We start from the raw sequence: 54,481 nt of genomic DNA, 5'->3' as shown, positions 1-54,481 counted from the left end.
TCGTCGAGGGTCGACAGCCGCGGGCGGCGGTCGGCGTCCTCGGCGGCGGCGAAGCAGCGCTTGCGGGTGTCCTCGTAGAGCGCGAGGATCTCGTCCTGCGACATCAGCCCGGATTCGAGCGCGATCGTCGCCGAACGCAGCAGCGGATCGCCGGCCTCCACCGCGCACAGCTCGGCCAGGGCGCGCCACTCGATCTCGAAGTCGGTGCCGGCATGGCCCATCAGCCGCGCGGTGTGCAGGTGCAGGAAGGTGGGCCGCCGGGTGCGTCGGCAATGTTCGACCCCACGCTGCACGTCGCCGTACCCGGCGGCCAGGTCGAGTCCGTCGGCGAAGAAGTAATCGAGGTCCTGCCGCTGCGCGAAGCTGCGCGCGATCCAGCCGTCCGGCGTCTTCACCGAGATGCCGATGCCATTGTCCTCGCATACGAACAGCACCGGCGCCGGCAGCCGCTGGTAGGCGGTCCAGGCCGCGGTGTTGAACGCGGTCTGCGCGGTGGCGTGGTTGGCGCTGGCATCGCCGAACGAGCACACGACGATGCTGTCCTCGGGCACCGGCAGCGCATGGCCGATGCGCCGACCCTGTTCGATCGCGATCGCGGTACCCAGCGCCTTGGGCAGGTGCGAGGCGATGGTGGAGGTCTGCGGCAGCACCCACAACGGCTTGCTGCCCCACACCTTGTGGCGGCCGCCGCTGGCCGGGTCGTCCTTGCTGGCCGCGAACGACAGCGCCGAGTCCATGACCGGATCACGCAGCTTTCCATCGGCGTCCGACAGCTTGCGGAAGCGTTCGGCCATGAAGCCGCCGCTGCGGTAGTGCAGGAACGCGGGGTCGGTATGGCGCGTCAGCCGCGCCACCATCGCGTTGCCCTCGTGTCCGGAACTGCCGATGGTGTAGAAGACCTTGTTCTGCACCCGCAGCACGCGCGCCATCAGGTCGAGGTGGCGGCTGATGAGCTGCGACTCGAACAGTTCACGGAAACCCCGCGCGTCGAGCGCGCTGCCGGCGAGGACCGGTTCGTCCGGCGCCGGCGCGGCGCCGGTCCGCCCCTGCCAGCCGCGCACGAACTCCTGGAAGTTGACGTCGCAGATCTCGGCGCGGTTGAGGCCGCGCATGCGCGCGGGGATGGGATCGGGCACGGGCTGGAAGGTCATCGCGATCGGGAGGCGGATGCTGGGCGGAGACGGGCTATTGTCCTACACCGCGCCGGGCAGCTCTATCCGTCGCGGTGAGAAATGGGCCGTCGCCACGGGCGGTGTAAATCCGTAGCCGGTAGCTCCGGTAAGCGCAGTCGGCCATACGTCCCCGGGCGCGACCCGCCGGTCTTACCCAAGCGACTACGGTGCTGCGTACGGCACATGCGCACCTTCACCTCCTGACCGCTCACCTCGCGCACAATCCACCACCTGCCAGCGAGGCGGCGGTGGTCACCAGCACGATGCCGACGATGTTCAACACGATGCCGGCGCGCGCCATCTGCCCGATGCGCACGTGGCCGGAGCCGAACACGATCGCATTCGGCGGCGTGGCCACCGGCAGCATGAAGGCGTAGCTGGCACCGAGCGCGATCGCCACCAGCAGCGGCATCACCGGCACGCCGAGGCCGAGCGCGACCGCGGCCAGCACCGGGGTGAACGCGGTCGCCATGGCCGTGTTGCTGGTCAACTCGGTGGCGAAGATCACCAGCACCGCGACCGCGAACACCACCAGCAGCATCGGCGCACCGGCCAGTCCGTACAGGCCGCCGGCGATGAAGCCGTCGACCCCGTGGGCGCCGATCGCCGCCGCCAGCGCCAACCCGCCGCCGAACAGCACCAGCACGCCCCAGGGCAGGCGCACCGCGGTGTCCCAGTCGAGGGTCGCGACCCCGCGCCCGGCCGGATCACGCCCCGCGGGAATCAGGAACAGCGACAACGCGCCGGCCATCGCGATCACCGCGTCGGTCAAACCGGGCAGGCCGAACCAGGCCGCCAGCTGCGGCCTCAGGATCCAGGCCAACGCGGTGAGCGAGAACACCACCAGCACCACGCGCTCGCCGCGTGCCATCGGCCCGAGTTCCTCCAGCATGGCGCGGATCTGCGCCCGCCCCTGCGGCAGCGCGCGCAGGCGGATCGGGAACGCCAGGCGGGTGAGATACAGCCAGGCCAGCAACAGGAAGACCAGCATCACCGGTACGCCGAAGCGCATCCACGCCAGCATGGTGATGTCGCAGTCCAGCCGCTCGCGCGCATAGCTGGCGACGACCAGGTTGGGGGGCGAGCCGATCAGCGTGGCCGAGCCGCCGATCGAGGCGGCGTAGGCGATCGCCAGCATGAGGCAGGTGGCGAACAGCCGCGCCTCCCGCTCCGGTACCTCGGCGCCCTCGCGCAGCAGCATGCCGACCACCGACAGGCCCACCGGCAGCAGGATGATGGTGGCCGCAGTGTTGGAGATCCACATGCTGAGGAAGGCGGTGGCGATCATGAAGCCGGCCACCAGGCGCCGCGGCGCGGTCCCGACCTGCAGCAGGATCCGCAATGCCAGGCGCCGATGCAGGCCCCAGCGCTCCATCGCCAGGCCGAGCATGAAGCCGCCCATGAACAGGAAGATGATGTCGCTGGCGTACGGCCGCACCGCCTCGGCCGGTGCCATCACCCCGAGCAGCGGGAACGCCACCACCGGCAGCAACGCGGTCGCCGCCAGCGGGACCGCCTCGCCCAGCCACCACACCGCCATCCAAACCGCGACGCCCGCGGTCATGCGGCCCTCGGCGGACAGACCGCCGGAATCCGCGTCCGGGATCAGCCAGAACGCCAGCAGGCCCAGCAGCGGACCGGCCCAGCGTGCAAGGCGCCGGTGCCAGCCCAGCCCCTGTTCCACCGCGTTCGGCTGCACGCCGGCGTCTCCCGTCCAAGAACGTGCGGCACCTTAGCAGCCGGCTCCTCCGCGGTCATGCTGCACGACGAAACCCGCTGCGGCGGCATCCTCCAGGCGTAGAGCGAAGCTTGCTCCGCTGCTCCCGGCTCCGGAGCCCGCGTAGCCGAGCAAGCTCGGCTCTACGCGGACATCCGACAGGACGAAGAGCCCCGCACACCGCTCACGGCCGCCGCGCCCGCCATTGCCCGCGCATCTGTCCCCAGACGTCGACCGGCACATCCTCGAACGGCGCCGGCAGGCCGCCGACGCGCAGCCTGCGCGAACCCAATCGTTCTGCAAGCTTCTGCGAAGCCGCGTTGTCCGGATCGATGCAGTGGATGACCTCCTCCCAGCCGAGCCGGTCGAACGCCCAGTCGATCGCCGCGACGGCGGCCTCGTGCGCGTAGCCGCGGCCCCAGGCCATGCGCCGCAACGACCAGCCGACCTCGTTGCCGGGCCAGCCTTCCGGCCGCCAGGGCCCGGCCTGGCCCAGCCATTCGCCGCTGACGCGGTCGACGATCGAGAACATGGCGAAGCCCTGCAGCGCCCAGGCGCCCGGCATCTGCAGGAACTTGCGCCACGCCGCGGGGCGCGGCAGGTGCCCGCCGATGTAGCGCGCGGCCACCTCGTCACCCATCAGCTCGGCGTAGCCTTCGAAATCCTCGATGCGCGGCAGACGCAGGATCAGGCGCTCCGTCTCCAGCATGATGTCCATCATCACCTCCTACGGGTTCGCCCTCAGAACGCGCTGATGCCGGTCAGCTCGCGGCCGACCACCAGCTGGTGCACGGTCTCTGTGCCCTCGTAGGTGATCACCGACTCCATGTTGAGCGCGTGCCGGATCGGGCAGTGCTCGGTGGTGATGCCGGCGCCGCCGAGCAGGTCGCGTGCCTCGCGGGCGATGTCGATCGCCATGCGGCAATTGTTCCACTTGGCCAGCGAGACCTGTGTCGGCTGCATCTTGCCGGCGTCCTTCAGGCGGCCGAGCTGCAGCGACAGCAGCTGCGCCGAGGTGATCCGCCGCGCCCAGTCGGCCATCTTGATCTGCGCGCTCTGGGTGGCCGCCACCGGCCGCTCGAACAGGATGCGTTCCTTGGAATAGTTCAGCGCCTCGTCCAGGCAGGCGACGGCGGCGCCGATCGGGCCCCAGGTGATGCCGTAGCGGGCCTGCGTCAGGCAGCCGAGCGGGCCCTTCAGACCCTTCACGTTCGGCAGCCGGTTGCCATCGGGCACGCGCACGTTGTCGAAGTACAGCGCGCTGGTCACCGAGGCGCGCAGGCTCATCTTGTGCTTGATCTCCTGGGCGCTGTAGCCGGCGAAGTCCTTCTCCACCACGAAACCCTGGATGCCGTCGTCGCTCCGCGCCCAGACGATGGCGATGTCGGCCAGGTTGCCGTTGGTGATCCACATCTTCGAGCCGTTGAGGATCCAGTCGTCGCCGTCGCGCCTGGCGTGGGTCTTCATGTTGGCCGGGTCGGAGCCGCCGTGCGGCTCGGTCAGGCCGAAACAGCCGATCACCTTGCCGGCCGCCATGTCCGGCAGCCAGCGCTTGCGCTGCTCCTCGCTGCCGTAGGCGAAGATCGGATACATGCACAGCGACGACTGCACGCTGGCGAAGCTGCGGATGCCGGAATCGCCGCGCTCCAGCTCTTGGCAGATCAGGCCGTAGCTGACCGAGTTGAGCCCGGCGCAGCCGTATTCCTCCGGCAGCGTCGCCCCCAGCAGGCCCAGCCCGGCGAGTTCCGGGATCAGTTCCGCGGGAAACCGCCCCTGGTCGAAGCAGTCGCCGATGATCGGCAGCACGCGCTCGTCGACCAGGCGCGCCACGCTGTCCTGCACCGCGCGCTCCTCCTCGCTGAGCAGGGAACGGACGTCGTAGAGATCGTAGGGATGCAGGGCCATGGCAGCGCGGGCGTCGTCGGGAAACCGGCATTGTAGCCAGCCGGGCGCGACCGAACGAGCGCAGCGCGCCTTGGCGTCCCCTGCGAAGCGCCTTGTTCGCAGGGGACCGGCGTTTGTTGGCGCGACGAAAGCCGGCTGCGTTCAGACCCACCCGTCGCGACTTCCCGGCGGCGGCATGCCGCCGCCACTCCCACAAGAGAAGGAAAGCTGCGCCCGGTCGTGCAACAAGAAGGGGCCGGATCGCTCCGGCCCCTTCGGGTCACGCCTTGTCGCTGTGGACCGCGTCGGCTTCGCGCCGTTTACTGGCGGTCGGTATCGCCTTCAAGCGCGGCGGTCTGGGTCACGACCTGGCCGTCGAGCACCGGCAGGCGCTCGCCCGGCTTCTGCTCCATGCGCACGGTGCGCTCGCGGCCGTCGTAGCTGTAGGTCACGTCGTAGGCCACCGGCACGTCCTCGGTGCCGAGCTTGATGCGCTCGCCCGGCTTGCTGCCGGTGCGCATGGTGCCGGTGCTGCCGTCCGGATTGCGGTAGGTCACGTTGTAGGCGATCACGCGCGAGGACTGCGAGGTGTCCTGCACGGTGCGGCACTGCCGGTCCACGCGCTCGACCACCTGGCCGCCGACATGGCGCCGGTCGACCTCGCGGCCCGCGAATCCGCCGCCGACCGCACCGGCCACCGTGGCGAGCTTGCGGCCGTTGCCGCCGCCCACCTGGTTGCCGACCAGCCCGCCGATCACGGCGCCGGCCACGGTGCCGCCGACGTTGCCGTCGCGCTCCGGCAGGCGCTCCTGCACCACCACGTCCTCGCACACCTGGCGCGGCGAGCTGCTGGTCGTGGTCTCGCTGACCGGCTCGCTGCCGATCACGGTGGCGTACAGGTCCTGTTTCTCGGTGACGGGCTCGACCTCGAGCACGTCGGCGTATTCCAGGCTGCCTGCGGCCGGAATGGCACCGTCGTCCACCAGCTCCTGGGTCAGCGCGTCGTCGCCCTCGGGCGCGGCGTCACGGCTGTTGTTCTGGAACGCGGCCACGGCCACGCCGCCGACCAGCAGGGACGCCAGTGCGATTGCCAGAGTGTTGTTCTTCATAGTCGCGCTCCTCAGGGGAGAGTCCCCAATTTCGTCAACGGAATTTCAACATTCCCACCCTGAACGGAGGGCCGCCAACAGCGGGCGAACCTGACGCCGCCATGAACACTACCGGTACCGGGCGCATGATAGCGTGCCCGGTATCGATCCATCGCGGACTCCACGCATGCGCCCCTTCCTGCTCGCCCCACTGTTGCGCTGGTTCGGCCGCCTCAGCTATCCGCGCCTGTTCGGGCTGACGGCGGTGCTGTTCGCCCTCAGCGTGCTGCTCCCCGATCCGGTGCCCCTGGTCGACGAGTTGCTGCTCGGCCTCGGCACGTTGTTGCTGGCCAACTGGAAGCGCCGCAAGGGCGCCGGCGACGAACGCGAACCGATCGAGGGTGAATCCAGCCGCCGCCGCTGAGCACGCACGCCGGCCGTCATGCACACGCTCGTCGACAGCCATTGCCATCTCGACGCCGGCGAGTTCGACCCCGACCGCGACGCGGTGCTCGGCCGCGCTCGTGCGGCGGGCGTCACGCGGCAGGTGGTGCCGGCCACCGACGCCGCCGGCTGGCCGAAGCTGCGCGGGATCTGCGCCGGCACGAGCGGCCTGCATCCCGCCTATGGCCTGCACCCGATGTTCCTGGACCGGCACCGGCCCGGCCACCTCGACGAACTGCGCGGCTGGATCGAGCGCGAACGCCCGGTGGCGGTGGGCGAATGCGGGCTGGACTACTACGTCGACGGGCTGGACCGCGATGCGCAGCAGGATTATTTCGAAGGCCAGCTGCGACTGGCCCGGGACTTCGGGCTGCCAGTGATCGTGCACGCGCGACGCGCGGTGGACGCGGTGATCGCGGCGATCCGCAGCATCGGCGAGCTGCGCGGCGTGGTGCACAGCTTTGCCGGCAGCCAGCAGCAGGCGCGGCAGCTGTGGGAACTGGATTTCATGATCGGCCTCGGCGGCCCGCTGACCTACGAACGCGCGAAACGGCTGCGCCGGATCGTCACCGCCATGTCGCTCGAGCACCTGCTGCTCGAGACCGACGCCCCGGACCAGCCGGACGCGGAGATCCGCGGCCGGCGCAACGAGCCCGCGCGCTTGCGGCATGTCCTGGATACGGTGGCGGAGCTGCGCGGCGAGTCGCCGGACGCGATTGCCGCCGCGACCACCGCGAATGCGGAACGGCTGTTCGGCCTGGAAGGCAGGAGTGAGTGAAGAGGAGTGAGAAACGAGAGGGAGCGGTCCACCTTCTCTCGTTCTCACTCCTCCTCACTCGTTTCTCGCTTCTCGTTTCTCGCTTCAACGCAGCAGCATCTCCAGTGCCTTGCCCGCGGCGGCGAAGGCGAAAGCGCCGGTGACGTGGGTCGCGGCGCCCAGGCCGGCCCCGCAATCGAGCTTGAGCGCCGCGTCGGCGCCCAGCTTCGGCCGCAGGCCGCAGACGCTGCCGTCGACCTGCGGATAGCGCACGTTCTCCAGCGAGTACACCGCCGGCACGCCGAAGTAGCGCTTCGGCCCCTTGGGGAAGTTGAATTCGCCGCGCAGCTTCTTGCGCACCAGCGCCAACATCGCGTCGTGCTCGGTGCGCGACAGGTCGCGCACGCGCACCAGCGTCGGGTCGACCCGGCCGCCGGCCGAGCCGACCGTGATCACCGGCTGCTTGCGACGACGGCACCAGGCGATGGCCTCGACCTTGCTGCGGAAGCTGTCGCAAGCGTCGAGCACCAGGTCGTAGCCGCGGTCGAGCAATGCATCCAGATTGGACGGCGTCAGGAACGCCGCCACCGGCTCGACCGCGATGTGCGGATTGATCGCCAGGCAGCGCTCGGCCATCGCCTCGGCCTTGCCGCGCCCGTACTGCCCCTGCAGCGCCGGCAGCTGGCGGTTGGTGTTGGACAGGCACAGGTCGTCGGCGTCGATCAGCGTCAACCGTCCGACGCCGCTGCGCGCCAGCGATTCCACCGCCCACGAGCCGACCCCGCCCAGCCCGACCACCGCGACATGCGCCCGCGCCAGGCGCGCCAGCGCACCGCTGCCGTAGAGCCGGTCGATGCCGGAAAAACGATCGGTCCAGTGCGTATCCATGTCCACAGTGTAGGTCGACGGCCGTGTCCGGTCCCGGATGCGACGCCGCACCCGGGACTCTCTTCCCCGGCCCGATCGACCCGTGGCCGCGATGCGGCTGCCCGGAAGCACGCCCGCAGTGGCGTGCTATGTTTCGTCGCACGCCAGCATCCAGACGCACGGAGCCCGCCATGTCGACCTCGCCCGATGACAGCAACACCGGCCGCAAGCCATCCGCCGTCGGCCGTTACCTGTTCCTGTTCCTGCTGGGGCTGGTGGCCGGCGTGGTCGCGACGGTGATGATCGTACGTGCGATCCAGGCGCGCGCCGACCGTTTTCCCGATAGCGTGATGCAGGTGCAGCAATGGCATCTGGGACAGTTGCGCAGCCGGGTCGAGGAAAACCGCTGCGGCGCCACCGACCTGCTGCCGCACCTGCGCGCGCTGCGCACGATGAGCGACGACCTCGAACCCGCATTCCCGAAGCTGCGGGACGACAAGCGCTTCGCCCAACACGCCAGCCATCTGCGTGCGACGCTTGATTCAGCGCTGGCATCGCCGCCGCTGCACTGCGCGGGTCTCGGCGTCACGGCCAAGGAAATCGGCGACTCCTGCAGCGCTTGTCATCGCGATTTCCGAGGTTGAACGGCTTGGCCCGCGGCTGGGTCGCGGACATCCACCAGCCGATGAACGACGGTTACATGCGTCCGGCCCGTAACCGGCACGCCTTCGTGGCAATTCTCGGCGCGTTCACGATTGCGCTCCTACGCTCGGCGACGTGGAGCCTGCGATGCCGGATGGCGCGCAGCTCCCTGTCCCGACATTCCCATTCCGGAGAGATGCGATGAAGACCCGTCTGATCGGCACGACCATGATCGCAGCGGCATTGGCCCTTGCCGGTTGCGCCTCATCCCCTGGCTACGGCCCGGGTTACGGCAGCACTTCCTCGCCGGGCTATGGCACGCCGTCGTCGTGCTACGACTGCGGCACCGTGACCCGCATCGAGCGTACCTCCGACGGCAAGCCCAACGTCGCCGGCCCGCTGCTCGGCGGCATCGTCGGCGCGGTGGCCGGCAAGGAGCTCGCACGCCGCAACACCGACAGCGAAGGCCGCCGCAACGTCGCCACCGCCGGCGGCGCGATTGCCGGCGCGGTCGCCGGCAACGCGATCCAGAACCGCACCGAGGGCAGCGGTGTCCACAACGTGCACGTGCGCATGGAAGACGGCCGCACCGTGGTGCTGTCCCAGGCGGACCTGGGCGGCATCCGCGAAGGCTCCTACGTCAGGGTGCAGGACGGTCGCGCCTGGGCCCGCTGAACCGGGCCGCACGAAAAAAACCGGCCTCGCGGCCGGGTTTTTTCGTGCACCGCCGATGCCGCCGGAACCGCTCAGGCGGCTTCCACCTCGTCGGCCTGCAGGCCTTTCTGGCCCTGCACGACCACGAAGCTGACCTTCTGGCCTTCCTTCAGGCTCTTGAAGCCCTGCATCTGGATCGCGCGGAAATGCACGAAGACATCCTCGCCGCTTTCGCGGCTGATGAAGCCGAATCCCTTGGCGTCGTTGAACCACTTCACGGTACCGATCTCGCGTTCTGCCATGTGCATCACTCCCTGGAGCTGCTGACTGGTCTGTTTGGATCGACTGACACCGTTTCCGGCGGCTGGTTGCAAGGAGGAAGCGGGAACTTCGATGTAGCGGATCGGTGAGGCTGTAAAACGCGGATCGACTGCACCAGGTCACGTTTCGGGTGACCTTGACAAACACAGCGCGAGCAAATTACCCCGGCATTTGCCAAAATGCAATCGCGTGCCCAGGGCCATTCCAGCCGCAGTCGCGGCCGCCCGAAGACGCATGGAGAACCCATGGAAACGCAATCGATCTGGTACGCGGTCGCCCTGATCCTGGTGTTGGTCGGCATTCTCGGCACCGTGCTGCCGGCGCTGCCCGGCCTGCCGCTGGTATTCGTCGGCATGCTGGTGGCGGCATGGGCCGGCGGCTTCGAGCAGATCGGCGTGATGACGCTGGTAATGCTCGGCGTCCTGACCCTGCTGTCGCTGCTGGTGGACTTCTGGGCCACGGCGATGGGTGCCAAGCGCGTCGGCGCCAGCCGCAAGGCACTGGTGGGTGCGGTGGTCGGCACCTTCGCCGGATTGTTCTTCGGCATCGTCGGCGTGTTCGTCGGACCGTTCGTGGGCGCGGTGGCCGGCGAACTGCTGCACGGGCGCCGGCTCGATCCCGGCGGCGTCGGCCACGCCACGCGGGTCGGCGCCGGCACCTGGATGGGTATCGTGGCGGCCGTGGCACTGAAGCTGATGCTGGCCTTCGCGATGATCGGTATCTTCGCGCTGGCCTGGCTCAACTAAGGAGTCCACCATGATCCGCAACGTCAACCGCCCGGCCGCAGTGATCGCGTTCGCCCTGCTCGCACCGTGCGCGCAGGCCGCCGAGGATCGGCAGGCCGCACTGGAAGCCTGTGCCGCGATCGGCACCGATGCCACCAGGCTCGCCTGCTACGACGAGGCCATGGGCCGAAGCGCCCTCGGTCCCGCCGAGGCCGACGCCGCCGCGGCCAGCGCCCGTCTGGCGCGAGAGGCCGAGACCGAGACCGGGGCCGACGCCGCGGGCGCAGGCGAACGCGCACGCCGCAGGATCGACGGGATGTTCGTGCACGATCCCAACGACCCGCTCGAGGCCGCCATCGCCAACGTCGGCAAGGGCTCGCTGCTCGATACCCGCTGGGAGCTGGCCCGCGATTCCAAGCTCGGCCTGTTCAACTTCCGTGCCTACAAGCCGGTCTACCTGCTGCCCGCGTTCTGGACCAGCAAGACCAATCCGCTGCCGTCATCGCCCAATCCGCGCAATACCGTCACCGAACCGGAATCGCTCGACAGCTTGGAGGCCAAGTTCCAGCTCAGCTTCAAGACCAAGGCGCTGGAGAACCTGTTCGGCGACAACGGCGACCTGTGGATGGGCTATACCCAGAGCTCGCGCTGGCAGGTCTACAACGCCGAACAGTCGCGCCCGTTCCGCGAGACCAACTACGAACCCGAAGTGCTGCTGGTATTTCGCAACGGCTACAGCCTGCCGGGCGGATGGAGGGGCCGGATGGCCGCGGTCGGCATCAACCACCAGTCCAACGGCCGCGGGGATCCGCTGTCGCGCAGCTGGAACCGGGTGATGTTCAACGTCGGCTTCGACCGCGAGAACTGGGCGCTGATGCTGCGCCCGTGGGTGCGCATCTCCGATGGCAGCGACGACGACAACCCGGACATGGAGGACTACATGGGCCGCGGCGACCTGACCCTGGTGCACGTGCGCGGCGGTCACCAGTTCTCGCTGATGGCGCGGCATTCGCTGCGCGGCGGCGACCGCTCGCACGGCGCGTTGCAGTTCGACTGGGGCTTCCCGATCCATCGCGCCTTCCGCGGCCACCTGCAGGTCTTCGACGGCTACGGCGAGAGCATGATCGACTACAACCACCGCGCGACCTACATCGGCCTGGGCATCTCGCTGCAGGAGTGGTTCTAATCAATACCCGGTTTCGCGCAGCGAGTGGCGCACCTGCTCGTGGGTGGCCTGGATCTCCTGCGGCGGCTCGCGATCGAGCAGGCTGACCACCACGATGGCGACGGTCGCGGCGATGAAGCCCGGCACGATCTCGTACAGCGCCATGTCGAAACGGCCGATCGCGATCTGCTTCCACGCGATCACCGTCACGGCGCCGACGATCATCCCCGCCAGCGCGCCGTTGCGGGTCATCCGCTGCCAGAACAACGCCAGCAGCACGACCGGCCCGAAGGCCGCACCGAAACCGGCCCAGGCGTACGAGACCAGCCCGAGCACGCGGCTGTCCGGATCGCGCGCCAGCCACAGCGCCACCAGCGCGGTCAGCAGCACGCTGGCGCGACCGGCCCAGACCAGTTCGCGTTGGCTGGCCTGCTTGCGCAGGAAACCGCGGTAGAAGTCCTCTGAGAGCACGCTCGAGCACACCAGCAGCTGGCTCGACAGCGTGCTCATCACCGCCGCCAGGACCGCCGACAGGACGATGCCCGCCACCCACGGGTTGAACAGCTGTTCCACCAGGCTGATGAACACGCGCTCGGAATTGGCCTGCACCGGACCGGCGACGTCCGGATTGGCGGCGTAGTAGGCAATGCCCAGGAAACCCACGGTGAGCGAGCCGGCCAGGCACAGCACCATCCAGCCCATGCCGATGCGGCGCGCCACCGGAATCGTGGCCACGCCGTGCGCGGCCATGAAGCGCGCCAGGATGTGCGGCTGCCCGAAATAGCCCAGCCCCCACGCGATCAGCGAGATGACGCCGATCCACCCGAGTTCGCCGCGGAACCAGTCGAGGCGCGAGGGATCCAGTTCCCGGATCATGTCGACGCTGGTCTCGAATCCGCCGACGTGCATCAGCACGATCACTGGCGTCAGCAATAGCGCGAAGAACATCAGGGTGCCCTGCGCGGTATCGGTCCAGCTGACGGCAAGAAAGCCACCGACCAAGGTGTACAGGATCGTGACCGCGGCACCCCACCAGATCGCCTGCGCATAGGGCATTCCGAACACGCTCTCGAACAGGCGCGCGCCGGCCACTACGCCGGATGCGCAGTAGACGGCGAAGAACACCAGGATCACCAGCGCCGAGAACACGCGCAGGGTGCGGCTGCTGTCGCGGAAGCGGCTGGTGAAGAAGTCCGGCAGGGTCAGCGCGTTGTCGGTGCGCTCGGTGTAGACGCGCAACGGACCGGCCACGTACTTCCAGTTGAGCCAGGCGCCCGCGACCAGTCCGATCGCGATCCAGGCCTCCGACACGCCGCCCAGGTACATCGCCCCGGGCAGCCCCATCAGCAGCCAGCCGCTCATGTCGGAGGCGCCGGCGGACAGCGCGGTCACTCCGGGGCCGAGGCTGCGCCCGCCGAGGATGTAGTCGTCGAAGTTCTTGGTCGAGCGCCAGGCGACGAAGCCGATCAGCACCATTGCGGCGAGATAGACCGAGAACATGACGATAAGGGGCGTGCTGGCAACCATCATAGGCAGACAATCTCCGAAGATGACGAGGCGCAGCCATGGCGACGGCGCCAAACGACCAGCCTAACGCACCTGCCGGCACACTTCAGCCCCGGTTACCCACAGCGGCTGTGGACAAGCCCGCGGGTCAAACTGTGGACAAGTGCCGATGAGCGCGACGTGGTGCGGGGCGTGGCCGTCATGGCGAAGTCATGACCAGCGGCCTGGCGCTGACCGGCCGGCGGCCACCTGGGGGTATTTCGATGGATCGCCCGAACGCATGCCCGTGGGCGGCGCGCATCGTGGTTCAGGCGTCGTCGGGCCAGCGGACGCTGGACGCGGCGGGGACTGTGCGCGGCAGCGGCACGGCGGCGACCGCGGTCCAGACCTTGAGCGCGTCCACCGTGGCCGCCACGTCGTGCGCGCGCACGATGCCGGCACCGTGCTGCGCGGCGATCAGGTGCGCGGCGACCGAACCGTGGACGCGTTCGGCCGCGATCTCGCGGCCGATGAGCTCGCCGATGGTGCGCTTGCGCGACAACCCGGCCATTACAGGCACGCCGAGTTCCGTGAAACGCCGCAGCTGCGCGAGCAGCATGAGGTTGTGCTCGCTTGTCTTGCCGAAGCCGAACCCGGGATCGACGACGAGGCGCCGCTTCTCCATCCCCGCCATCTCGGCGGCAAAGATGCGCTCGGCGAGGAACCGGTGCACCTCGCCGACGACGTCATCGTACTGCGGCGCCTCCTGCATCGAGCGCGGCTCGCCGAGCATGTGCATCAGCACCACCGGCACGCCGAGCGCAGCGGCGGCATCGAGTGCGCCCTCGCGACGCAGCGCATAGACGTCGTTGATCATGCCGGCGCCGGCGTCGACCGCGGCACGCATCACCTCCGGCTTGGAGGTATCGATGCTGATCGGCAGCGACACCTCCTTCGCCAGCCGTTCGATCACCGGGATCGTGCGTCGCAATTCCTCCTCCAGCGGCACCGCCTCGGCGCCGGGCCGGGTGGACTCGCCGCCGATGTCGAGGATGTCCGCGCCTTGTTCCGCGAGTTCGAGGCCGTGTGCGATCGCGGCTTGCGGATCGAAATGCGCGCCGCCCTCCGAGAACGAATCGGGCGTCACGTTGACGATGCCCATCACCCGCGGGCGGTCGAGCTTGAGCACGCGGCCGGCGCAATCGAGCTGCGGAACGGTGTCGAACATCAGTCTTTGTTCCTGCCGTTGCGGTAGATCCGGATGGCGATGCCGAAGGCGATCCCCAGCCCCATGCCCAGGCCGATGTCGACGGCGGCATCGTCGATCGCAAGCCCGAGCGGCATCCACGCCAGGACATCCTTCGGTTTCCGGGGATCGGCCATCGTTCCTCCGAAAGCGAAAAGGCCAGAGCGGACTCTGGCCTTTTCGCGATTGCGCCGCAACCCGAACGCCGCGCCTAAGTCTGCTCCGCCGGGCCGCCGATCGGCGGCAGCGGCCGGCTGTCGCCCTTGTCGCCGCCGCCCTTGTCATCGCCGGGCCCGCCGTTGCCAGGTCTGTTCCAACCGATCGGCGGCGGCGGCTCCCGGCCTTCCATGACGGCGTCGATCTGCGGCACGTCGATGGTCTCGTACTCGAGCAGCAGCTTGGCCATGGTGTGCAGCTTGTCGAGGTTGTCGGTCAGGATCTTGGTGGTGCGGCCGTAGGCCTTGTCGAGGATGCTGCGCACCACCTCGTCGATCTTGCGCGCAGTGTCGTCGGAGACCGACTTGTGCTGGGTGACCGAACGGCCGAGGAACACCTCGTCCTCGTCCTCGCTGTAGGCGATCGGCCCCATTTCGCCGGACAGGCCCCATTTGGTGACCATGTTGCGCGCCATCTTGGTGGCGCGCTCGATGTCGTTGGAGGCGCCGGTGGTGACCTTGTCCTCGCCGAAGATCAGCTCCTCGGCGACGCGGCCGCCGTACAGCGAGCACAGCTGCGACTCGATCGCGGTGCGGTTGAAGCTGTACTTGTCGCCCTCGGGCAGGTACATGGTCACGCCCAGCGCGCGGCCGCGCGGAATGATCGTGACCTTGTAGACCGGGTCGTGCTCGGGCACCAGGCGGCCGACGATGGCATGGCCGGCCTCGTGATAGGCGGTGAGCGTCTTCTCCTGCTCGCTCATCGCCATCGATCGGCGCTCGGCGCCCATCATGATCTTGTCGCGCGCCTTGTCGAAGTGCTCCATGCGCACGCCCTTGGCGTTCTCGCGCGCCGCGAACAACGCCGCCTCGTTGACCAGGTTGGCCAGGTCGGCGCCGGAGAAGCCCGGCGTGCCGCGCGCGACGACCATCGGCTTCACGTCGTCGTCCAGCGGCACCTTGCGCATGTGCACCTTGAGGATCTGCTCGCGGCCCTTGACGTCGGGCAGGCCGACCACGACCTGGCGGTCGAAACGACCCGGGCGCAGCAGCGCCGGATCGAGCACGTCGGGGCGGTTGGTCGCCGCGACCACGATCACGCCCTCGCCGCCCTCGAAACCGTCCATCTCGACCAGCAACTGGTTCAGGGTCTGCTCGCGCTCGTCGTGGCCGCCGCCCAGGCCGGCGCCGCGGTGGCGGCCGACGGCGTCGATCTCGTCGATGAAGATGATGCACGGCGCATGCTTCTTGGCCTGCTCGAACATGTCGCGCACGCGGCTGGCGCCGACGCCGACGAACATCTCGACGAAGTCGGAACCGGAAATCGAGAAGAACGGCACCTTGGCCTCGCCAGCAATGGCCTTGGCCAGCAGCGTCTTGCCCGTTCCGGGCTGGCCGACCATCAGGATGCCGCGCGGGATCTTGCCGCCGAGCTTCTGGAACTTGGACGGATCGCGCAGGAACTCGACCAGTTCCTCGACCTCCTCCTTGGCCTCGTCGCAGCCGGCGACGTCGGCGAAGGTGACCTTGGTCTGGTCCTCGTTGAGCAGCTTCGCGCGCGAGCGTCCGAAGGACATGGCGCCCTTGCCGCCGCCCTGCTGCATCTGCCGCATCATGAAGAAGAAGAAGCCGATGATCAGCAGGACCGGCAGGAAGTTAATCAGGATGTAGACGAACGACGGCCCGCTGGCCGGCGGCGCCTGCTTGATCTCGACGTCGTGGTTGATCAGGTCGTCGACCATGCGCTCGTCGCGGCGCGGCGCGATCACGGTACCCTTGGCCCCGTCCTTGCGCTCGAACGTGAGGGTCTTCTCGTCCTCGGCGATGTCGACCTTCTTGATCTGGTCGTTGCGCACCTCCTCCATGAACTGCGAGTACACCACCTCCTGACTGCCGGCGGCGCGCGGACTGAAGCTCTGGAACACCACCATCAGCACGACGGCGACGATCACCCAGAGCATCAAATTCTTGACCAGGTCGTTCATGGATTCCTTCTCGAGCGCTTCGGCGCCATGCTACTTCATCTGTACACGTTTACCCTGGGCCAGGGCATAGACTTCCGGCGAACGCTGGCGCGACGCCGACGGCTTGCGGATCGACACCTTGTCGTAGCGGCGGCGCAGTTCCCGGACGTAGTCGTCGAACCCGACGCCCTGGAACAACTTGATCAGGAAGGCGCCGCCCGGCCGCAGGTGGTGATCGGCGAAATCCATCGCCAGTTCGGCCAGATGCATCACCCGCGGCTGATCCACCGCGTCCATGCCACTCTTGTTGGGGGCCATGTCCGACAACACAAGGTCGACGGGCGTGCCGCCCAGCGTCGTCTCAAGTTGAGATAAGACCGCACCTTCCCTGAAGTCGCCATGAAGAAACTCCACCCCGGCCAGGGGCGGCATCTCCAGGATGTCCAGCGCCACCACCCGCCCGCGCTCGCCGAGCGCCTGCCGCACCCACTGCGACCAGCCGCCGGGGGCCGCGCCGAGGTCGACCACGGTCATGCCGGGCTTCAGCAGGCGGTCGCGGGCGAGCAGCTCCTCCAGCTTGTAGGCGGCACGCGAGCGCATCCCCTCCGCCTGCGCCCGCTTGACGAAGGGATCGGAGAAGTGCTCCTTCAGCCAGCGCTGGCTGCTCTTGCTGCGCGATGCCATGGGTTCGTGAAGTGCCGGCAAATCAGGGATTTCCGGGCGTCATGATACTCTGCAACATCCATCCGATCCTTCGCGCCGCATGAGTACCTGCCTGACCGCCTCCCAGTCCCGTTTCCTTCGCGGTCAGGCCCATGGGCTCAAGCCGATCCTGCAGATCGGCGGCAAGGGACTCACCGACGCGGTGGTCGCCGAGGTCGACAATGCCCTCGAGCATCATGAACTGATCAAGGTACGGGTGGCCGCCGGCGACCGCGACGAGCGCGACGCGCTGGTGGCCGATCTCGCCGGGCGCAGCGGCGCCGCGCTGGTGCAGCGGATCGGCAATGTCGCGGTGCTCTACCGGCCGTCGAAGGACAGGCGCCAGATCGTGCTGCCGAGGGCTTGAAGAGCGGGGAGTCGGGATTCGAGAATCGGGAATCGGGAAAAGCCGATGCTCGTCACCCCGGCTTGCACTTGCGCTCCGACGGCGGCGCTTCAGCCTTTTCCCGAGTCCCCAATCCCGGCTCCAGCCATGCAGTTCAACCTCGAAAGACCCGACTTCGACTATTTTCTCCGCGGCGCCGACGCGGCCTCGGCGCTGGTGAACGAACGGCAACTGCGCGCGAGCTTCGTGATCGCCCCCGATGCGCTGGTCGAGGACTGGCCGGTACAGGACGTGACGGCGATGGATCCGGCCGACCTGGAGCCGCTGCTGGCCTTGTCGCCCGAGGTCGTGGTGCTCGGCACCGGCGACAGGCAGGCCTTCCCGCCGGCCGAGGTGATGGCCGCGTGCCTGTCGCGGGGGATCGGGCTGGAGAGCATGACCAACGCCGCCGCCGCGCGAACCTATCAGGTGCTCGCCGGCGAGGGACGACGGGTGGTGGCCGGTTTCGTCCTGACTAGATGAACAGGCACGGCGCCATGGATGGCCGGGCATTCGCAGACGCCTCCGGATACCGCCGCGACATCGACGGCATGCGCGCGCTGGCGGTGCTCGGCGTGCTGCTCTTCCATATCGATCCGCGCCTGCTGCCTGGCGGGTTCGCCGGGGTGGACGTTTTCTTCGTGATCTCGGGCTTCCTGATCACCTCCATCCTCGCCAGGCAGATTCGGGAACGGAGATTTTCCTTCTCCGGCTTCTATCTGCGGCGCATCCGGCGCATCGCGCCCGCCTACTTCGCAGTCACGCTGGCGACCCTGGCCGCCGGCGTTTTCCTGCTGCAGGCGGAAGACCTCCGGCCCCTGGGCAGATCCGCGCTGTGGAGCGTGCTGTCGGTGCCGAACGTCTATTTCTGGCTCTCGCTCGACAGCGGATACTTCGCGCCGGACAGCCGTCAGGTCCCGCTGCTGCACCTGTGGTCGCTGGGGGTCGAGGAACAGTTCTATCTGGTCTGGCCCGCGCTGCTGTTGCTGGGCCTGCGGCGCCTTGGCCAGCGAACGGTCGCGGTGCTGCTGGTGCCGCTGATCCTGTGGTCATTCCATTACGCCCACCTGAAAAGCATCAGCGACCCCGCTTTCGCCTACTACATGCTGCCCGCCCGCGCAGGCGAACTGGGGCTCGGGGCGCTGCTCGCCCTGCTTCCAAAGGCACGGCGGTCCACAGGCAAGGGCGGCATCGGTGACGAGGCGCTCGCAGCGGCCGGGCTGGGGCTCATCCTCGCTTCATACGCCCTGCTGGGCGGCGATACGCGCTTTCCCGGCTGGACCGCGTTCTGGCCGTGCCTGGGCGCCGCGCTGCTGATCCTGGCCGGTGGACGGCGGCAGTGCGCGGTCATGGCGCCGCTGCGCTGGACGCCGGTGGTCTGGATCGGGCTGATCTCCTACTCGCTCTATCTCTGGCACTGGCCGGTGCTGGCCTTCACGCGCTATTTCTACAATTCGATCACGCCGGCGCTCGGAGCTTCCGCGATCGTCATGATCATGGTGCTGTCGGTCGCCAGCCACTACCTCATCGAACGCCCGGCACGCCACAGCCGCATGCCGGCGGGCGCGCAGTTCGCGCTGCTGTTCCTGCTGCCGGTGCTGGTGCTGGTGCCCGTGTCCTGGCTCCCCGCTCGATATTCACGCGATGTCGCCGCATTCGTCGACGGCTCCGTTTACGGGAATACGCGTGAATCCTTGCGGGTGCACACTGCGGCCGCCTACGAGTACGAGGGCAACTGCCAGCTGTCCGAGTACGACCCCGAGGTGCTGCGCAGACCTGCCTGCGTGCATGGTGCGCCGCAGGCCGGCACGCCGCAGGTGCTGTTGTGGGGCGACTCCCATGCCGCTCATCACATCGGCGTCGTCGGCACGATCGCAGAACACGCGGGGCTCGGCGTACGCAACGCCTCGTACTCGACCTGCCCGCCGGTCCGGAGCGAGGGCGCCGAGTACGGCATGCCCCAGTTCCGTGAAGGCTGCGCGCGCTTCCGCGAGCAGATGCAGGCAGCCGCCGACGGCTACGCCACCGTCGTCCTGGCGGCGCAATGGTCCGTGCACTTCCGCAACCGCGGATTCGGCGCCGATCTGGAACGCACCATCGACGAACTGCTCGCGCGCGGCAAGCAGGTGGTCCTGCTCGGACAGGCGCCCGCGTTTCCCGCCTACGATCGCGCCTGCGAAACCAGAAACCTGCGCCTGAAGGTGGTCGACTGCGTTTCGCTGGCCATGCGTCCGGACCGGGGTGTCGGCGAGGCGAACCGGCGGCTGCAGCGGCTCACCGACACCCGGGAGGGGGTCCATTACCTGGACATCCACGACGCGCTCTGTCGCGATGGGGTCTGCTCCCCCTACCTGGACGGCCGGCCGGTGTACTTCGACACGACCCACCTGAGCATGGACGGGTCGTGGCTGATCGGCCGCAAGCTGGTGGCGGCGGGATGGGCGCTACCTGCTCCGTTCCGGCGGGTCGATGCCGCGGCCGCGGCATCAGCGGCCCCGAATCCACCGCATCGGACAAAGCCGTGACGTGACAGCCGCAGCCGCGACGGGCGATGACCGCGGGCGAAATCGGCGGGTCGGGCCCGCGTGACTTGCCGGATCAGCGCCGCGGCAGATAGGCGAGCGGATCGACGGGCTTGGCGTTGTGGCGGGCGAACCGGCGCGGCTTGCAGTCCGAAGGACTACGCGCCGGTGAGCGCCCGGCGCGCTGCGCCGGGCCGGGGATCCGCCCCGGTGGCCCCGCAGCGGGCGGACTATCGGCGCGGCAGGTAGGCGAGCGGATCGACCGGCCTGCCATTGTGGCGGATCTCGAAGTGCAGCATGTCGCGGGCGGTGCCGCTACGGCCCATCTCGGCGATCTGCTGGCCGCTGCGCACGCGCTCGCCCTCGTTGACCAGCCGCGCGCGGTTGTGGCCGTAGGCGGACAGCCACTGGTCGTCGTGCTTGACGATGATCAGCTCGCCGTAGCCGACCAGGCCGGAGCCGGAGTACACGACCACGCCGTCGCCCGCGGCCCGGACCGGCTGTCCGCCGTTGCCGGCGATGCCGATGCCCTGCCTGGTCGGATCGCCGTTGGCGAAACGGGTGGTGATCTGGCCGTCCGCCGGCCAGCGCCAGGCCACGGAACTGCGTGCCGGGGCGGCCGCAGGCGATGTCGGCTGCGCCGGAGGCTTCGCGCCGGTAGCCGGAGGCCGTGCGGGCGTCGCCGGCGGACGCGTCGGCGCGGCAGCGGCGGTGCGTCCGCCGGAGCCGCCCGGATACAGGCGCAGCCGCTGGCCCGGATAGATCGTGTACGGCGGCGAGATGCTGTTCCACGTCGCCAGGTCGAGCGGGCTGATGCCGTTGCCGACGGCCAGGCCGTACAGGGTGTCGCCGCGCTTGACGGTCACCGTCTGCCCCGGCTTGGGCGCCGACGCACCCGCCTGCGGCACGCGCGTGCCCCCTTCCCGGATCACCCGGCTGCTGCCGCAGGCACTCAGCAGCACGAGCGCCACCAGCACGATTGCCATCTTCATCCGCGTAACTCCAGCCACACCAGTCCGACGATCACGATCGCGGCCACCGCCCATCCCAGCAGTTCCACGTAGCGCCGCAGCACGCGCTCCAGCCGTTCCCCGCCCCATGCGATCAGGCCGGCAACGAGGAAGAAGCGTGCACCACGGCCGATGAAGGAACCCAGTACGAAGGCGATCAGGCCGACGCCGGTGGCGCCCGATGCGATCGTGAACACCTTGTATGGAATCGGCGTGAACGCCGCAAGGAACACGAACCAGAATCCGTAGCGCACGAACATGTCCTGGACGCGACGGAACGGCCCGTCCCAGCCCATCGTCTGCATCCACGGCCAGATCGCCTCGAGCGCGAAATGGCCCAGCGCGTAGCCCAGCAGCCCGCCGACCACCGAGGCCAGCGTGCACATCAGCGCCAGGCGCCACCACGCCCGCGGCCGCGCCAGCGACATCGGCGCCAGCATCACGTCCGGCGGCACCGGAAAGAACACCGACTCCGCCGCGCTCAGCGCCACGAGATAGCGCGGCGCATGATGGTGCCGCGCCCAGACCAGGCAGCGGTCGTAGATCGCACCGAACAGCCGCATCAGTCGATCAATCCAGACAGCAGCGGCACGAACACCACCGGCGCCAGCTCGGTCCGCTCGATCGCGCCGTCGGCGCCCTTGCGCAGACGGACCAGGACCTGTCCGCCGCCGCCGCCGACCGGCGCCACCAGGACGCCTCCCGGCGCGAGCTGTTCGGTCAACGCCTCGACCAGCGCGGGCGCCGCCGCGGTCACCAGGATGCCGTCGAAGGGGCCGTTCCCGGACCAGCCGATGCGGCCGTCGTCGTGCTTGCTGCGCACGTTCAGGCCCAGCGCGCGGAACCGCTTGCGCGCCACCCGCAGCAGTTCGCCGATGCGCTCGACGGTGTGCACCTCCAGCCCAAGCGCGGCGAGGATCGCGGCCTGGTAGCCGGACCCGGTGCCGATCTCGAGCACCCGCGCCGGCGCGGCGATGGACCCGGACGGCGGCCGCGGCGGCAGTCCGGCCAGCAGCGTTTCCGTCATCTTCGCCACCACCCACGGCTGCGAGATGGTCTGGCCATGCCCGATCGGCAGCGCGGTGTCCTCGTAGGCGCGGGTGGCAAGCGCCTCGTCGACGAACAGGTGCCGCGGCACGGTGCGGATCGCGTTGAGCACGCGCTCGTCGGCGATGCCGTTGCCGCGCAGGCGCTCGATCAGGCGGTCGCGCACCCGCTGAGAGGTCATGCCGAGGCCGATCGCCTCGGGCTGCAGCCGCAGGCGCGGTGTCATGCGCGCGCCTCCCGCAACTCACCTGCCAGGCCGTCGACCCAGCTGGCGACCTGTTCGAGCGCCTGGTAGCGGGTCAGGTCGACGTGGATCGGGGTGATCGCGATGGCGCCGTTGCGGACGGCGTGGAAGTCGGTGCCGGGCCCGGCGTCGAGTTCGGGACCGGCCGGGCCGATCCACCACCAGGTCCTGCCGCGCGGATCCTCCAGCGGCACGCACGGCTCGGCGCGGTGGCGATTGCCCAGCCGGGTGACCTCGAAACCGGAAATCTCGCGCCACGGCCGGTCCGGGACGTTGACGTTGAGGATGGTGTCGGCGGGCAACGGATCGGCGCCGAGCCGCTCGACGATCTTCACCGCGGCGCGCGCCGCGGTCTCGTAATGGCGGCCGACGTGCGCGGCGGTGACCAGCGACATCGCCACCGCCGGCAGGCCGAGGAAGCGGCCCTCCATGGCGGCGGCGACGGTGCCGGAATAGATGACGTCGTCGCCCAGGTTGGCGGTGTTGTTGATGCCAGAGACGACGAGGTCCGGTTCCCGCTCCAGCATGCCGGTGATCGCCACGTGCACGCAATCGGTCGGGGTGCCGTGCACGCGCCAGGTGGTGTCGTCGACCTGAACCACGCGCAGCGGCATGTCGAGGGTCAGCGAGTTGCTGGCGCCGGAGCGGTCGCGGTCGGGAGCGACGATCAGCACCTCGTGGCCGGCCTCGCGCAGGCCCTCGGCGAGAATCCGGATGCCCGGCGCATCCACACCGTCGTCGTTGCTCACCAGTATGCGCATGGAAGATGGGTCACGAAATGCGACCATCATAGCCGATGCCGGGCCTGTTCCGCCTGCGAGAAGCGACGACAAGGCATAGAATTCCGCGGTCACCGCACGGAGCCCGCCATGCACGACTGGGATCATGTCCGACGCGTGCTGTCGGTCAACACGTTGCGGGAACTGCAGCTGGAAACCGCGAACTTCGCCCGCCTGATGGGGTTCGACCATCATGGCTATGCGGTCAAGCTGCAGGACGACGACGGGCCCGGCCAGACCGCCCACCACTTCTTCCATGATTATCAGAACGAATGGGGCCACAGCTACGCGACGCTGGGTGATCCGCACGTCGCTTCGCTCGACGCCCGCGCAGGACTGGCGCGCCAGGGGCTTCCGGCCGTTTCGTGGAACAAGCGCGGCGAGTTCGCCTACCTGCCTCCACCCAACCTGATCAGGCGCGGGCGTCAGCAGGTCCGGGCCGCGGGCGACTTCGGCATCAGCGCCGGCATCACCATTCCCAGCTTCATGCGCGGAGTCGACTGGGCGTTCATGACCTTCTCCACCGACAGTACCCAGGATCTACGCGAGTTCGACCTCCTCGTCGGTCCTGCCGTCCACTTTGTAAGTGCACTGCAAGTGTCCGTGGACCGACTGTTGCGCAAGCCTGCCCCTTGTCGGGAACTCAGCCGCCGTGAGCGTGAAGTGCTTCGATGGGCGGCGATCGGAAAGACGTCCTGGGAGATCTCGATGATCCTCGGCATCAGCGAGCGGACCGTCAATTTCCACGTCCGCGGCGCGTGCCGCAAGCTGCACGTCCCCGGCCGCCGCGCCGCGTGCGCCCGGGCCGTCGCACTCGGGCTCATTTCGGTATAGCGGCGACGGCGCTCCCGCCCCCGGGCGGCGCCTCCGGCCGCTCCGCCTGTCGGCCGTGGCCGATCGGTGCCGCTCGCGGGATCGGCACCTGTCAAAAATGACAGGGTCAGGCGCCCGCCGCCCTTCCGATATGTTGCACTGACGTCGTGCGGTGCCTGGCCGGTACATGGAGCTGTCCGTCACCACGATGTCCATGGATCGGGCCCAGGCATCACACTCCCCTGGAAGGTATCGGCTCCGGACCATGGCGCCAGGGAAGGCGCCGGGGGTTTTGTATGCTGTCGGTCATGACCAGGCGCAAGCCCCCGCCAACCGAAGACGAGGCCGCGCTGTTCCGTGACGCAATCGGCCCGGTGCGCAGGTTGCCGGAAGCGGCGACTCCCGCATCCAGGCCGCGCCCGGAGCCGCGACCGCACATGGCCGAGCGCGACGAACACGAGGCACGCGGCGAATTTCACGCCATGCTGGGGGAAGGCCGGCTCGAAGCCGGCGACAGCCTGCGCTACCGGCGCGACGAGATATCGCCGCGGATCCTGCGCCGGCTGGCCCGCGGGCAGTACGCGGTGCAGGACGAACTCGATCTGCACAGTGCCGACAGCGCCCAGGCCGAGGCCTGGCTGAAACGCTTTCTGGCCGAGGCACGGGCGGGCGGCAGCGCCTGCGTTCGGATCGTGCACGGCAAGGGCCGGCATGGCGATGGTCCGCCGGCGCTGAAGAATCTCGTCGACCGGCTGCTGCGCCGGCGCGCCGATGTGCTGGCATTCCATTCGGCGCCGCCCGCGCAGGGCGGGACCGGCGCGGTGCTGGTCCTGCTCAGGCCACGCTGACGACGCCCGGCTCCGCGGAACCGGGCCGTCGTTCCCGCGACCAACCGACTATTGCGCCTCGGAATCGCCGTTGCGGGCGACGCGCTTGACCGGCGGATTGACCCAGCGCACGTCGATCCCGCGCATGCGGGCGGTGCGCTCGACGTAGGCGATATAGGCCGCGTCACGCTCGAATATCTTCTGGGTCGGCTGCGGTCCCGGTGCGGCACCGTATCCGGCACCGCCCTGGGTGCTCGCGCATGCAGCCAGACCGAGCGCACACATCGAGACGATCGTGCAAAGAAGCAGTCTGTTCATGACAGTTCCTCCCATGCGTCGCTTTCGGCATCACACGTTCATGCGGGTGCCTGAATCCGGTTATACGCCGCGGGAATCAGGGCTCCAGTGCCATGGACGGCTTTCCGACGAACGGTCAGCCGGCGAGCTGGGCGGCGTTGCGCATCGGCCCCAGTTCAGAAAGCACCGTGGTCGCATAGGCACCGGCCGGCAGCTCGAAGCCCAGGCGGATCGCGTCGTCGCCGAGCCACTCCCATGCCATGGCCGCGGGCCGCAGGCGCGCGGCGCGGCGCTCCTGGCGCAGACCGGCCGCCTCCAGCCCCTGCCGCAGCGCGGCGGCGTCTTCGCCCTCCATTGCCGCCGTCTCGAGCGCCAGCGCGGCGGCGGTGCTGCGCGGCGCACCGGCGCCCCACAGCGGCGCGCTCGGGTGGATGTCGAACGCCTGCAGCCTCTGCGCGAGCGCCTCGCTCCAGGGCTCGGGGCCGAACACGCTGCGACTGCCGTCGAGGATCCACACCTCACCCTCCAGCCCGCGATTCCAGGAGCCGTCGCGTACGCGCGCCGCGAGCACCCGGTTGAACAGTTCCGAGCGCGCCGCCGACAGCAGATGGGTCCGCTGCTCGCGCCGCATCCGGCGCCCGGCGAACATGGCGAGCGCGGCCGCCAGGTTGCCGCCGTCGCGACCGAAGCGCTGTTCGCCGAAATAATTCGGCACGCCGCTGTCGGCGATCGTCGCCAGGCGCGTCTCCACCGCCCGGCGATCGCCCCGCACGTCGCGCAGCGTCAGTACGAAACGGTTTCCCGCCAGCGCGCCGCGCGGAAGCTTCTTCGCGTGCCGTGCGTGCGCGAGCACGCGCAGCGTCTGGCCCTGACCGGCCCCCTCCCCGTCCAGTGTCCGCGGATCGGGAGCGTCGCGCCCGGGCAGGTGCACGCTGAAGCGCTGGCGCGTCAGCGCATGGCGATCCTTCAATCCCGCATAGCCGATCGCGGAGACCGGAACGCCCGCCCAACCGGCGATCCGCTCGGCGGCGAACGCGGTGTTCATGCCGCGCTTCTCGACCGTCAGCAGCAGATGCTCGCCGCTGCCGCTGGCCTCGAAACCGTCGAGTTCCTCGACCTGGAAATCCTCCGGTGCTGCGCGGATCGCCGCCGCCAGGACCGGATCGCCCCAGGCGCCCGGCAGCGCCGCGCCGGAGGCAGGCGACGCCGTCGCGTTCACGCCGCGACCAGCAGGCATACCGCGTGCGCGGCGATGCCCTCGCCGCGCCCGGTGAAGCCGAGACGCTCGCTGGTGGTGGCCTTGACGCCGATCGCCCCGGCATCGACGCCGAGGTCGCTCGCGATCGCCTCCCGCATCGCCTGCGCGTGCGGGCCGATCCTGGGCCGCTCGCAGACCACCGTGAGGTCGGCATTGCCGAGGCGCCAGCCGCGCCCGGCGACCAGCGCCTGGCAATGCCGCAACAGCACACGGCTGTCGGCGCCTTTCCACTGCGGGTCTGCCGGCGGAAAGTGCGCGCCGATGTCGCCCAGGGCCAGCGCCCCCAGCATCGCGTCGCACAGCGCATGCAACGCCACGTCGCCGTCGCTGTGGGCGAGCACGCCGTGATCATGGGCGATACGCACGCCGCCGATCATGACGTGATCGCCGTCGCCGAAGGCGTGGACGTCGTAACCGTGGCCGATGCGGATGTTCATGGCGCCCCGCCCGCGCGCGATGGCGCGTTTTCCATTCCCTTTTCCCGATTCCCGGCTCCCCGCCTTTGCAGCAGGAACTCGAACAGCGCCAGGTCGGCCGGCGTGGTCACCTTCAGGTTGTCCTCGGCGCCCTCGACCAGCAGCGGGCGCAGGCCCTGCCGCTCCATTGCCATCGCTTCGTCGGTGACCGCGACGCCGGCATCGATCGCGGCGCGCAGCGCGCGGCTCAACTGCAGACGCCGGAACAATTGCGGCGTCAGCGCGCGCCACAGTCGCTCGCGTGGCTCGGTGCCGTCGATGCCGCCGTCGTCGCCGGCGCGCTTGAGCGTGTCGCGGACCGGCGCGGCCAGGATCGCGCCGACCGGATCGTCGCGGCCGCGCTCGAGCAGACGCTGCAGATCCTCGCGGCGCAGGTTGGGACGCGCGGCATCGTGCACCAGCACGAACTCGTCGGCGCGCACCTCGCGCGGCAACGCCTCGAGCCCCGCCAACACCGAATCGGCGCGCGCGGCACCTCCGGTGCAGGTCAACACCGGCCCGCCGGCCAGTTCGCTCCAGCGTGGCCAGTGCGGATCGCCGTCGGCGAGCACCACCATCACGCCCTGCACGCCGGGATGGGCGAGCAGCGCCCGCAGCGTGTGCACCAGCAGTGGCTCGCCGGCCACCGGCAGGTACTGCTTGGGCAGGTCGCCACCGAAACGCGTGCCACGGCCGGCAGCGGGCACCACCGCCCAGAGCCCGCCCCGGACTTGATCCGGGGTCACGGCGTGTTCTCCGCGTCGTCCGCGTCGCTGTCCGGGGGCGGCGGCAGCGTCGGCGGCGCGGGTGTTTCCACCACCCGATAGAAGACTTCCCCGGGGCGGATCATGCCCAGTTCGCTGCGCGCGCGCTCCTCCACCGCAGCCTCGCCGGTCGGCGATTTCAGGTCGGCAACCTCGGCTGCGAGGGCGGCATTGCGCTGCCGCAGCCCGTCGTTCTGGTGCGCCTGCTGCGCCACCTGGCCCTGCAACTGCGCCACGTCGCCGGCCCCGCCGTTGCCGAACCAGAGCCGGTACTGCAGCCATACCAGCAGCGCTGCCAGCAGCACCAGCACGATCCGCAATGCGCGCATCGCTGGCTGTCCCGCTACCGGTTCAGCGAAACGAAGGCGGCGCGTCCCGCGTAGCGCGCCCCGGTACCCAGCGACTGCTCGATCCGCAGCAGCTGGTTGTACTTGGCGACGCGGTCGCTGCGGCACAGCGAGCCGGTCTTGATCTGGGTCGCGGTGGTGGCGACGGCGATATCGGCGATGGTCGTGTCCTCGGTCTCGCCGGAGCGGTGGGAGACGATCGCCGCGTACTTCGCCGCGTCCGCCATCGCGATCGCTTCCAAGGTCTCGGTGAGGGTGCCGATCTGGTTGACCTTGATCAGGATCGCGTTGGCGGTGCCCGAGTCGATGCCCTGGCGGAAGATCTTCGGGTTGGTGACGAACAGGTCGTCGCCGACCAGCTGCACCTCGTCGCCGATGCGCGCGGTCAGCTGCTTCCAGCTGTCCCAGTCGTCCTCGGCCATGCCGTCCTCGATCGAGACGATCGGGTACTGCGCGCACCAGTCGGCGAGGAAATCGACGAACTGCTCGCCGGTCAGGCGCTTGCCCTCGCCCACCAGGTGGTACTTGCCGTTGTCGAAGAACTCGCTGGACGCCACGTCGAGGCCGAGCAGCACGTCCTCCCCGGCGCTGTAGCCGGCCCGGCCGATCGCCTCGAGGATGGTGTCGAGCGCCTCGACATTGCTGCGGAAGTCGGGGGCGAAGCCACCCTCGTCGCCGACCGCGGTGGAGAGCCCGTGGCCCTTCAGCACCGACTTGAGCGCGTGGAAGATCTCGGTGCCGGCGCGCAGCGATTCGGAGAACGAACCGAAGCCGACCGGCAGCACCATGAACTCCTGGAAGTCGACGTTGTTGTCGGCGTGCGCACCGCCGTTGATGATGTTCATCATCGGAACGGGCAGTTCGGGCGCGCGGTCGCCGGCCAGCAGGCGCCACAACGGGATCTCCCTCGACGCGGCGACCGCGTGCGCGTTCGCCAGCGACACGCCGAGCAGCGCATTGGCGCCCAGGCGGCCCTTGTTGTCGGTGCCGTCGAGATCGATCAGGCGCTTGTCCAGGCCGGCCTGGTCGTCGGCATCGAAGCCGCACAGCGTCTCGGCGATGGTGCCGTTGACGTGGCCGACGGCCTTCTGCACGCCCTTGCCGAGGTAGCGGGTCTTGTCGCCGTCACGCAGTTCGACGGCCTCCTTCGCACCGGTCGACGCGCCTGACGGCACCGCGGCGCGACCGAACGCGCCGTCCTCCAGCGTCACTTCGGCTTCGAGGGTGGGATTGCCGCGACTGTCGAGGATCTCGCGGGCATGGATGGTGGAAATCTTCATATTTCGGCTGACCAGGTCAAGGGAAATTTCTTGGAGCATTCAGGCGATAGCGGCAGCAATGCGTACTTCGTGACCACGGTCTCCGCATGTAGGCGCTGGGTTAGCGTACGTCGATCGTCCGGCGGCATCCCGTACTGGTTCAGCCTGAAGAGCGCAAGCTCGATCTTTTGAGTGGGCGAAGCATTGTCCGGCGCTGGAGTCTTCCGTTCCAAGTCTGCATAACCAGGGAGCGACTTCACCTCGGACAGAAACTCTTGCGCATCACCGCTCGCCACAATTCGCTTCACTGGATTGAGCGTATCCGCTGGAAGATCTGCATCCTCGTTGGTGAGGCATGACTTTGCCATCGTCAATCTCATGTTTTTGGCCACGTACTGCGACATCGTGTTCGGTGAAAATTCGGAGTCCGGGAGCTTCGAACAAGCCGCTATCGACGGCTCGTTGCGACAATCGCCAAGCAATTCAACCCAAGTCGAAGACTCCGGCCAGCTGATCTCGCCCTCGATTCCTGCAGCACGCACAGTACCCGTCAACACAGCCTGCCTCATCCAAGCGTCGGGCATAGCCGGATCGCCTTTGATAAGCACGCAGCGTTCCGGACGTTGTTGCGACATGAGGGACGATAGCTGTTCTATGGCGTAGCTCTCGTTCTCAAACTTGTACTGCTGTGCCGGCAAAATCTCGATCCGAATCGGATCGGCGCATTCCTCGGACTCGGAAGCGCTCACCGGCATGGGAATGACCCCTGCAAGTAGCAGAACAGTACCGAGCTCCTTAACCACCCATTGCCTCCGCGAAGGTATGACGCTTGGCAACCGCATCCAATTCCACCAGCGTTTCCAGCAGCGCCTGCATCTTCGGCAGTGGCCAGGCGTTGGGCCCGTCGCTCAGCGCTTCTTCCGGTCTCGGATGCGTCTCCATGAAAACGCCCGCCACGCCGACCGCGACCGCCGCGCGCGCGAGCACCGGCACGAACTCGCGCTGGCCGCCGCTGGAGGTGCCCTGCCCCCCCGGCAGCTGCACCGAGTGGGTGGCGTCGAAGACCACCGGGCAGCCGGTGTCGCGCATCACGCTGAGCGAGCGCATGTCGGAGACCAAGTTGTTGTAGCCGAAGCTGGCGCCGCGCTCGCAGACCATGATCTGCTCGTTGCCGGTGGACTTGGCCTTCTCCACCACCGGCATCATGTCCCACGGCGAGAGGAACTGGCCCTTCTTGATGTTGACCGGCCTGCCGGCGGCGCAGACCTTGCGGATGAAGTCGGTCTGGCGCACCAGGAACGCCGGCGTCTGCAGCACGTCGACCACGCTGGCGACCTCGTCCATCGGCGTGTACTCGTGCACGTCGGTCAGCACCGGCACGCCGATCTGGCGGCGCACCTCGCCGAGCACGCGCAGGCCCTCCTCCATGCCGGGGCCGCGGAAACTGCTGCCGGAGGTGCGGTTGGCCTTGTCGAAGCTGGACTTGAAGATGAAATTGATGCCGAGCGCGCCGGTGATCTCCTTCAGCTGGCCGGCCACGTCGAGCTGCAGCTGCTCGGACTCGACCACGCAGGGACCGGCGATCAGGAAGAACGGCCGGTCTAGGCCGACCTCGAAACCGCACAGGTTCATGCGCCCGCTCCTGTGGGAGTGGCGGCGGCATGCCGCTGCCGGGAAATCGCGACAGCTTTACCGATCCCGATGCAGACGGAAGCGTCGCGACTTCCGTCGTTCCCACAAGGTCCTCGACCGCTCACGCCCTGGCCTCCTTCAGCAGCTTGCCGCCGGCCCTGCGCTCGCGCGCGGCGCGCACGAAGCCGACGAACAGCGGATGGCCGCTGCGCGGCGTGGACAGGAACTCCGGGTGCGCCTGGCAGGCGACGAACCACGGATGCTGCGGCAGCTCGATCATCTCCACCAGCAGGTCGTCCATCGACTTGGCCGAGATCACCAGCCCGGCATCCTCGAGCTGGGTGCGGTAGCGATTGTTGAATTCGTAGCGGTGGCGGTGGCGCTCGCCGACCACGTCCTTGCCGTACAACTCGCGCACCCGGCTGTCGGGCTTGAGCCGCTGTTCCTGCAGGCCCAGGCGCATGGTGCCGCCGAGGTCGCTGTCCTCGTTGCGACGCTCGACCTCGCCGGTCTTGGTGCGCCATTCGGTGATCAGGCCGATCACCGGGTGCGGGGTCTGGCGGTCGTTCTCGGTGCTGTTGGCGCCCTCCAGCCCGGCGACATGGCGGGCGATATCGACCACCGCCGCCTGCAGGCCGTAGCAGATGCCGAAATACGGCACGCGCCGCTCGCGCGCGTACTGCGAAGCCAGCACCTTGCCCTCGAAGCCGCGATCACCGAAGCCGCCCGGCACCAGGATCCCGTCGACGCCGGCCAGCAGGCGCTCGGCGCCCTCGCGCTCGATGTCCTGCGATTCGATCCACTTCAGCGTCACCCGCGTGCGCTGGCGGATGCCGCCGTGCTTGAGCGCCTCGCCAACCGACTTGTAGGCGTCCTTGTGGTCGACGTACTTGCCGACCACGGCGATGGTCACCTCGTCGATCGGGCGCTCGGTGGCGTCGACCACGTCCAGCCATTCGGACAGGTCCGCCGACTCGCCGGCGCGATCGCCCAGTTGCAGCCGCTCGACCACGATCTGGTCCAGGCCCTGCGCGTGCAGCCACATCGGGATCTTGTGGATGTCGTCCAGGTCCACCGCCGAGATCACCGCCTTCTCCGGGACATTGGTGAACGAGGCGATCTTGCGCCGCTCGCCGTCCGGCAGCGGCTGCTCGCTGCGGCAGACCAGCACGTCGGGCTGGATGCCGATCGAGCGCAGCTCCTTGACCGAGTGCTGGGTCGGCTTGGTCTTCAGCTCGCCTGCCGCGGCGATGTACGGCACCAGGGTCAGGTGCATGAACATGGCCTTGTCGGCGCCGCGCTCGGTGCGGAGCTGGCGGATCGCCTCCAGGAACGGCAGCGACTCGATGTCGCCCACGGTGCCGCCGATCTCCACCAGCGCCACGTCGTAACCCTGGGTGGCGGCGTCGATGCTGCGCTTGATCTCGTCGGTGATGTGCGGGATCACCTGCACGGTGGCGCCGAGATAGTCGCCGCGGCGCTCCTTGGCGATCACGCTCTCGTAGATCTTGCCGGTGGTGATCGAGTTCCTCCCGGACAGGTGCACGTTGACGAAGCGCTCGTAGTGGCCCAGGTCGAGGTCGGTCTCGGCGCCGTCGTCGGTCACGTAGACCTCGCCGTGCTGGAACGGGCTCATGGTGCCGGGGTCGACGTTGATGTAGGGGTCGAGCTTCATCATCGTCACCCGCAATCCGCGCGCCTCGAGGATGGCGGCCAGCGAGGCCGCGGCGATGCCCTTCCCGAGGGAAGAGACGACGCCGCCGGTGACGAAGACGAGCGGGGTGACGGAACGGGGGGAAGTCATGGGCGCAGCAGGTCGCTGGAAAGCCCCATTCTACGGCAAGTGCTAGGGCCTGTTCACGCTTATGGCGCGCCGATCGGCCGTCGACAAAAAAAGAGAGCGCCCCGCCGGAACGGGACGCTCGACAGCAGGATCGGGCCGGAATCAGGCCGGATCTTCTTCCTCGGCTTCCTCGGCCTCTTCCTCGGCATCGGCGGCCTGCCAGTCGGCGGCCTCGGCTTCCTGCTCGGCCGCGGCGGCGTCGGCCTCGGCGGCATCGGCGGCTTCACCCGCCTGCTGGGCGGCCTGCTCGGCCTCGCGGACGGCCTGCTCGTCGACTTCCTGTGCGAACGCGGTGGGTGCGGCAAAGGCCGCGGCGATCAGAGCGGTAAACAGCAGGTTGCGCTGGGTCATCGTCGTGTCTCCAGAGAAGCGAAAGTTGTACTGCCAAAAGTAATGCCGCTTGCCTCAGCGACGCCTGCACCGTACCCATGCCATGCCCGCTGAGGACTGAACAACGAACCCTTAACGGAAGTAAGCGCTTACACGCATGTTTGCAGGTAATTTCATCGCTTCGCGATGCTTCGAACCCAGGGTTGTCCATAGCTGCCGCAAGTGCGCGAAAGCTGATACCCGCGACCGCGCGCGCGACGGATTCCATTACCATGCGCGCTCCCTCGCCACTTCCCCCGTGCATGAGCAGTCGCTACAACGCCGTCGACATCGAAGTCCTGTCCGGGCTGGACCCGGTCAAGCGCCGCCCGGGCATGTACACCGACACCACCCGCCCCAACCACCTGGCGCAGGAGGTGATCGACAACGCGGTCGACGAGGCGCTGGCCGGGCACGCGCGCGAGATCGAGGTGCGACTGTTCAAGGACGGCAGCTGCGAGGTGTCGGACGACGGCCGCGGCATGCCGGTGGACCTGCACCCGGACGAGAAGATCCCCGGCGTCGAGCTGATCCTCACGCGCCTGCATGCCGGCGGCAAGTTCAACAACCGCAACTACACCTTCTCCGGCGGCCTGCACGGAGTCGGCGTGAGCGTGGTCAACGCGCTGTCGAACCGGGTCGAGATCTTCATCAAGCGCGACGGCAGCGAGTACCGCATGGAATTCGCCGACGGCGATGCGGTCTCCAAGCTGGAGACGGTGGGCAGCGTCGGCAAGCGCAACACCGGCACCCGGCTGCGGTTCTGGCCCGACCCGAAGTACTTCGACACGCCGAAGTTCTCCTTGCGTGCGCTCAGGCACCTGCTGCGCGCCAAGGCCGTGCTGTGCCCCGGTCTCACCGTGACGCTGTTCGACGAGGCCAGTGGCGAGCGCGACGAGTGGCACTACGAGGACGGCCTGAGCGACTACTTGCACGGCGAACTGGCCGATCGCGAACTGCTGCCGCCGGAGCTGTTCATCGGCCGCCTGGACAAGGACACCGAGACCGTCGACTGGGCGGTCACCTGGGTGCCCGAGGGCGAGTTGGTGCAGGAGAGCTACGTCAACCTGATCCCCACCGCCCAGCACGGCACCCACGTCAACGGCCTGCGTACCGGCTTCACCGACGCGCTGCGGGAGTTCTGCGACTTCCGCAACCTGCTGCCGCGCGGCATCAAGCTGGCGCCGGAGGATGTCTGGGACCGCGTCGCCTTCGTGCTCAGCGTCAAGATGACCGACCCGCAGTTCAGCGGCCAGACCAAGGAGCGGCTGTCGTCGCGCCAGGCCGCCGGCTTCGTCGAGGGCGCCGCCCACGATGCGTTCTCGCTGTGGCTCAACCAGCACACCGAGTTCGGCGAGCGCATCGCCCAGCTGGCGATCGACCGCGCCAGCGCACGGCTGAAGACCGAAAAGCAGATCGTGCGCAAGAAGGTCACCCAGGGCCCGGCCCTGCCCGGCAAGCTGGCCGACTGCATCAGCCAGGACCTGTCGCGGACCGAACTGTTCCTGGTCGAGGGCGACTCCGCCGGCGGCTCGGCCAAGCAGGCGCGAGACAAGGACTTCCAGGCGATCCTGCCGCTGCGCGGCAAGATCCTCAACACCTGGGAAGTCGCCTCCGGCGGCGTGCTGGCCTCACAGGAGGTGCACGACCTGGCGGTGGCGATCGGCTGCGATCCGGGCCGCGACGATATCTCCGGCCTGCGCTACGGCAAGATCATCGTGCTCGCCGACGCCGACTCCGACGGCCTGCACATCGCCACCCTGCTCGCCGCGCTGTTCCTGCGCCATTTTCCGGCGCTGGTCGACGCCGGCCACGTGTTCGTGGCGATGCCGCCGCTGTTCCGCGTCGACGTCGGCAAGCAGGTGTTCTACGCGCTGGACGAGGAGGAGAAGCGGCTGCTGCTGGAGAAGATCCAGCGCGACAAGCTCAAGGGCGCGGTCAGCGTGACCCGGTTCAAGGGCCTGGGCGAGATGAACCCCCCGCAGCTGCGCGAATCGGCGATCCATCCCGACACCCGCCGGCTGGTGCAGCTGACGGTCGACGACGGCGACCAGACGCATGCGCTGATGGACATGCTGCTGGCGCGCAAGCGTGCGGGAGATCGCAAGACGTGGTTGGAGAGTAAAGGCGACATGGCGACGCTGGAGGTATGAGTGGGCTATTCGCTCTCGCCCGTCGTCGCGACGGCGCCCGCTCGCCGCCACGGAACGCGCTGCCTGGCACGGTGTGAAGGCTATTCACTGTCGTCCGCCGTGGCGACGGCCCATACAGCGCGGCTGCGGAACGAACTGCCTGGCGCCTCGTGACACCGCTGCAGGCCCGCACGATCTGCAGCGGCACGCATGTACGCGTGCGCGACGTGCACTGCCGCGCCTGCCGCGGCCGACATGCAGGGCAGCCGGAATCGGTACCGGACACTCGCATCGTGCTCGCCTATCGCGGCACGTTCGTATACCGGCCGGGACGGCAGGCGCTGGTGGCGGACGGCAACCAGGCGCTGGTGTTCAACGCCGGCGACGAGTACCGGATCGATCATCCCGGCGACGGCGGCGACCGCTGCCTGTCGATCCGGATCGCGCCGGACTGGCTGCAGGAAATCGTGCGGGACGGGCTGGTCGCCGCTTCCGCAACGCCGCGCCTGCGACGGATCCGTCGTTCGCTCGGTCCGCGGGACCAGTGGCTGGCCGCCCGCCTGCGCGCATGCGACGGATACGCCGACCCTTTGCCGGCGGAAACGCTGGCGCTGACGCTCGCCGGGAACCTCCTGCGGCCCGACCCACCCTCGGCATGTCCAACCCGGCAAGGATTCAGCGCCGGACGTGGACGGCTGATCGAACGCGCCAAGCTGCTGCTGCAGGACGACCCGGCGCACCGCTGGACGCTGGCGGCATTGGCCGCCGAGCTGCGCGTGTCCCCGGTCTACCTGACCCAGAGCTTCAGCCGCACCGAAGGCATGCCGCTGTACCGCTACCAGACCCGACTGCGGCTGGCGCGTGCGCTCGAGGCGCTGCCGCGCACGCACGACCTGACCGCCCTGGCGTTGACGCATGGTTTCTCCAGCCATGGCCAATTCAGCGCCGCGTTCCGGCGTATCTACGGCCTGGCGCCATCCGCCGCGCGGCGCGCACTGCGATCGCGGCCAGGCTGAACCGGTTCCGCGCGCCGCCGGACGCGGCACGAGGTCCGAGCACGGACATTCCGCACGTTCCGCGGTGAATGCGCGCAGCGGTCCGATCGCACCCGACTAAAGAATCGAAAAGCCGCCCGCATCGGTGGCGGCTAGCCTGCGCAGTATCTCCACGACGGAGCGCAATACGGATGCCGCCGCCCCTCGCCGCCCTGGTCCGATCACTACTGCTCACAGGAATTCTGATGACACCTGCCCTCGCCGCCATTGCACAAGATGACTCCGCCTTCACCTCCGCGCTGGTCGCCCCCGGACCGGCCGACGTCATCCCGGCAGGGAGCGACATCTACGCACCGCTGCTCGGCCACTGGCAGGTGCGGGTAACCGATCACCTGCCGGACGGAAGCGAACGCACGATCGACGGCGAAGTCCTGTTCGCACGCGTGCTCGAGGGCCGCGCGGTCCAGGATCTCTGGATCTTCCCCGGCCGCGGCGGGCGCGGCACGGACACACCGAAGAGCGGCAACCGTTACGGCACGACCCTTCGCATCTACGATCCGGAGCGGGACGTCTGGGTCGTCGACTGGTTCAATCCGGTGACCGGCACCCACACGCATCTGATCGGCTCGCGATCCGGCGATGACATCCCGCAGGAGGGTAAGAACGAGGACGGCAATCCGGTCCGCTGGATCTTCTCCGGCGTGACCGCCACCGGTTTCCACTGGCGCGGCGAACGCTCCGACGATGGCGGCCGCAGCTGGATCCTGGAAACCGAGTTCTCCGCCCGGCGCTGAGTCCCGGAACGGAGAGCACCCGCCACGATCAGGCAGCGAGTGCGGCGCGCAGCAGATCGCGCAGCAACAGCTGCAGCCGCGCCGCCAACTCGGGCCGGTATTCGAACGAGTCCTCGTCCATGTAGGTGCGCTGGCTGATCTCCAACTGCACGGCATCGATGCCGTTGCCCGGATCGCCGTAGTGCCGGGTGATGTAGCCGCCGCGGAAACGCCCGTTGACGATGGTGTCGTACCCGTCCTGCGCCGCGAGCACCGCTTCCAGCCGGCGCTGCGCGACCGGCGCGCAGCTGTCGCCGCCGGCGGTGCCGAGGTTGAGGTCCGGCAACCGGCCGTCGAACAGGAACGGCAACTCGCCCTTGATCGAGTGCCCCTCCCACAGCACCACCCGGCCGTGCTCGGCGCGGAGGCGCTCGAGCTCGCCACGCAGCGCTGCATGGTAGGGACGCCAGAACGTGTGGACGCGCTGCACGATCTCGTCTTGTGTCGGCGCCTCGCCGTCGCGGTAGACCGGCTCGCCGGTGAACTGCACGGTCGGGCACAGCCCGGTGGTGTTCTGGCCGGGATACAGCGAGACGTCGTCCTCGGGACGGTTGAGGTCGATCACGTAGCGCGAATGCACCGGCACGATCACGGAAGCGCCCAGTTCGCGCGCCACCGCGTACAGGCGCGCGACATGCCAGTCGGTGTCGGGGACGCGGCGCGCCGAATCGGTGAGCCGTGCCGCAATGGCATCGGGCAGCGCCGTGCCGTCGTGCGGAACGCTGACCAGCAGCGGCGCGGTGCCTTTGTGCAGATTGAAGGTGTCCACCGCCGACATGCTACCGGAGCGGCGGAGCGGTTTCGCGCCGAATCAACCCTGCGCCGGATCGCCCCCACCCCGTAGAGCGGAGCTTGCTCCGCCGCTCTTGGCTCCGGAGCCCGAAAGCAGCGGAGCAAGCTCCGCTCTACGGCGACGGGTCAACGCATCAGCACCACTTCCTCGGCGCTGGTCGGATGGATGGCGACGGTGTCGCGCAGGTCGGCCATGGTGGCGCCGAGCTTGAGCGCCACCGCGAAGCCCTGCAGGATCTCGTCGGCGGCCTCGCCGCACAGGTGAACGCCGACCACGCGTTCGTCCTCGCCGACGCAGACCAGCTTGAACAGGCTGCACAGCGGCGCCTCCACCAGCGCCTGCAGCATCGGCCGGAAACGGCTGCGATAGACCTTCACCGCATCGCCGTACCGTTGGCGCGCCTGCGCCTCCGTCAAGCCCACGCCGCCGATCGGCGGATGGGCGAAGATCACCGTGGGCACGTTCCCGTAGTCGAGCCGGGCCTCGGCCTGGCCGCCGAATATCCGGTCCATCAGCCGCCGTGCCGCCGCGATCGCCACCGGCGTCAGCGTCTCGCGGCCGGTCACGTCGCCGACCGCGTAGACGCCCACGGCGCTGGTGTTCTGGAAGGCGTCGACCTGGACATTGCCGCGCGCGTCGATCGCCACGCCGGCCGCGTCCGGACCGAAGCCGGCGCTGTTGGCGCGGCGGCCGATCGCGAACAGCAGCGCATCGAAGGCATCGCTGGCCCCGCCGTCCTCGTCGAGCAGGCGCACGCGCCCGTCGCCAGCTGGTTCGACCGCGCGCAGGCGATGCCCGAAATGCAGGCGGATGCCGAGATGGCAGTAGTTGTCCTCCAACTGCGCCACCACTTCCTCGTCGGCGTGGCTGAGCAGGCGCGTGCCGCGCACGAACAAATCGACGCGGCTGCCCAGCGCCTGCAGCAGGCCGGCCAGTTCGGCGCTGATGTAGCCGCCGCCGACCAGCGCCACCCGCGCGGGCGCCTGCGACCAGTGGAAGAAATCGTCGGACACGCCGCCCAGTTCCGCGCCCGGGACATCGGGCCGCTGCGGACTGGAACCGGTCGCCAGCAGGATGTGGCGTGCGCGCAGGCATTGACCGTTGCCGGTCACGACCGTCTGCGCGTCGCGCAGGCTGCCCAGCGTCGGCATCAGGACGATGCCGGCGCGGTCCAGGCGCTTGCGGTAACTCTCGTGGATGCCGCCGATGTAGCGCTGGCGGTCGGTGATGAACTCGCGCCAGTCGAACGCCGGCGTCGCCGGCACGTCGAAGCCGAGCTGCGCGGCGGCGGCGATGCGCGAGGCCAGGTCGGCCGCCAGCCACATCGCCTTCTTCGGCACGCAGCCGACGTTGACGCAGGTGCCGCCGAGTTCGCCGGGTTCCAGCAACGCCACCCGCGCACCGTACTCGGCGGCCCGGAAGGCGCCGGCCAGGCCGCCGGAGCCGCCACCCAGCACCACCAGGTCGAAGTCGAACGGATCGGTCGCGCTCATGCGAAGCGACCCGGATCGAACGGCGCGGGATCGATGTGCGGCGTCTGCCCGCACACCAGTTCGGCGATCAGTTGTCCGGTGGCCACGCTCATGCTGACCCCAAGCATACCGTGCCCGGTCGCGAGCCAGACGTGGTGGTGTCCCGGCGCGCGGCCGATGATCGGCAGGTCGTCGCAGCTCAGCGGACGCCAGCCGTACCACTCCTCTTCCTTCGCGGGGCCGACCGGCTCGCGCAGGAACTCGGCGGCGCCGCGCTCGAGCGCGGCAAGCCGGCGGCGATTGAGGCTGGTGTCGTAGCCGGAGAACTCCATCGTGCTGCCGAGCCGGAAGCCGCTGTCCCAGGCGGTCACGCAGACGCTGCGTTCGTGCAGCACCAGCGGCCGCTTCGGCACCAGCGCCGGTCGCGCATAGGTGATCGAATAGCCCTTGCCCGGCTGCACCGGAATGCGCAGGCCGAGGCTGCGGCCCAGCCGCGGAGACCATGCCCCGGTGGCCAGCAGCAGGTCGCGGCCGCCGAAGTCTCCGCGGGAGGCCGACGCCGTCGCTCCGTCCGCGTCCGCCGTGATCGCTTCCACCGCGCACTGCTCGACGATCTCGCCGCCATGCCCGCGCACCGCGCGCGCCAGCTCGGCGACGTAGCGGTTGGGGCGCAGGCGCGCATCGCCGGAAAAGCGCACCACGCCGGCGATGCCCGGCAGCAGCGCCGGTTCGTCGCGCAGGTAGGCATCGCCGTCGATGGCCTCCGAGGTCACGCCGAGCGCCTCCAGCGCCCGCAACTCGGCGTCGAAATGCGCCAGCTCGGCGGCATCGCGGAATACGTAGTCCACGCCCGAGGCCTCGAACTCGCAGTCCAGGCGATAGCGCGCGATCCATTCCGGCAGCGCGCTGCGCGATGCTTTCAGGATCGCCGCCCGCGCCGCCATCGCCGCGCGCCAGTCGCGCCGGTTGCAGCGCGCAGCGAACCGCAGCATCCAGCCCCACAGCGCCGGATCGAAGCGCGGCTTGAGATAGAACGGCGCATCCGGCGTCGCCATCCAGCGCAGCGCGCGCGCGACTGCGCCCGGCTCGGTCAGCGGCGCGGCGTGGCTGGGCGTGATCGTGCCGCAGTTGCCGTGCGAACTGCCGCAGCCCGCGGTGCCGGACTCCAGCACGCGCACGCTGCGGCCGGCATGCAGCAACGCCAACGCGGCGGCCAGGCCGATCACGCCGCCACCGACGATCAGTACGTCCGATTTGCTCATGCCGTCAGTCTAGTGCGTGAAGCGAGAAACCAGGAACGAGGAACGAGGAACGAGGAACGAGTGGAGCGTCCCGGCTTTGACTCGTTCCTCGTTCCTCGTTTCTCGTTCCTGCCTTACGGTCTCCGGCCGTAGGTCGCCCAGCGCCACAGCCACTCGACCGGTCCGAAACGGAAGCGCGCCAGCCACCAGCGACTGGCGGCGACCTGCAATGCGAACACCACCACGGCCAGCAGCACCAGGCCGGCATGGCCGATTCGACCCCACATCGCCAGGCCGTAACCGTAGAACACCAGCGAGCCGACCAGCGACTGCAACAGGTAGTTGGTCAGCGCCATGCGCCCGGCGGGCGCGAGCACGCCGAGGGCTCGCACGCCGGCGGCCGTGGACCACGCTAGCGCGAGCAGCGCGAGATAACCGAGGGCCAGCGGCAATGCCCCCAACGACGTCAGCGCACTCGCCAGCAGCCAGCGCGCCTGGCTGCCGGCAGCGTCGACCCCGACGCCGATCGCCGCCGCCCACGACGACAGCGCCAGCCCGACCGGCAGGCCGAATCCCGCCAACCGGAGAAAGAACGACCGCTGCGCGGCGATGTCGCCGATCCGGCCCGACCGCAGCAGCCAGCTGCCGACCAGGAACACCCCCAGCGCGATCGGCACCACGAAGACGTCATTGAGCAGGAACTGCGGGAAATCGGCCATCCGCTGGCCGGTCACCTGCGCGTACCCGCCCTCTGCATACACCCGCGCCGCCTCGGATGCAGCGCCCTGGCCGGCGGCGAATGCCTGCGCGGCGCCCTCTTCGGCCATCCCGGGCACCAGGGCCATCGCCGCGGCGCCCAGCAGCACCAGCGCGAACAGTCCGCAGTAGATCGACAGCCCGAGCACCAGCTGCGTCCGCGGGCGCAGATCGCGCAGCGCCAGCAGCAGCAAGGCCGCCAACGCATAGGTATGCAGGATGTCGCCAGCCCATAGCAGCAGCGCGTGCGCGACGCCGATGACCAACAACGTCGCGGTCCGACGCAGGTAGAGCGCGCGGAACGGTCGCCCGGCCGCCTCGGCGCGCGCCATCGTCAACGCAAACCCCATGCCGAACAGCAGCGAGAACAGGATCCAGAACTTGCCGGCGACGAATACGTGCACGCCCCATGCCGCCGCGTAGTCGATGCCGGTCGAACCGGGCGCGACGCCGCGGCCGAACTCCTGCCACGGCCGGGTGAACCATTCGACGTTGACCAGCAAGATCCCGAGCAGCGCGAATGCGCGCAGCGCGTCCATGAAGCCGATCCGTTCCTGCGCGTCGACCGGCGCGAAGCCCGCACGATCCGCCATCGTCCTGCTGCCCCGTCGAATCCCCGGTCCACCATGCCGCAGCCGTCCCGAAACGGCAACGGCCCGCTCGCGCGGGCCGTCGGCGGGACCACGGCGCTAGGACCTGTTAACGCTTATGGCGCATGCCGCGCCGGTCAGTGCTGGTGACCGCCCTCGCCGTGGACGTGGCCGTGCTCGATCTCCTCGGTGCTGGCCTCGCGCACCTCGACGATCTCGACGTCGAAATGCAGATCCTTGCCGGCCATCGGATGGTTGAGGTCGACGTCGACCACGCTCATGCCGACCTTCTGGACGGTCACCGCGCGCGGGCCGAAATTGGTGTTGAGCACCACCTGCATGCCCGGGGCCAGCCGCTGCCCGCCGAAGTGCTTCTTCGGCACGCGCTGGGTCAGCCCTTCGCTGCGCTCGCCGTAGGCATCGGCGGCGGCGATGTCGGCGCTGAAGCTGTCGCCGGCGACGTGGCCTTCCATCGCCTGCTCCAGCCCCGGGATGATGTTGCCGTGCCCGGCCAGGATCGACAGCGGTTCGCGCTCCTTCGAGCTTTCGGTCGGCGGCTGTCCCGCCTCGGAAACGGTGTAGTGGAAGCGGACGACGCGGTCTTTCTCGATTTTCATGCCGATGGATACCTGTGACGCGGCGCATGCGCCGCTTGTGCGAGAGTGCTTGTGCAGAGCTCGGGGATTCGGCCAAGATGCGGACCGTGAGCGACGCGCATTATCCGGGCTTCATCCGCACCGCGCCAATCAGGCCGCGCGGGGCATGGCGGACGCGCGCAGTGGCGGCGTTCGCCGCGGCCCTGCTGTTGGCGGCCTGCGGCCGCGACGATGTCCGCCCGTCCGGCGGACCGGGCGCGCAGCGCCACTGGCCGATCGTACAACCCGCCGACCCGGCCTCCGCCAACGCGGTGGTGATGCGCGCCATCAGCCTGGTCGGCACGCCCTACCGCTACGGCGGCAACACCCCGGAAGGCGGCTTCGACTGCAGCGGCCTGGTCAATTACGTCTACAACGACATGCTCGACCTGCGCCTGCCGCGGACCTCGCGCGATCTGGCGGCCTACCAGGGGCCGCGCATCGCCGCCGAACGGCTGGCGGCATCGGACCTGGTGTTCTTCGGCAACCGCGGCAGCGTCACCCATGTCGGCATCTATGTCGGCGAAGGACGCTTCGTGCACGCCCCCAGCAGCGGCGGCACGGTGCGCCTGGATCGGCTGGACGGCCACTACTGGCGCGACCGCTACAGCGGCGCCAAACGCGTCGTGCGTTGAAATTTCTCGCTGGTTCAGCGACTTGCGTCGCATTCATTAACTTAATTTTAACGAACGCATCACGTGGGTGAGGCACCATCACGCCACAACGACAAAATTGAATTCAGCGTGACGACAGACGCCTCGGACCTCGGCCGCATTGCTGCCACCCATTCCCGCCCTTTCGGACGGACCATCTCCTTCCTGCTCGCCACCGCGCTTGCCGGTGCGGCGATGCCTGCCCTGGCGGCGACCGGCCTGGCCGGCGATTCGGCCGACCAGTCGCCGCTCAATCGTTCGGTCAGCCAATCGCTCGCGCACGCGCAGCCGCTGCCGACCGCGATGGGGCGCGAACTGCTGTTCGCCGCCGACGTCAACCAGTTGATCGCCGCCGGAATCGGCGACGTTCCGGCCTCGGCCGAAGGGCGTCAACAGACGCTGCTGCAACGGGGTCTCGCCCTGCTCGGCACGCCGTACCGCTGGGGCGGCACGTCCCCGGACGGCGGCTTCGACTGCAGCGGCCTGGTCAGCTACGTTTTCCGCACCGCCCTTGGCGTCGAACTGCCGCGCGTGTCGCGCGAGATGGCCGCCACCGGTGAGCGGATCGAGCGCGCGCAGCTCGATGCCGGCGATCTGGTGTTCTTCGCCCTCCGCGGCCGGCGCGTCGATCATGTCGGCATCTACCTGGGCAACGGCCGCTTCCTGCATGCGCCGCGCACCGGTCGAGACGTCACTGTCTCCAGCCTCGACAGCGGCTACTGGAGCCGGAAGTTCACGCTGGCGCGCCGGGTGGCCGGCGTCTGAGCCGCCCCGCATCGCGCGATCCCGAAGGCCGCCATTGGCGGCCTTCTTCGTTTCCGCGTTGAAGACACCCCTGCCGCCACGAACGATCGTACGCGCCGGCGAATCGCATTGATCTTGCGCTGCGGCTTGCCGGCAACGGCGGCGCGCGCCATGCTCGGGCGCGTCGACGGGGAGGAACGACGATGCTGCGTACGTTCGGGGCGGTGCTGCTGGGTCTGCTGGTGGGCGTGGCGACGATGCTGGCGCTGGAATACGCCGGCATGGCCCTGTTCCCGCCGCCGCCGGAGCTCGACCTGCAGGACGAGGCCGACCTGGCCCGCCTGGTCGCGAGCGCATCCACCGGCAAGCTGCTGTGGGTGCTGGGCAGCTGGTGCCTGGCCGGCTTTGCCGGCGCCTGGGTCGCCGCACGGCTGGCGCGCGGGCACCGCCTGCTCGCGGGACTGGCGGTCGGGGGACTGATCGTCGCCGGCGTGATCCTCAACGTTGCCGCCCTGCCGCATCCGCTGTGGACGATCCTCGCCGGCCTGCTGTTGCCGATGCCGCTGGCGTGGCTGGCGACGCGGCTGGCCGCGCGCCGGGCAGCACCGCGGCTCTGAACCAACGCTCCGCAACCGTCCTTCCACCAAGGAGATCCGCATGCAGGCCTCGTTGCTGACCACCCTGTTGTTGCCGCTCGCGCTCGGCGTGATCATGCTCGGCCTCGGACTCGGGCTGACGACCGACGACTTTCGCCGCGTCGCCCACTATCCGCGCGCGGTGCTGACGGGGCTGCTGCTGCAGACCGCGGTGCTGCCCTGGGTGGCGCTGGGCCTGGCGCTGGCCTTCGGGCTGCCGCCGGAACTGGCGGTGGGACTGATGCTGCTGGCCGCCTCGCCGGGCGGCGCCACCGCCAACATCTACAGTCACCTGGCGCGCGGCGACGTCGCGCTCAACATCACCCTGACCGCGGTCAACAGCGTGCTGTGCCTGGTCACGCTGCCGCTGATCCTCAACCTGTCGCTCGAGTTCTTCCTCGGTGCCGGCCAGTACGTGCCGCCTCCGGTGCGCAAGATCGTCGAGGTGGCGGTGATCATCGTGCTGCCGGTGGCGATCGGCATGACTGTCCGCGCCTTCGCGCCCGGCTTCGCCGCACGCATGGAGAAGCCGATCCGGGTGCTGTCGGTCGTCGTATTGGCGCTGCTGATCGTGGCCGCGGTGGCGCAGGAATGGAACACGCTGCTGACCTACTTCGCCGCAGTCGGGCTGGCCTGCCTGCTGTTCAACCTGGCCAGCATGGCCACCGGCTACGCCGCGCCGCTGGCGCTGAAGCTGCCGAAGCGGCAGGCGATCGCGATCGCGATGGAGATCGGCATCCACAACGGCACGCTGGCGATCTTCGTTGCGCTCAACGTGCTCGACAACCCGACAATGTCGGTGCCGGCGGCGGTCTACAGCCTGCTGATGTTCTTCACCGCCGCCGGCTTCGCGCTCTGGGTCAACCGCGGGCGAGAGCCGGTACCGGCCTCGGCAAGTGGGGGCTGAAGCTTTTTTCAGCCACGGATCGACGCGGATGAACGCGGATCAAAACCGCAGCCGCCGGTTCATTCCAGCGGCCCCGGTCGACCGGAGGTGCCAGCGGGAGCAGCGCGGCCCGTGCGCGTAGCGACCGCACGCCCGGGCGGCTTCTGCACCGCCGCCACCGGTGGAAGGCCGCGCCCGCTGCGATCGGCAGCCTGCGCCAGAACGGCAATCTTGCGCGTGCGCTTGTCGTCGGCGCCCCAATGCTTCCGCAGCGTCTGCAGGTCGGCCGTCAATGCGGCGGAATCTTCCGCGCGCCCGCTTGCGACCCGGCACGCGGCCAGCATCGCGCGCGTATACGCCACGCTCGGCTCATCGCCCTCACGCATCGTGGAAATCCCGAGCGCCCGCTCGGCGGCGCCGCACGAGGCGTCGAGCGGGCCGAGCAGGACCTGGGCGCGCGCGAGATCGCGCAATGCACCGAGTGCGCTTCCGCTGTCCGCCCCCATCGCCGCATCGTAGCTTTCGACCGCCTGCCGCAAATGGTCCACGGCGGCGGCAACGCCCAGGTCGATCTCGATCACGCCGAGCGCGTGGAACGAAATCGCGGTGGTGTGGTGATGCGGTCCGTAATGGGTCCTGCGGATGCGCAGCGCCTCCTCCGCCAGATCCCTGGCCGTATGCAGTTCGCCCAGTTCCAGTTCGCATACGGCCAGGTTGTTGACGGTGGTGGCGATGCTCGGGTGCATGTTTCCCAACTGCACGCGGCGGTGCCGCAACACGGCGCGATACATCCGCGCCGCCGTGGCGAGGTCGCGCTGCGCGTGCAGGACGGTGGCCAGGTCGGCCATCGTGGCGATCGTGTCCGGATGCTCCGGACCGAGCACGGCCTGACGGATGCGCAACTCCTCGCGCCGCAGCGCTTCGGCCTCCGACAAGGGTCCGGTATTGGCCACGACCATCGCCAACGCGTCGAGGGCACGCGCCCGATGCGGGTCTGTCTCGCTGGTGCTGCGCCGGACCGCTTCCAGCGTCGCGCGCGCCCGACGCTCGGCCTCCGGCATTCGTCCGCGAAGCACCAGCAGCGATACATGCGCAAAAGCCGTCACCTGGGTCCGCCGATCGGCGGCGCCGTGCAGCCGCAATTGCGCCGCGTGGGCGCTGGCGTACGCATGATCGGCGTCCTCGAGCTCATTGACCGCCTGCAGTGCGAGACCGCGCCTGAAATCCACCTCGGCGCGCAGCGTTTCCGTCGCCCGATCGGGCTGCGTGAGCGTCTCCCGCAGCGGATCGAGCGAGTCGAGCACCTCGCGATAACGCCCGAGGTGGTGCAGGGCTCGGGCATGGCGCAACTCGGCGACGCGGTGCAGGGCCGCGTCGCCCGTCGCGCGCGCGAGCCCGGACGCCTCCTTCGCCAACAGCAGCCCTTGATCGTAGACGCCGAGCCCGAGCTGCGCGCCCGCCATCGCACTGAGCAGTTCGGCGCGGACCGCCGGCTGTTCCGACAACTGGTCCCGGATGCGCTCGGTGCCGCGCACCAGCAGCTCCTGTGCGGTCACCTTTTCGCCCCGCGCCTTGTCGGGATCGGCGAGTTCGAACAGCCCGCCCATGAACTCGAGCACGGCGCGTGATTTCACGCTTTCCGCGACCGCCATGTCGCGCTGCAGGCTGGCCTGCCGCGCCTGCCACACGGCAATGACGAAACCGGCGAGAAGCGCGGTCGCGGCGAACAGCGCCATGCCCGCCGCCAGCGCATGCCGCCGCAGGAAGCGCGCGGCGCCGTAGCGCCAGCCGCCGCGCCTGGCCGCGACCGGGCGGTGCTGCAGCCAGGCGCGCAGGTCCGCGGCGAAGTCCTGCACCGAGGCATAGCGCTGCGCCGGCTCCTTGCGCAGCGCCTTGAGCACGATCGCATCGAGGTCGCCGCGCAGCTCGCGTTTGAGCCGCTGCGGCGTCAGCCGGCGCTGTGCGGACAGGGCGGCGGCGGAACCGTCGGCGTCGTCGCGCGTGACGGCGTGGCTGGGTCGCGTCGGCGCCTGCTCGAGCACGGCGCGTTCGTACGCCGCCGGCGTGGCGTTCTCCGGCCGGTAGGGCCGGCGACCGGTCAGCAGTTCGTACAGCAGCAGGCCGAGCGCGTAGACGTCGACCGCGGTGGTCACCGGTTCGCCGCGGACCTGTTCGGGCGCGGCGTACTCCGGGGTGAACACCCGCGTCATGCTGGCCTGGGCGGACTGCGCGTCGATCAGCTTGGCGATGCCGAAATCGAGCAGTTTCACCGAGCCGTCGCCGCACACCAGGATGTTGGAGGGCTTCAGGTCGCGGTGCACGACCAGGCGCGCGTGCGCGTAGGCCACGGCTTCGCACACGGCCAGGAACAGCTCCAGGCGCCGTTTCAGGTCCAGCCGGTGACGCTCGCCGTACCGGGCCAGGTCGATGCCGTCGACGTACTCCAGCGCCAGCCAGGGCTTGCCGTCCGGGGTCACGCCGCCATCGATCAGGTGGGCGATCCGTGGATGCTGCAGGCCCGCCAGGATCTGCCGCTCGGCGCGAAAGCGCGCGTCGACCTCGGCCTCGTCCCAGCCGCTCCGGATCAGCTTGATCGCGACCTTCTGCGCGAACTCGCCGTCCGCGCGTTCGGCCAGCCACACCGCGCCCATGCCGCCACTGCCGATCCGGTGCAGCAGCCGGAAGGGTCCGAGTCGTGTCCCGGCCAGGCGCTCGCGCTCGTTCGCCTCGTCCCGCTGCGCCAGATCGGCAAGCAATGCCATGCCTTCCGCCGCCAGGCCCGACGGCTCGGCCCGGGTGCCGGTGTCGGCTGCGAGCAGATCCAGGACCTCGCGCTCGAGCGCCGCATCGCCGCCGCAGGCTTCGGCCAGGCGCGATTGCCATTGCTCCCGTGGCAGCTCGATCAGCTGATCGAACAGCGCCCGCACCCGGTTCCAGCGTTCAGCGTCCATGGACCGTTCCCCGACCCGCGTTGCCCGAGTCTACGCGCGGCGGCGCGTACGCGGGCCTCAGCGCGAGCGGTTGAACAGCACCGCGCCGGCCTGCTCGGCGGCGCCCTCGGTGCATGCAGCGCCGATGGCGGTGCGCAGCCGCGGACAGCGCGCGGCCAGGGTCGCCAAGTCCAGGTTCTGCGGGATCCGCGCATGGTGCACGCAGACCGCGCCCTGCGGGCTCCACCCGGCCTCGAAGCGGAACTCCGCCTCGCCTCCCGGCTGCCACACGCCATGATGGTCGTAGATGTCGATCTCGGTCCCGTCTCGGGTCGACGCTTCCCCGTCGCCGCAGTAGTCCGCCCGCACCATGTGCACGCAGGCCGCGTACATCTCCGGCATCGGCGTACCGTCCGGCGCATCGGCCCAGGGCATGTAGCCGAATCGCACGCACTTGGCCTGGGCGCCGCCGGTGCAGGTCAATGCGAAATGCGCCTGGTCGAGGCGGTAGCGCCCCTGCGCATCCCAATGGCCCTGCACCGGAAAGCCCTCGCGCCGACCTTCGCGGTCGGCCTCGCACACCTCGCGCCAGGGCCCATCGCCTTCGCGCTGGCTGAAACGATGCAGCAGGGTCCGGCCGGAAGCGTCCTGCGGATCGGTGCGCACCGCATCGATCCGCAGGACCGAACCGTCGCCGAGTTCGAGCTCGGCGCCGACCATATCCGGACTGCGCAGCACCTGTCCGTCCTGCTGCCGCAGCACGAAGACCGTACCCTCGACGCGCAGGCCGGATGTCCCGGCGTGCGCAGTCGGGGACACGCTCATGGCGAGCGGCAGCAGCAGCGGCAGGAGGCGGCGCATGACCTTCAGCGCGCCGGTTCTGCGAGGCGAACGCTGATCCGGTCGAGCCGCAGGGCCGACCAGTCGCTGTGCGGTGCCGACGCATCGGCGGCCGTCGGATCGAGGTACTGCGGCAGCGGACCGTACAGCGCGACGCCGTCGGCGCCTGCGCCCTGCAGCACCCGCCCGTTCAGGACGACGCCGTTGAGCCGCATGCCCTGCAGCACCGGACCACGCTGCGCAGCACCATCGAACCCGGTGCCCTGCAGCACCTGTCCGTTCAGGACGACGCCGTTGAGCACCGGTCCCCGCCGCGCTGCGTTGGACTGCCCGTGATTCGATTCCAGGCCGTTTTCCGCACCGGCATTGGCGTTCTGCGCCGATACCGCCCCGCTGCCGAGGCTGCAGGCCAGGACGGCGGCAGCGGCGATGATCTTGTTCATGACTATGCTCCGTGATGACGCCCCAGCGGCGCCTACCCCTACATACGGCGCCCGGCATGGCCAGGGATCACACCGTCGCCGATCCGGCGCTACCATGGCCGCGGCAGGGGATCGAGGGGCGGCGATGGACGACGACATCACCCGCAAGATCGCGGCTGCCGGTCACGATGCGGCGCAGCGCGACGAGGCCATGCGGCTGGTCTACGGCGACCTGCTGCGGATCGCCCGGGCCGAGCTCGGGCGCCATCGCCGCGGCGAGACGCTGAACACGCGCGCCCTCGTCAACGAGGCGTACCTGAAACTGTTCGACCGCGACGGTGCCGATTTCGAGAACCGCAAGCATTTCTTCGCCACCGCCGCCAGGGCGATGCGCCAGGTCGCGATCGACTACGCCCGCGCGCGCCTGGCCGAACGGCGCGGCGCCGGCGCCGAGCATGTCCCGCTCGACGCGCTGGAGGGCAATCCGCTGCCGGTCGACGCCCAGGCCGAGCAGCTGGTCGGCATCGACGCGGCTCTCGAGAAGCTGGCCGGCCTCGACACTCGCCTGGTGACGGTGGTCGAGCTGCGCTTCTTCGCAGGGCTGGAAGTCAAGGATATCGCGGCGCTGCTCGGCGTGTCGGAGCCGACGGTCAAGCGCGACACGCGCGTGGCCAAGGCATTCCTGCAGAAGGAACTGGGCGAGGCATGATCCGCGGCCGGGTCGGTTCGCGTATGTGAGATGGGAGCGGCTTTGCTGCCGCTTTCCTTCCTCACCTGGAGCACGCCATGAAATCCTGCCTCAAGCTCGCCGCCCTGGCGGCGGCCGCCGCCTTCTGCCTGCCGGCGCAGGCACAGACGCCACAGGACCCGCTGCACTTCAGCGGCACCGACCGCAACTGGTTCAATCCCCGCAACTGGAGCGCGGGCCGGGTGCCGACCGCGGCCGACGACGTGGTGCTGGACCGGCACGACCGGGTGGTGATCGATCCCGCCAGCGGCGACGCCTGGGTGCGGATCCGCGATCTCGACGTGCGCGGCAACGCGCGCCTGACCACGCTGCCCGGCACTGTGTTGCAGCTGCGCGACGAGGTGATCGGGGACGACGGCCAGATCGTCTATCGCGCCAGCGGCACGATCGGGGAGCACCTGATCGCCGCGCCGGCGGTGGCCGGAGCCGGCATGGCGAAGCCCGGCTTCGGCAACGGTGGCATCAAACTGAACCCCACTCCGAAAAGCAAACGCGACCTGATCCTGAAGAGCAGCTTCCCCGTGCAGTTCGGCCTGGGCGGACTACAGCCGGCCAGCCTGCATTTCGATGCGGGCGGCACGCGGCTGGCCGCCGGTCCCGGCCACTACGCGACGATCACCACCGAGACCGCCATCCTCGCCGGCGACCTGCGCCTGAGCCTGCACTACGGTTTTCGCCCGATGGCCGGCGATCGCTTCACCATCATCGATATCAGCCGTCGCTCGCTCGGCCGCTTCGACGCCTTCCCCGAAGGCAGCCCGGTCGGCTGCACCGCCGACCGGATCGGCCTGTACATCAGCTACGTCGGCGGCGACGGCAACGACGTGGAACTGAGCGCGCGCAGGACCGATCCCGTGACCTGCCTGCTGCTGCCCGCAATCCAACACATCCGCGAAACCGCCGGATAAAGCGGCGCAGCGCTTTTTCGTAGGATCGGCCGTCCGCCGCACCTTCCATCCCGATGTTGCTCGACGCCGCGTCGTAGACCTCGCGGTACAGCAGCCCGGTCTCCTTGGCCACCAGCACCGGCACCAGCATCTGCCCGGTGACGTTGGTCATGGTGCGCATCATGTCGAGCACGCGGTCGATCGCCAGCAGGAGGCCCAGCATTTCCAATGGCAGGCCCGCCGCGCTCAGCACCACGGTGGCCATCACCACCGCGGTGCCGGGCACGCCGGCGGTGCCGAAGCTGCCCAGCACCGAGGCCAGCAGGATGGCGACGTACTGCGCGAAGCTCAGCTCGATGCCGTAGTACTGCGCGACGAAGATCGCCGCCAGCGACGGATAGATCGCGCCGCGGAAGAACTTCAGCGGGTTGAGCCCATGCGCCAGCTGCAGGCCGCCGCAGACGAAGCCCGGGCGGCAGGTCACCCCACTCTGCACGAACCGCCGTACCGGCGTACGATCGCCCGCACCACGCCAACCACGGAGTGCCGCCATGCATTGGGCCAAAGCCTTCCTGCTCGTCGCCTGCCAGTCGCTGGCCTTCAGTGCTCTCGCGCGGGAACCCGCTGATGAAGCCGTGCCGCCCGGCTACGACGCCGAACTGGCCGAATTCCTCGGCGCCGACGACTACGGCATGCGCGGTTACGTGCTGGTGATCCTGAAGTCCGGCCCGACCCCGGTGCCGAAGGGCGAGGCGCGAGATGCGATGTTCAAGGGCCACTTCGCCAACATGGCACGGCTCGCCGCCGAGGGCAGGCTGGCCGTCGCCGGCCCACTGGACGGCGTCGACGGCTGGCGCGGCCTGTTCGTCCTCGCCGTCGACGACATCGAGCGGGCGAAGGCGCTGGTTGCCGCCGACCCGGTCATCCAGAACGGCGAGATGATCGCCGAATACCACAAGTATTACGGCTCCGCCGCGTTGATGCAGGTCAACGAGGTGCACGGGAAGATCGCGAAGAAAGGGATGTGATTCCGTTTCACACCGGCTTCCGCACCCGCTCGCCGGCGCCATGCCGACCTGCTGTCCGGACCGGGGCATGTGAAAACGTGTTTCGTGCGCGGCGGGCTACGGGTCACCCCCCTGCGATTCGGTCAACGCCTGCAAGGCGGCCACCACGTACACCAGCGGTGCGTTCCAGTTGATCGCCACTTCGTTGCTGGCGTAGCTGCAGACATCGTCGATGTACGAAAGCGCGGGCACCTTCGACGGATACGGGCGCCCGCTGCAATCCTTCGCATCCTGCTGCCCCGGGTTCGGGCCGCCGGCCAGCCAGCCGGGCACCGGGTCGACGATGCCATCGGCCCCGGACACGCGATGATGGACATGCATCGGCGGCCGGGCGCCGAAACCCGTCACGTACGATCGCGCCAATGGATTGCGGCCCAGCACGTAGTCCAGCTGCGATTGCGCGGCGTCCAGGTAGTCGCGTTGACCATTCAGGCGATACGCCTGCACCAGCAGCATCGCCTGGTTCAGCGCCACCGCGCTGCTGCCCCAGACGAAGTCGGGTCCGCCCATCGCCACGCGGTATGCGGAACGCGACCATTCCCGCAGCAGTTCCCCGGCCACGCCGTCGATCTCGCGTTCGACCCGCTCGCGCATCGCGTGCGGCATCCGCCGGTCGGGCCGCGACGCCAGCGATGCCAGCGACATCCACGCCAGGCCCCCGACGCTGTTCCAGGACGGCACCCCGGCCTCCACCCCGCGCGCGACGAAGGCGTCGCGGAACGCCTCCTCGCCGGTGGCGATGTACAGCTCGGCCGCGGCCCAGGCGAACTCGTCGTCGAGCGCCTGGTCGCCATAGGCGCCGGTGCCCACATCGTCGGGTTGCCGGTACACCGCATCCGGGTGCTTCGACGCCCACGCCCAGGCCGCGCGCGATGCCTTCAGCATCCGCTCCGGCACGCCCGGGAAGTGCGCCTCGAACGGCGCGTACACGCGGCTGGCCTGGGCCATCACTGCCGCAAGATTCAGCGCGGCGGCCGTGCTCTTCTGCACCACGTAGCGCGGTTCGCGCGCACGTTCCGGCATGGCGAAGCCGGCGAACTGCAGCGTGGTCAGCTTGTGGTAGACGCCGCCGTCGGCGGGATCCTGCATGGCCAGCATCCATTCCAGGTTCCACCACGCTTCGTCCAGCAGGTCGGGCACATCGCCCCCACTCTCGGGGATGCCGAGATCCTGCGCGGCGAACACCTGCGGGAACGCTTCCCACGCCGCCAGCAGCGTGTACGTGGCAATGCCGGAATTGACGATGTACTTGTTGTAGTCGCCGGCGTCGTACCAGCCTTTCGGCGCGGAAATCTCCGTGTCTTCCGGCCGCGACTCCGACGTCGCCGAGGCGTGCACCCGGACCACGTCGTCGGGATGCCCGGCCGCGCGCGCGTAACGGCCTGCGTGGCGCGGCTCCAGCGCGGTGCCGGCGCGGTTGAAGTAGAAGGCCTTCAGGCTTGCCGCCGCCAACGCGGCATAGGCATCATCGGCCACGACGAATTCGTCCGATGGCGGCAAGCCCCGGATGCGCAGGCGGTAGCGCCCGGGTGCATCCAGCGCGGAGAAGTCGGCGATGCGCACCCGCTGCCCCGACGGCGGCCATGTCGACGCAACACCGAGTTTGCCGGTGAACGCCGGCTCTCCCGTAGCGGCATCCTCGACGACGAAGCCATCCGCCGCATCCGCCGGCGCCACCGCCAGCTTGTGCGCGGCGGGCAGGTAGCCGACCTGGTTGAGCCGTATGGCCGGGCCCGCGGCATCGCCGGCATGGGCCAGCAGCGGCAGGAGCAGAATGAGCAGGAGGGCCCGCTTCATGCAAGCCCTCCACCGAGCGCTGGTCATCCGCTTTTCCACCGTTGCTTCGAGCATTGCTCAGGCCCCCCCGCGCATCACCACTTGGCGCGGAGCACCGCCGAGTAGCGGCGGTCGTTCTCGAACCAGGCGCGGTTGTACAGCGTTTCGTCGACGAAGCCATCGCGCCTGTACCCGCGCGGCCCCATCAACAGCTTGGTGACCGAGTTGGTCAGGTTGTTGGCCTGCACGCCGATCTGGACGTTGTCGTTGATATTGAAGAAGAACGAGCCGTCGAGCTGGCCGTAGTCATCGTTCCACACCGGCATGCGCATGGCGGGCATCGCATCGCTGCTGGTCAGCAGGTAGCGCGAACGCCAGTTGTAGGCCAGGCGGAACGACACCCGTCCGCGCTCGTAGATGCCCATCAGGTTGTAGCTGCGCTTCGACAGGCCCTCCAGCGGCAGCTCCAGCGGCACGGCCCCGGGAAGGGCGGCGTTGTCGCCGCTTGGGGGGCTGACATCGGCGTTGGTGCCGCCCGAACTGTCGACGTAGGTGTAGTTGGCCTGCACGCCGAGGCCCGGCAGGAAGTCGAAGAACTGCGAGTAGC

General features: G+C 69.2%; 57 protein-coding genes and 1 pseudogene (2 of these 58 only partly in view). 21 read left to right on the top strand and 37 right to left on the bottom strand.

Annotated features, from left to right (window positions below; translation table 11 throughout):
- From AB5T46_RS15665 to AB5T46_RS15645, 5 genes are all read right to left on the bottom strand, one after another.
- Positions 1–1,151: the start of a thiamine pyrophosphate-dependent enzyme gene (locus tag AB5T46_RS15665; RefSeq protein WP_370564970.1), read on the bottom strand. Its footprint begins 1,156 nt before the window's first position; only the first 1,151 of its 2,307 coding nucleotides appear in the window; the start codon lies at positions 1,149–1,151; its stop codon lies off the left edge, out of view.
- Between the two features lie 229 nt (positions 1,152–1,380).
- On the bottom strand, positions 1,381–2,871 hold the full coding sequence (locus AB5T46_RS15660) for an SLC13 family permease (RefSeq protein WP_370564968.1): 1,491 nt from the start codon (positions 2,869–2,871) through the stop codon (positions 1,381–1,383).
- 202 nt (positions 2,872–3,073) lie between these two features.
- On the bottom strand, positions 3,074–3,607 hold the full coding sequence (locus AB5T46_RS15655; RefSeq protein WP_370564967.1) for a GNAT family N-acetyltransferase: 534 nt from the start codon (positions 3,605–3,607) through the stop codon (positions 3,074–3,076).
- A 23-nt stretch (positions 3,608–3,630) separates the two neighbouring features.
- Positions 3,631–4,794, bottom strand: coding sequence for an acyl-CoA dehydrogenase family protein (locus AB5T46_RS15650; RefSeq protein WP_370564966.1), 1,164 nt, complete (start codon positions 4,792–4,794; stop codon positions 3,631–3,633).
- 299 nt (positions 4,795–5,093) lie between these two features.
- Positions 5,094–5,882, bottom strand: a complete 789-nt coding sequence (locus AB5T46_RS15645) for a glycine zipper 2TM domain-containing protein (protein ID WP_370564965.1) — start codon at positions 5,880–5,882, stop codon at positions 5,094–5,096.
- A 166-nt stretch (positions 5,883–6,048) separates the two neighbouring features.
- Here AB5T46_RS15645 and AB5T46_RS15640 point away from each other — a divergent pair, with 166 nt between their 5' ends.
- Both AB5T46_RS15640 and AB5T46_RS15635 read left to right on the top strand, forming a co-directional pair.
- Positions 6,049–6,285, top strand: a complete 237-nt coding sequence (locus AB5T46_RS15640) for a DUF6116 family protein (protein WP_370564964.1) — start codon at positions 6,049–6,051, stop codon at positions 6,283–6,285.
- An 18-nt stretch (positions 6,286–6,303) separates the two neighbouring features.
- Positions 6,304–7,083, top strand: coding sequence for a TatD family hydrolase (locus AB5T46_RS15635; RefSeq protein ID WP_370564963.1), 780 nt, complete (start codon positions 6,304–6,306; stop codon positions 7,081–7,083).
- Between the two features lie 84 nt (positions 7,084–7,167).
- Here AB5T46_RS15635 and AB5T46_RS15630 read toward each other — a convergent pair whose 3' ends face one another.
- Entirely contained in the window at positions 7,168–7,950 is a 783-nt protein-coding gene (locus tag AB5T46_RS15630) for a tRNA threonylcarbamoyladenosine dehydratase (RefSeq protein ID WP_370564962.1), read from the bottom strand.
- Positions 7,951–8,120: 170 nt separating this feature from the next.
- On the opposite strand from AB5T46_RS15630, the gene AB5T46_RS15625 reads away from it, so the two are divergent.
- Together AB5T46_RS15625 and AB5T46_RS15620 are read left to right on the top strand one after the other, a co-directional pair.
- A complete protein-coding gene (locus AB5T46_RS15625) occupies positions 8,121–8,573 on the top strand; it encodes a hypothetical protein (protein ID WP_370564961.1) in 453 nt (150 codons plus the stop codon).
- Between the two features lie 199 nt (positions 8,574–8,772).
- Positions 8,773–9,246 carry a peptidoglycan-associated outer membrane lipoprotein precursor gene (locus tag AB5T46_RS15620; protein WP_370564960.1) on the top strand — a complete coding sequence of 158 codons (474 nt, stop codon included), beginning with the start codon at positions 8,773–8,775 and terminating at the stop codon, positions 9,244–9,246.
- Between the two features lie 71 nt (positions 9,247–9,317).
- Here the strand turns inward: AB5T46_RS15620 and AB5T46_RS15615 are convergent, their stop codons facing one another.
- Positions 9,318–9,533, bottom strand: coding sequence for a cold-shock protein (locus tag AB5T46_RS15615; protein ID WP_370564959.1), 216 nt, complete (start codon positions 9,531–9,533; stop codon positions 9,318–9,320).
- Between the two features lie 258 nt (positions 9,534–9,791).
- Between AB5T46_RS15615 and AB5T46_RS15610 the strand changes: the two genes are divergently transcribed.
- Together AB5T46_RS15610 and AB5T46_RS15605 are read left to right on the top strand one after the other, a co-directional pair.
- Complete coding sequence (locus tag AB5T46_RS15610; protein ID WP_370564958.1) at positions 9,792–10,292, top strand: DUF456 domain-containing protein; 501 nt, start codon at positions 9,792–9,794, stop codon at positions 10,290–10,292.
- A gap of 10 nt (positions 10,293–10,302) precedes the next feature.
- Positions 10,303–11,457: a phospholipase A gene (locus AB5T46_RS15605; protein WP_370564957.1), complete on the top strand. Its 1,155-nt coding sequence runs from the start codon at positions 10,303–10,305 to the stop codon at positions 11,455–11,457.
- Here the strand turns inward: AB5T46_RS15605 and putP are convergent, their stop codons facing one another.
- From putP to rlmE, 5 genes are all read right to left on the bottom strand, one after another.
- Positions 11,458–12,966 carry a sodium/proline symporter PutP gene (gene putP, locus AB5T46_RS15600; RefSeq protein WP_370564956.1) on the bottom strand — a complete coding sequence of 503 codons (1,509 nt, stop codon included), beginning with the start codon at positions 12,964–12,966 and terminating at the stop codon, positions 11,458–11,460.
- Positions 12,967–13,249: 283 nt separating this feature from the next.
- Positions 13,250–14,149 (bottom strand): dihydropteroate synthase, encoded by a 900-nt coding sequence (folP, locus tag AB5T46_RS15595; RefSeq protein WP_370564955.1) that lies wholly within the window; start codon positions 14,147–14,149, stop codon positions 13,250–13,252.
- Positions 14,149–14,304 carry a hypothetical protein gene (locus AB5T46_RS15590; protein WP_370564952.1) on the bottom strand — a complete coding sequence of 52 codons (156 nt, stop codon included), beginning with the start codon at positions 14,302–14,304 and terminating at the stop codon, positions 14,149–14,151. Before AB5T46_RS15590 ends, folP begins: the two co-directional genes overlap by 1 nt.
- Positions 14,305–14,378: 74 nt before the next feature.
- Entirely contained in the window at positions 14,379–16,307 is a 1,929-nt protein-coding gene (ftsH, locus tag AB5T46_RS15585) for an ATP-dependent zinc metalloprotease FtsH (protein WP_370564951.1), read from the bottom strand.
- Positions 16,308–16,337: 30 nt separating this feature from the next.
- Positions 16,338–16,970 (bottom strand): 23S rRNA (uridine(2552)-2'-O)-methyltransferase RlmE, encoded by a 633-nt coding sequence (gene rlmE, locus AB5T46_RS15580; protein ID WP_370564950.1) that lies wholly within the window; start codon positions 16,968–16,970, stop codon positions 16,338–16,340.
- Positions 16,971–17,049: 79 nt separating this feature from the next.
- On the opposite strand from rlmE, the gene yhbY reads away from it, so the two are divergent.
- The 3 genes from yhbY to AB5T46_RS15565 all read left to right on the top strand — a co-directional run bounded on the left by yhbY (position 17,050) and on the right by AB5T46_RS15565 (position 19,898).
- Complete coding sequence (gene yhbY, locus AB5T46_RS15575; protein ID WP_370564949.1) at positions 17,050–17,355, top strand: ribosome assembly RNA-binding protein YhbY; 306 nt, start codon at positions 17,050–17,052, stop codon at positions 17,353–17,355.
- A 126-nt stretch (positions 17,356–17,481) separates the two neighbouring features.
- Positions 17,482–17,856, top strand: coding sequence for an Mth938-like domain-containing protein (locus AB5T46_RS15570; protein WP_370564948.1), 375 nt, complete (start codon positions 17,482–17,484; stop codon positions 17,854–17,856).
- Between the two features lie 14 nt (positions 17,857–17,870).
- Positions 17,871–19,898 carry an acyltransferase family protein gene (locus AB5T46_RS15565; RefSeq protein ID WP_370564947.1) on the top strand — a complete coding sequence of 676 codons (2,028 nt, stop codon included), beginning with the start codon at positions 17,871–17,873 and terminating at the stop codon, positions 19,896–19,898.
- Positions 19,899–20,125: 227 nt separating this feature from the next.
- On the opposite strand, the gene AB5T46_RS15560 is transcribed toward AB5T46_RS15565, so the two are convergent.
- Genes AB5T46_RS15560 through surE form a run of 4 tightly spaced genes read right to left on the bottom strand, consistent with a single transcriptional unit; the run spans position 20,126 to position 22,957 of the window.
- Complete coding sequence (locus AB5T46_RS15560) at positions 20,126–20,887, bottom strand: peptidoglycan DD-metalloendopeptidase family protein (RefSeq protein WP_370564946.1); 762 nt, start codon at positions 20,885–20,887, stop codon at positions 20,126–20,128.
- Positions 20,884–21,468 carry a YqaA family protein gene (locus AB5T46_RS15555; protein ID WP_370564945.1) on the bottom strand — a complete coding sequence of 195 codons (585 nt, stop codon included), beginning with the start codon at positions 21,466–21,468 and terminating at the stop codon, positions 20,884–20,886. The genes AB5T46_RS15560 and AB5T46_RS15555 overlap by 4 nt, the downstream gene beginning before the upstream one ends.
- The gene (locus tag AB5T46_RS15550; RefSeq protein WP_370564944.1) at positions 21,468–22,178 is read right to left on the bottom strand and encodes a protein-L-isoaspartate(D-aspartate) O-methyltransferase; all 711 of its coding nucleotides are present in this window, start codon (positions 22,176–22,178) and stop codon (positions 21,468–21,470) included. Before AB5T46_RS15550 ends, AB5T46_RS15555 begins: the two co-directional genes overlap by 1 nt.
- Positions 22,175–22,957 (bottom strand): 5'/3'-nucleotidase SurE, encoded by a 783-nt coding sequence (gene surE / locus AB5T46_RS15545; RefSeq protein ID WP_370564943.1) that lies wholly within the window; start codon positions 22,955–22,957, stop codon positions 22,175–22,177. The genes AB5T46_RS15550 and surE overlap by 4 nt, the downstream gene beginning before the upstream one ends.
- Before the next feature lie 108 nt (positions 22,958–23,065).
- Here surE and AB5T46_RS15540 point away from each other — a divergent pair, with 108 nt between their 5' ends.
- Positions 23,066–23,809 carry a helix-turn-helix transcriptional regulator gene (locus tag AB5T46_RS15540; RefSeq protein WP_370564942.1) on the top strand — a complete coding sequence of 248 codons (744 nt, stop codon included), beginning with the start codon at positions 23,066–23,068 and terminating at the stop codon, positions 23,807–23,809.
- Between the two features lie 287 nt (positions 23,810–24,096).
- The gene (locus AB5T46_RS15535) at positions 24,097–24,636 is read left to right on the top strand and encodes a Smr/MutS family protein (protein WP_370564941.1); all 540 of its coding nucleotides are present in this window, start codon (positions 24,097–24,099) and stop codon (positions 24,634–24,636) included.
- 48 nt (positions 24,637–24,684) lie between these two features.
- Here the strand turns inward: AB5T46_RS15535 and AB5T46_RS15530 are convergent, their stop codons facing one another.
- The 10 genes from AB5T46_RS15530 to AB5T46_RS15485 form a co-directional block, all read right to left on the bottom strand.
- Positions 24,685–24,933 (bottom strand): hypothetical protein, encoded by a 249-nt coding sequence (locus AB5T46_RS15530; RefSeq protein ID WP_370564940.1) that lies wholly within the window; start codon positions 24,931–24,933, stop codon positions 24,685–24,687.
- Between the two features lie 115 nt (positions 24,934–25,048).
- Positions 25,049–26,149: a tRNA pseudouridine(13) synthase TruD gene (truD, locus tag AB5T46_RS15525; RefSeq protein WP_370564939.1), complete on the bottom strand. Its 1,101-nt coding sequence runs from the start codon at positions 26,147–26,149 to the stop codon at positions 25,049–25,051.
- Positions 26,128–26,607, bottom strand: a complete 480-nt coding sequence (gene ispF / locus AB5T46_RS15520; protein ID WP_370564938.1) for a 2-C-methyl-D-erythritol 2,4-cyclodiphosphate synthase — start codon at positions 26,605–26,607, stop codon at positions 26,128–26,130. The genes truD and ispF overlap by 22 nt, the downstream gene beginning before the upstream one ends.
- Positions 26,604–27,371 carry a 2-C-methyl-D-erythritol 4-phosphate cytidylyltransferase gene (gene ispD / locus AB5T46_RS15515; protein ID WP_370564936.1) on the bottom strand — a complete coding sequence of 256 codons (768 nt, stop codon included), beginning with the start codon at positions 27,369–27,371 and terminating at the stop codon, positions 26,604–26,606. The genes ispF and ispD overlap by 4 nt, the downstream gene beginning before the upstream one ends.
- On the bottom strand, positions 27,368–27,718 hold the full coding sequence (ftsB, locus tag AB5T46_RS15510; protein WP_370564935.1) for a cell division protein FtsB: 351 nt from the start codon (positions 27,716–27,718) through the stop codon (positions 27,368–27,370). Before ftsB ends, ispD begins: the two co-directional genes overlap by 4 nt.
- Positions 27,719–27,732: 14 nt before the next feature.
- On the bottom strand, positions 27,733–29,016 hold the full coding sequence (eno, locus tag AB5T46_RS15505) for a phosphopyruvate hydratase (protein ID WP_370564934.1): 1,284 nt from the start codon (positions 29,014–29,016) through the stop codon (positions 27,733–27,735).
- Entirely contained in the window at positions 29,013–29,798 is a 786-nt protein-coding gene (locus AB5T46_RS15500) for a hypothetical protein (RefSeq protein WP_370564933.1), read from the bottom strand. Before AB5T46_RS15500 ends, eno begins: the two co-directional genes overlap by 4 nt.
- On the bottom strand, positions 29,791–30,627 hold the full coding sequence (gene kdsA, locus AB5T46_RS15495) for a 3-deoxy-8-phosphooctulonate synthase (RefSeq protein ID WP_370564932.1): 837 nt from the start codon (positions 30,625–30,627) through the stop codon (positions 29,791–29,793). Before kdsA ends, AB5T46_RS15500 begins: the two co-directional genes overlap by 8 nt.
- 121 nt (positions 30,628–30,748) lie before the next feature.
- The gene (locus AB5T46_RS15490; protein ID WP_370564931.1) at positions 30,749–32,431 is read right to left on the bottom strand and encodes a CTP synthase; all 1,683 of its coding nucleotides are present in this window, start codon (positions 32,429–32,431) and stop codon (positions 30,749–30,751) included.
- A gap of 141 nt (positions 32,432–32,572) precedes the next feature.
- Positions 32,573–32,821: a hypothetical protein gene (locus AB5T46_RS15485; RefSeq protein WP_370564930.1), complete on the bottom strand. Its 249-nt coding sequence runs from the start codon at positions 32,819–32,821 to the stop codon at positions 32,573–32,575.
- Positions 32,822–33,102: 281 nt separating this feature from the next.
- Here AB5T46_RS15485 and parE point away from each other — a divergent pair, with 281 nt between their 5' ends.
- The 3 genes from parE (at position 33,103) to AB5T46_RS15470 (ending at position 36,760) form a co-directional block, all read left to right on the top strand.
- Complete coding sequence (gene parE / locus AB5T46_RS15480; RefSeq protein ID WP_370564929.1) at positions 33,103–34,992, top strand: DNA topoisomerase IV subunit B; 1,890 nt, start codon at positions 33,103–33,105, stop codon at positions 34,990–34,992.
- A gap of 149 nt (positions 34,993–35,141) precedes the next feature.
- A complete protein-coding gene (locus AB5T46_RS15475; protein ID WP_370564928.1) occupies positions 35,142–35,987 on the top strand; it encodes a helix-turn-helix transcriptional regulator in 846 nt (281 codons plus the stop codon).
- A gap of 170 nt (positions 35,988–36,157) precedes the next feature.
- A complete protein-coding gene (locus tag AB5T46_RS15470; RefSeq protein WP_370564927.1) occupies positions 36,158–36,760 on the top strand; it encodes a hypothetical protein in 603 nt (200 codons plus the stop codon).
- Positions 36,761–36,788: 28 nt separating this feature from the next.
- Here AB5T46_RS15470 and hutG read toward each other — a convergent pair whose 3' ends face one another.
- The 5 genes from hutG to AB5T46_RS15445 all read right to left on the bottom strand — a co-directional run bounded on the left by hutG (position 36,789) and on the right by AB5T46_RS15445 (position 42,268).
- Complete coding sequence (hutG, locus tag AB5T46_RS15465) at positions 36,789–37,577, bottom strand: N-formylglutamate deformylase (protein ID WP_370564926.1); 789 nt, start codon at positions 37,575–37,577, stop codon at positions 36,789–36,791.
- Positions 37,578–37,717: 140 nt separating this feature from the next.
- Positions 37,718–39,085: a glutathione-disulfide reductase gene (gene gorA, locus AB5T46_RS15460; RefSeq protein ID WP_370564925.1), complete on the bottom strand. Its 1,368-nt coding sequence runs from the start codon at positions 39,083–39,085 to the stop codon at positions 37,718–37,720.
- Complete coding sequence (locus tag AB5T46_RS15455) at positions 39,082–40,326, bottom strand: NAD(P)/FAD-dependent oxidoreductase (protein WP_370564924.1); 1,245 nt, start codon at positions 40,324–40,326, stop codon at positions 39,082–39,084. The genes gorA and AB5T46_RS15455 overlap by 4 nt, the downstream gene beginning before the upstream one ends.
- A 113-nt stretch (positions 40,327–40,439) precedes the next feature.
- The gene (locus AB5T46_RS15450; RefSeq protein WP_370564923.1) at positions 40,440–41,654 is read right to left on the bottom strand and encodes a DUF418 domain-containing protein; all 1,215 of its coding nucleotides are present in this window, start codon (positions 41,652–41,654) and stop codon (positions 40,440–40,442) included.
- A gap of 134 nt (positions 41,655–41,788) precedes the next feature.
- Positions 41,789–42,268 (bottom strand): FKBP-type peptidyl-prolyl cis-trans isomerase, encoded by a 480-nt coding sequence (locus AB5T46_RS15445; protein WP_370564922.1) that lies wholly within the window; start codon positions 42,266–42,268, stop codon positions 41,789–41,791.
- Between the two features lie 77 nt (positions 42,269–42,345).
- Between AB5T46_RS15445 and AB5T46_RS15440 the strand changes: the two genes are divergently transcribed.
- The 4 genes from AB5T46_RS15440 to AB5T46_RS15425 all read left to right on the top strand — a co-directional run bounded on the left by AB5T46_RS15440 (position 42,346) and on the right by AB5T46_RS15425 (position 45,225).
- Positions 42,346–42,921: a C40 family peptidase gene (locus AB5T46_RS15440; RefSeq protein ID WP_370564921.1), complete on the top strand. Its 576-nt coding sequence runs from the start codon at positions 42,346–42,348 to the stop codon at positions 42,919–42,921.
- 108 nt (positions 42,922–43,029) lie between these two features.
- On the top strand, positions 43,030–43,704 hold the full coding sequence (locus tag AB5T46_RS15435; protein ID WP_370564920.1) for a C40 family peptidase: 675 nt from the start codon (positions 43,030–43,032) through the stop codon (positions 43,702–43,704).
- Between the two features lie 182 nt (positions 43,705–43,886).
- Positions 43,887–44,300 (top strand): hypothetical protein, encoded by a 414-nt coding sequence (locus AB5T46_RS15430; protein WP_370564918.1) that lies wholly within the window; start codon positions 43,887–43,889, stop codon positions 44,298–44,300.
- A 40-nt stretch (positions 44,301–44,340) separates the two neighbouring features.
- Positions 44,341–45,225 carry a bile acid:sodium symporter family protein gene (locus tag AB5T46_RS15425; RefSeq protein WP_370564917.1) on the top strand — a complete coding sequence of 295 codons (885 nt, stop codon included), beginning with the start codon at positions 44,341–44,343 and terminating at the stop codon, positions 45,223–45,225.
- 59 nt (positions 45,226–45,284) lie between these two features.
- Here AB5T46_RS15425 and AB5T46_RS15420 read toward each other — a convergent pair whose 3' ends face one another.
- The 3 genes from AB5T46_RS15420 to AB5T46_RS15410 are packed head-to-tail and all read right to left on the bottom strand — an operon-like array spanning position 45,285 to position 49,417.
- The gene (locus tag AB5T46_RS15420) at positions 45,285–48,155 is read right to left on the bottom strand and encodes a serine/threonine-protein kinase (RefSeq protein ID WP_370564916.1); all 2,871 of its coding nucleotides are present in this window, start codon (positions 48,153–48,155) and stop codon (positions 45,285–45,287) included.
- Positions 48,156–48,212: 57 nt separating this feature from the next.
- A complete protein-coding gene (locus AB5T46_RS15415; protein WP_370564915.1) occupies positions 48,213–48,995 on the bottom strand; it encodes an ADYC domain-containing protein in 783 nt (260 codons plus the stop codon).
- 5 nt (positions 48,996–49,000) lie between these two features.
- Positions 49,001–49,417: a hypothetical protein gene (locus AB5T46_RS15410; protein WP_370564914.1), complete on the bottom strand. Its 417-nt coding sequence runs from the start codon at positions 49,415–49,417 to the stop codon at positions 49,001–49,003.
- A gap of 124 nt (positions 49,418–49,541) precedes the next feature.
- Here AB5T46_RS15410 and AB5T46_RS15405 point away from each other — a divergent pair, with 124 nt between their 5' ends.
- On the top strand, positions 49,542–50,105 hold the full coding sequence (locus AB5T46_RS15405; RefSeq protein ID WP_370564913.1) for an ECF-type sigma factor: 564 nt from the start codon (positions 49,542–49,544) through the stop codon (positions 50,103–50,105).
- A gap of 77 nt (positions 50,106–50,182) precedes the next feature.
- A complete protein-coding gene (locus AB5T46_RS15400) occupies positions 50,183–51,052 on the top strand; it encodes a hypothetical protein (protein WP_370564912.1) in 870 nt (289 codons plus the stop codon).
- Positions 51,053–51,095: 43 nt separating this feature from the next.
- Here AB5T46_RS15400 and AB5T46_RS15395 read toward each other — a convergent pair.
- Positions 51,096–51,440 (bottom strand): annotated as a pseudogene (locus AB5T46_RS15395) (dicarboxylate/amino acid:cation symporter); the annotation flags it as partial.
- A gap of 142 nt (positions 51,441–51,582) precedes the next feature.
- Between AB5T46_RS15395 and AB5T46_RS15390 the strand changes: the two are divergent.
- A complete protein-coding gene (locus AB5T46_RS15390; protein ID WP_370564911.1) occupies positions 51,583–52,059 on the top strand; it encodes a YciI family protein in 477 nt (158 codons plus the stop codon).
- A 96-nt stretch (positions 52,060–52,155) separates the two neighbouring features.
- Here AB5T46_RS15390 and AB5T46_RS15385 read toward each other — a convergent pair whose 3' ends face one another.
- Positions 52,156–53,895 (bottom strand): glycoside hydrolase family 9 protein, encoded by a 1,740-nt coding sequence (locus tag AB5T46_RS15385; RefSeq protein WP_370564910.1) that lies wholly within the window; start codon positions 53,893–53,895, stop codon positions 52,156–52,158.
- Positions 53,896–53,969: 74 nt separating this feature from the next.
- Positions 53,970–54,481, bottom strand: partial view of a TonB-dependent receptor gene (locus AB5T46_RS15380; RefSeq protein WP_370564909.1) — the end only. It continues 2,659 nt past the right edge of the window; only the last 512 of its 3,171 coding nucleotides appear in the window; its start codon lies off the right edge, out of view; it ends in the stop codon at positions 53,970–53,972.

It is taken from the genome of Luteimonas salinilitoris (assembly GCF_041300785.1).
GTDB lineage: Bacteria > Pseudomonadota > Gammaproteobacteria > Xanthomonadales > Xanthomonadaceae > Luteimonas > Luteimonas salinilitoris.
Note: the sequence above shows the minus strand (reverse complement) of the source record. Positions and strands in the feature narration are given on the sequence as shown.

Coding starts and splice junctions, on each gene's coding strand:
- AB5T46_RS15655 (WP_370564967.1), bottom strand. CDS start 3,607: ATGGACATCATGCTGGAGACGGAGCGCCTGATCCTGCGTCTGCCGCGC.
- AB5T46_RS15650 (WP_370564966.1), bottom strand. CDS start 4,794: ATGGCCCTGCATCCCTACGATCTCTACGACGTCCGTTCCCTGCTCAGC.
- AB5T46_RS15645 (WP_370564965.1), bottom strand. CDS start 5,882: ATGAAGAACAACACTCTGGCAATCGCACTGGCGTCCCTGCTGGTCGGC.
- AB5T46_RS15640 (WP_370564964.1), top strand. CDS start 6,049: ATGCGCCCCTTCCTGCTCGCCCCACTGTTGCGCTGGTTCGGCCGCCTC.
- AB5T46_RS15635 (WP_370564963.1), top strand. CDS start 6,304: ATGCACACGCTCGTCGACAGCCATTGCCATCTCGACGCCGGCGAGTTC.
- AB5T46_RS15630 (WP_370564962.1), bottom strand. CDS start 7,950: ATGGATACGCACTGGACCGATCGTTTTTCCGGCATCGACCGGCTCTAC.
- AB5T46_RS15625 (WP_370564961.1), top strand. CDS start 8,121: ATGTCGACCTCGCCCGATGACAGCAACACCGGCCGCAAGCCATCCGCC.
- AB5T46_RS15620 (WP_370564960.1), top strand. CDS start 8,773: ATGAAGACCCGTCTGATCGGCACGACCATGATCGCAGCGGCATTGGCC.
- AB5T46_RS15615 (WP_370564959.1), bottom strand. CDS start 9,533: ATGCACATGGCAGAACGCGAGATCGGTACCGTGAAGTGGTTCAACGAC.
- AB5T46_RS15610 (WP_370564958.1), top strand. CDS start 9,792: ATGGAAACGCAATCGATCTGGTACGCGGTCGCCCTGATCCTGGTGTTG.
- AB5T46_RS15605 (WP_370564957.1), top strand. CDS start 10,303: ATGATCCGCAACGTCAACCGCCCGGCCGCAGTGATCGCGTTCGCCCTG.
- putP (WP_370564956.1), bottom strand. CDS start 12,966: ATGATGGTTGCCAGCACGCCCCTTATCGTCATGTTCTCGGTCTATCTC.
- folP (WP_370564955.1), bottom strand. CDS start 14,149: ATGTTCGACACCGTTCCGCAGCTCGATTGCGCCGGCCGCGTGCTCAAG.
- AB5T46_RS15590 (WP_370564952.1), bottom strand. CDS start 14,304: ATGGCCGATCCCCGGAAACCGAAGGATGTCCTGGCGTGGATGCCGCTC.
- ftsH (WP_370564951.1), bottom strand. CDS start 16,307: ATGAACGACCTGGTCAAGAATTTGATGCTCTGGGTGATCGTCGCCGTC.
- rlmE (WP_370564950.1), bottom strand. CDS start 16,970: ATGGCATCGCGCAGCAAGAGCAGCCAGCGCTGGCTGAAGGAGCACTTC.
- yhbY (WP_370564949.1), top strand. CDS start 17,050: ATGAGTACCTGCCTGACCGCCTCCCAGTCCCGTTTCCTTCGCGGTCAG.
- AB5T46_RS15570 (WP_370564948.1), top strand. CDS start 17,482: ATGCAGTTCAACCTCGAAAGACCCGACTTCGACTATTTTCTCCGCGGC.
- AB5T46_RS15565 (WP_370564947.1), top strand. CDS start 17,871: ATGGATGGCCGGGCATTCGCAGACGCCTCCGGATACCGCCGCGACATC.
- AB5T46_RS15560 (WP_370564946.1), bottom strand. CDS start 20,887: ATGAAGATGGCAATCGTGCTGGTGGCGCTCGTGCTGCTGAGTGCCTGC.
- AB5T46_RS15555 (WP_370564945.1), bottom strand. CDS start 21,468: ATGCGGCTGTTCGGTGCGATCTACGACCGCTGCCTGGTCTGGGCGCGG.
- AB5T46_RS15550 (WP_370564944.1), bottom strand. CDS start 22,178: ATGACACCGCGCCTGCGGCTGCAGCCCGAGGCGATCGGCCTCGGCATG.
- surE (WP_370564943.1), bottom strand. CDS start 22,957: ATGCGCATACTGGTGAGCAACGACGACGGTGTGGATGCGCCGGGCATC.
- AB5T46_RS15540 (WP_370564942.1), top strand. CDS start 23,066: ATGCACGACTGGGATCATGTCCGACGCGTGCTGTCGGTCAACACGTTG.
- AB5T46_RS15535 (WP_370564941.1), top strand. CDS start 24,097: ATGACCAGGCGCAAGCCCCCGCCAACCGAAGACGAGGCCGCGCTGTTC.
- AB5T46_RS15530 (WP_370564940.1), bottom strand. CDS start 24,933: ATGAACAGACTGCTTCTTTGCACGATCGTCTCGATGTGTGCGCTCGGT.
- truD (WP_370564939.1), bottom strand. CDS start 26,149: ATGCCTGCTGGTCGCGGCGTGAACGCGACGGCGTCGCCTGCCTCCGGC.
- ispF (WP_370564938.1), bottom strand. CDS start 26,607: ATGAACATCCGCATCGGCCACGGTTACGACGTCCACGCCTTCGGCGAC.
- ftsB (WP_370564935.1), bottom strand. CDS start 27,718: ATGCGCGCATTGCGGATCGTGCTGGTGCTGCTGGCAGCGCTGCTGGTA.
- eno (WP_370564934.1), bottom strand. CDS start 29,016: ATGAAGATTTCCACCATCCATGCCCGCGAGATCCTCGACAGTCGCGGC.
- kdsA (WP_370564932.1), bottom strand. CDS start 30,627: ATGAACCTGTGCGGTTTCGAGGTCGGCCTAGACCGGCCGTTCTTCCTG.
- AB5T46_RS15490 (WP_370564931.1), bottom strand. CDS start 32,431: ATGACTTCCCCCCGTTCCGTCACCCCGCTCGTCTTCGTCACCGGCGGC.
- AB5T46_RS15485 (WP_370564930.1), bottom strand. CDS start 32,821: ATGACCCAGCGCAACCTGCTGTTTACCGCTCTGATCGCCGCGGCCTTT.
- parE (WP_370564929.1), top strand. CDS start 33,103: ATGAGCAGTCGCTACAACGCCGTCGACATCGAAGTCCTGTCCGGGCTG.
- AB5T46_RS15470 (WP_370564927.1), top strand. CDS start 36,158: ATGCCGCCGCCCCTCGCCGCCCTGGTCCGATCACTACTGCTCACAGGA.
- hutG (WP_370564926.1), bottom strand. CDS start 37,577: ATGTCGGCGGTGGACACCTTCAATCTGCACAAAGGCACCGCGCCGCTG.
- gorA (WP_370564925.1), bottom strand. CDS start 39,085: ATGAGCGCGACCGATCCGTTCGACTTCGACCTGGTGGTGCTGGGTGGC.
- AB5T46_RS15455 (WP_370564924.1), bottom strand. CDS start 40,326: ATGAGCAAATCGGACGTACTGATCGTCGGTGGCGGCGTGATCGGCCTG.
- AB5T46_RS15450 (WP_370564923.1), bottom strand. CDS start 41,654: ATGGCGGATCGTGCGGGCTTCGCGCCGGTCGACGCGCAGGAACGGATC.
- AB5T46_RS15445 (WP_370564922.1), bottom strand. CDS start 42,268: ATGAAAATCGAGAAAGACCGCGTCGTCCGCTTCCACTACACCGTTTCC.
- AB5T46_RS15440 (WP_370564921.1), top strand. CDS start 42,346: ATGCGGACCGTGAGCGACGCGCATTATCCGGGCTTCATCCGCACCGCG.
- AB5T46_RS15430 (WP_370564918.1), top strand. CDS start 43,887: ATGCTGCGTACGTTCGGGGCGGTGCTGCTGGGTCTGCTGGTGGGCGTG.
- AB5T46_RS15425 (WP_370564917.1), top strand. CDS start 44,341: ATGCAGGCCTCGTTGCTGACCACCCTGTTGTTGCCGCTCGCGCTCGGC.
- AB5T46_RS15420 (WP_370564916.1), bottom strand. CDS start 48,155: ATGGACGCTGAACGCTGGAACCGGGTGCGGGCGCTGTTCGATCAGCTG.
- AB5T46_RS15415 (WP_370564915.1), bottom strand. CDS start 48,995: ATGCGCCGCCTCCTGCCGCTGCTGCTGCCGCTCGCCATGAGCGTGTCC.
- AB5T46_RS15410 (WP_370564914.1), bottom strand. CDS start 49,417: ATGAACAAGATCATCGCCGCTGCCGCCGTCCTGGCCTGCAGCCTCGGC.
- AB5T46_RS15405 (WP_370564913.1), top strand. CDS start 49,542: ATGGACGACGACATCACCCGCAAGATCGCGGCTGCCGGTCACGATGCG.
- AB5T46_RS15400 (WP_370564912.1), top strand. CDS start 50,183: ATGAAATCCTGCCTCAAGCTCGCCGCCCTGGCGGCGGCCGCCGCCTTC.
- AB5T46_RS15390 (WP_370564911.1), top strand. CDS start 51,583: ATGCATTGGGCCAAAGCCTTCCTGCTCGTCGCCTGCCAGTCGCTGGCC.
- AB5T46_RS15385 (WP_370564910.1), bottom strand. CDS start 53,895: ATGAAGCGGGCCCTCCTGCTCATTCTGCTCCTGCCGCTGCTGGCCCAT.